The following is a 57,671-nucleotide window of genomic DNA, read 5'->3' on the forward strand; positions in this document are numbered from 1 at the left end:
TTTACCCACTATGACATTTAAAAATAAACTTGAAATAGATCTTGGTGGAGAGAGCTGTGTATTACAACATGTTGGAGGAGATCACGCAGCAGATTCTGTGATAGTGTTTATAAAAGAAGAAAAGGTTTTGTTTCTGGGAGATTGTATTTATCCAGATATCTTTTCAAAGAAAACAAACTATACCATCAAAAGAACATTAGCATTGTTGGAAGTATTGGAAACATTTGAAGCGGAAACCTATGTTTATTCACATGGGACAGCGATCTCGAAAAAAGAGTTCAATCAGGAAGTTCATCTTTTAAGATCATTAGCCAAACATACCGAACTTTACAAAGGTGATAAAGAGAGCATAAAGGATGCATATACAAAACAAATGGAGCGTGAACTGAATGATGAAGAACTTGAAACGATTGAGTTCTTTGTGAATGGTTATCAAATGCAGCAATAATATATAGCTGTGAATTGTAGGGATTCTTAGCAAAATAATAGAATAAATAATATATGAAAATAATGAAGGGGAGGGGTTAAGTTGATTTCTTATGAAGAAGTAATGTCCAAACTTGAAGAGCTTGGAAATGAACAAACCAAAAAAATCTTTAAGAACCATGGAGCGGTCGAACCTTTATTTGGTGTAAAAGTTGGTGACCTAAAAAAACATCTGATGAAAAAAGTGAAAAAGGATAAAGACTTGGCTTTGAAATTATATGAATCTGGTAATAGCGATGCGATGTATTTGGCTGGTTTATCTGTTGACCCGAAACAAATGTCAAAAGAACAACTGCAGCGGTGGGTTGAACATGCTAACTGGTATATGTTAAGCGAATATACAGTTGCACAGGTAGCGGCTGAATCTCCATATGCATTAGAATTAGCTCGAGAGTGGATGTCCTCAGACAGTGAAATGATAGCTACCGCGGGCTGGAGTGTTTATTCTAATTACTTATCCATCACCCCAGACGAACAAATTGATGGGACAGAAGTAAAGAAACTCTTAGAAAAAGTGGAGCATTCTATTCATGAGGAAAGAAATCGTGTTCGTTATGTCATGAATGGGTTTGTTATTTCAGTAGGAGCTTATTATCCACCTCTGACTGAAAAAGCAAAACGTATTGCAGAAGTGATTGGGAAAGTAAAAGTCAATATGGGAAAAACGGCTTGTAAAGTCCCACTTGCTACAGAGTATATTAAAAAAATAGAGAGTAGAGAAGCGATTGGTAAGAAACGAAAATCGTGTATTTGTTAAAACATTTTTTAAACAAAGAAATAGACGATTCGTTAAAAAACCGTTTATATCAAAATAAGAATAGTGTAAAAGCTGGGTGTCTTTAATTTTACAGACTAATCCAGCTTTTTTTCGTATTGGAACAAAACTCCTATTGGATGTTATAAAAACAACACTAAAGTGTCTTTGGGTTTATAGAGAATGAAAGTAAGATAATTATAGTCGTAAAAAAAATGGTGATTTACGATAGGACGTTGATACTTATGAACACTGGAGCTTTGTGTATAAAATTTAAATAGGTATAAGAAAAATATTAACTTTGGAGGTGTATTATGGAAGCGGTTAAACGAAGTGAACATTTAATTGATCCGGAAATACGAGGTATTATAGATGAAATGGGCAGTATGGGTTTAACACCAGAAAATTATTTAGAAGTACGGGAACAAATGAAAGCGTTTTTCTCTTCTGATGTGAAAGAGCATTATGATGTAGAAATAGAAGAAGTTTGGATTGATAATATATTTGATGATTCTAAAGTAAGGTTGGTAATTACAAAACCTCAAAATAAAGTTAAGAAACTAAATCCATTCATTTATTCTATGCATGGCGGTGGTATGATTGTTGGTGGTCCAGAGTTAGATAATGAAACACATGCATTTTTAGCACATCACTATCATTTTATCGGTGTCTCCGTAGACTATCGTTTAGCCCCTGAATTTTCCCAACCAGCTCAATTGCATGATTGTTATTCAGGAATTAAATGGTGTATAGACCACGCTAAAGAATTAAATATTGATACTGAGAAAGTCGCTGTTGCTGGTGTAAGTGCTGGATCTGGATTAGCTGGCGGACTGGCACTATTTATTCGTGATCGTCAGGAATTTAATATTCATCATCTGCGATTATCCGTACCGATGTTAGATGATCGTACGGCTATTAAAGAGGCTCATCCATTTAATGGTGAATACTTTTTCAATCATGCCATCAATTATTTTGGGTGGAAGTCTGTTCTTAAACAAGAACCTGGAACTGAAGGCATTTCAGAATATTATTCCCCCGCTAGAGCAAAGACTTTTAAAGGTTTACCTAACACATATTTATGTGTAGGTTCGATTGAATTATTTGCCGATGAAACGCTTGATTTTGCAAAAAAACTAATGTATGACGGCGTGCCAGTCGAATTGCATTTATACCCTGGCTATCACCATCAAGGCTTATCGGTGCCAGGTGCATATCATGCGAAACGCGAAAACGAGAATAATTTAAATGCATTATTACGTGCATTAAAAATTTAAGAATAATAACATAGAAAATATTAATATAGACTTCTCATAAGTTGTCCAAACTTTTGAGAAGTCTCTTTTTTCAATTTTTGAATTAAGATAATACATTACTCATCTGAATGTAGTTGGTGCTCTGCTAAGTGAATAGCTTACACTTTCATATTGGAAAATCTACACTAAAGTGTCTATGGGTATATAAAGAATAGAAGTAAGATAGTTACAGTCTTAAATGAATCTGCAATAAATTGTAAGAACTCTAATGACTAACAAAAAAGTAGGAGGTATCATTTTGACCAACGTAAGTGAAACTATATATTCGAATGAAAAAGAATTAGATTTAAATAATTTTAAGAGAGGCCCTATCCTAGTAGCCTTGCTTATTGGGGCATTTGTAATGATCTTAAATGAAACGTTACTGAATATTGCTTTTCCTGATCTAATGATTGAATTTAAGATTAGTGCGTCCACCGTTCAATGGTTAGCGACTGCATATATGTTAGTAGTGGGAATTTTAGTACCCGTAACAGCCTTGCTGCAGCAATGGTTTACAACAAGGCAAATGTTTTTTGGAGCTATGACACTATTTGTAATTGGAACGATCGTTTGCTCCATCTCACCTGTTTTTGGAATTTTACTAGTCGGTCGTGTCATACAAGCGTTAGGCACGGGACTCATGATGCCTGTTTTAATGAATACAATATTAATCATATTTCCACCTGATAACCGAGGAGCAGCAATGGGAATGATTGGACTTGTAATCATGTCAGCTCCTGCGATTGGTCCTGCACTTTCTGGTTTAATTATTGATACCTTTAATTGGAGATGGTTATTTTATCTTGTTATTCCTTTAGCCGTATTTTCCATTTTATTTGCAAGTGCTTATTTGAAGAATGTATCTAAGTTAACGAGACCTAAAGTAGATATCATTTCCATCATACTTTCTACAATAGGATTTGGTGGAATTGTTTTTGGATTTAGCAGTGTTGGTGAAGGTTCATGGACTGATCCAATAGTATATTGGAGTATTACTGTAGGAGTCATTGCTTTAATTCTTTTTGTTTGGAAGCAACTACACATGAAAGAGCCTATGTTGAACTTACAAGCATTTAGGTATCCGATGTTTTCACTCGTCATCGTTTTAATGTTAATCATATTGATGAGTTTATTTTCAACGATCATCATGTTACCTTTATTTTTAATTAATATTTTAGGAGTTTCAGCCCTTACAGCAGGCTTAATTTTGATGCCTGGAGGAATTATCAATGGTATCTTAGCACCGATTTCAGGGGTTGTTTTTGATAAATTTGGTCCAAAAGTATTGGTTATACCAGGATTAATCTTGTTTAGTGTATCTATATATTTATTTTCTCAAATTGAATCCACATGGACGAGTGGATATGTTATATTTTTACATGTTTTAATGATGATCTCCATTGCAATGGTCATGATGCCAGCACAGACTACAGGTTTAAATCAGCTACCAAAAAACTTATATGCTCATGGAACAGCAATCATGAATACAATGCAACAAGTATCTGGGGCTATTGGTACTGCTTTGTTTATTAGCATTATGACTTCAGGGGCAACAGATTATATGGAATCATCTTCAGATCCTGCTAATCCAGTTGAATTGATTGAAGCTCAAATTTATGGTTTTCATATTTCATTTTTAGTAGGTGTATTTTTTGGAATCGTTGCACTTGCTTTAGGTATATTTATTAAAAAAACAAAATCACTGTAACCATTCTCGAAGGTAATCTAAATCTGCTTAATTGAAAGAAGGAATCCAGATAACGAGTATGAATTTGAGTATAAAGGAAAATGGGAACAGGCGGAAATCATTGAAGAGTCCATCTATGTAAAAGGAAAGAAATGATTGATTATCAAGTCATTGAAACGCGTCATGGACCAATTATTTCAGAATTGTTCGGCTAAAATAGAAAAAGGGATAGAGAGCAGCCCCTGCTTCAATGTGGTGAGGCAGGGGCTTTCTAAGTACTTATACACCCATTCGCTTACGCTGATTATTTATTTTTTTAGTTTGTTGACTTGTTAGTTTTTGGGTTTGATTTCCTCTGTTTTTTACAGCATTGTTTTGGGAATGGACTTGTTTGGAGTTTTGAAGCTTTTGTTTAATTGCGTCTTGTAAACTTACTTTCTTTTTTGGTTGATCTTTTAATTGATTATCTGATGCTTCATTTACCATGCTGTGTACTCCTTAAGGTTTTCATTCTTTATGATAGTTATATTCAATCTCTTCGTTTTGTTTATTAAAATCTACCTGCAACTGATGTCCTTCAAAATACCATAAGTCGCTTTCTTCTACATAATAGGTCACATTGTCTATTTCCACTGAAGCTCCTATTTTTTCAGGTTTATCGTGGGAAATACCAAGAGAAAAGCTAGTTTGAATCACACTGTGTCCACCATACTTAACAAAAAAATGTACATAATCACCTTGTTGTAATTGGAACTCATCTTTAAAATGATTTGCAGCTATAGGAGTGACTGTCAGATTCATCTTGCATCTCCCTTTCTATTAAATAGTAATTTAATTATGTCAAAGAATAGTTGCAAATGCAATGTAATTAAAGCCTTTTTACTTGGTAATCTATTCAAAAACATATAAATGAAATTGCCATGTGATGGAATAATTTATGGTAATGTAGAAATAGTTTAGTAGAGTTTCATAAATTAAGATTAGGTTTAGAATCTTTCTAATAGGGGGGTAATAACAGTTAAATAACAATTATGAAAGTCTATAAAACTTTTTATCTTTTTTATACTATAGTTGGTATAATTAGGATAAGGAGTTGATAGATTTGAAATATTACTCAATAGGCCAATTTGCAAAGTTAATTGGAAAAACAAAGGATACATTGCGAAATTGGGATAAACAAGGAAAATTTAAGCCTGATCACGTGTCAGTTAGTGGTTATCGATATTATTCTCAAGAACAACTTAATCACTTCTTAGGTATTAAAGGAGAAAAGCAATTAAACAAAAAAGTCATAGGTTATTGTAGAGTGTCCTCCCATAAGCAAAAAGATGATCTTGAAAGACAGATAGAAAACGTAAGAACCTATATGTTAGCAAAAGGTTATCAATTTGAAATCATTTCTGATATTGGCAGTGGGATTAACTACAATAAAAAGGGATTAAATCAACTCATAGATAAGATTACGAATTCAGAAGTAGAGAAAGTAGTCATCCTTTATAAAGATCGTTTAATTCGATTTGGTTTTGAATTAATAGAAAATCTATGTGACAAATATGGAACAACAATTGAAATTATAGATCACACGGAAAAAACCGAAGAACAAGAATTAGTTGAGGATTTAATTCAAATTGTGACTGTGTTTAGTTGCAGACTTCAAGGTAAAAGAGCCAACAAAGCTAAGAAAATGATTAAGGAGTTAGTTGAAGATGATCCTAGCCAAGAAAATTAGAATCAAGCCGAATGAAGAGCAAGAGCAGAAGCTTTGGCAATCCGTTGGTACAGCAAGATTCATCTACAACTGGACATTGGCAAGACAAGAAGAAAACTACAACAACGGTGGGAAGTTTATCTTAGATGGTACGTTGAGGAAAGAACTAACCCAATTAAAGAAAACTGAGTTGCAATGGCTAAATGAAGTGTCAAATAACGTGGCTAAACAAGCTGTTAAAGATGCTTGTAATGCTTATAAACGTTTCTTTAAAGGTCTGGCTGACAAACCAAAGTTTAAGAGCAGACGTAAAAGTAAACCATCGTTTTACAATGACACGGAAAAGTTGAAAGTAAAGCCAATGAAAGTGTTGATCGAAAAGGTAGGATGGGTTAACACAACTGAACAAATTCCGATGGAAGTGAAATACATGAACCCTAGAGTAAGTTTTGACGGAAAGTACTGGTATTTATCCGTTGGAGTGGAAGAAGAACAATCGAAAATTGAATTAACAGATGAAGTTATCGGTGTTGATGTAGGTATTAAAGATTTAGCTGTATGTAGTAATGGAATGACGTTTAAAAATATAAACAAAACAAAAAGAATCAAAAAGATGGAAAAGAAGTTGCGTAGGTTGCAACGCACCCTATCAAAAAAATATGAAATGAATAAGGAGGGAAACCGTTTCGTCAAAACATGCAACATTATAAAACTCGAAAAGAAAATAAAGTTAGTACACCGTAAATTAGCAAATATAAGAAACAATTATTTGCATCAAACAACGAATGAGATCGTGAAAACCAAGCCATCTAAAGTTGTTATGGAAGATTTGAATATTAAAGGCATGATGAAAAACAAACATTTATCCAAAGCGATTGCAAAACAATGTTTACATGAGTTTAAAAAACAAATGGAGTACAAATGTAAGTTTTATGGAATTGAATTAATACTCGCTGATAAATGGTATCCATCTTCTAAGACATGTAGTTGTTGTGGAGAAGTAAAAAAAGACCTTAAACTATCAGATCGTACATACCAATGTAATTCATGTGGTTTGGTGATAGATCGAGACTATAATGCAAGTCTGAATCTATCAAACTATCAACAAATCAGCGTAATATCACTTTAAAAGATATCGTTGATGTGTACCATTCGTTGTATGGGAATTTACGCCCTTGGATGTGTTATATCAAACGAGAGTAGCCATGGCAAAATCGGACACGATGAACAGGGAAATAAACATGACTTTATAGAGTTTTATAAGGTTTTGGCAACGGTTAACTTCATGTGGAATTCAGGATTGAAATGGATGTCTCTAATTATTGGAGTTATGATGGGGGCTGGATTTTCCTCCGGACAAGAGGTGTGGCAATTTTTTGGAGAACAAAGTGAGTTATCTATTTTTTTATTTACTATTATTTTTTCAATCAGTTGTTATGTCGTATTGAATATTAGCTTTGAAGAAAAGACAGGGAATTTTCTACCTGTGTTACATAAGCTTATTGGGAAAAAGTTATCCTCTTTTTATGATGTGTTAATTGTGTTTTACTTGTTTGCTACAACGGTAGTTATGACGGCTGGTGGCGGAGCAGTGTTAGAAGCTTTTCATATTCCATATTGGATTGGTATACTCCTATTTGCCATACTTCTAGCTTTTCAATTTGTGTGGGGTTTCAAAGGATTAATGGTTGTTAATTTTTATATCTTCCCTATTCTTATTCTTGGATTAATCGTTACATTATTTTTATTTATTTTTCGATTAAATGAACCTTTCATTGATCCCATTGGATTGCAACAAAAGTGGTTGTCCGCATTTACCTTTACAGCATTTAATATACTTCCTATCATTGCAGTACTAGCTGTGATCGGAAATAAAATGAAAACTAAAGGTGAGGCAACGATTGCTAGTATTGGAAGTGGAGTAGTGTTAGGATTCATTTGTTTTATTTATAATCAATCCCTTTTAAAGGTACCTGTAGATCTCAACACGTATGAGATTCCTCTGTATGCTATTTTAGATTATCTTCCTAGTATGATGACCATTTTCATGTCACTTTTTCTATTAACAGCTATTTATACAACGGCTGCGTCAGGAATATATGGGTTAACAGCTAGATTAAAAGAGAAGTTTAAAGTATCGATTTGGGTATTCGTTGTGTTGATACTATTATTTATGATTCCCTTAACAGCCTTTGGGTTTTCATCTCTTGTTTCTGTTTTATATCCATTAGCTGGATTTATTAACTTGTGGTTATTGTTATCTATTCTGGTATTTCCTTTACGAATTATGATGAGAAAGAAAAGAGAGTCTCAGTGAACCTTCTATGGAAAATAATGAATTACAAAATGCAAAAACACCATGAAATTGATATGGTGTTTTTTAGTATAGAAGATAATGATTTTAAAAAAATCGAACGAAATATTTATTTGTTACCAATATATAGTGTATATACATGAGGGAGGATGCCGGTGTGGAGGAAGAAAGGGAATACAATGAGCTCATTGATCGTACACTTTCTGGCAATACGCAAGCTTATGCAGAGCTTTACGAAAAAACCATTCAGAATGTGTATAGTAACGTATATTTTTTATTAGATGACAAAGATGATGTGGATGATGTAGTGCAGGATACTTATGTACAGGTGTATTGTTCTCTTCGTAAATATGATAGGGATAGACCGTTTAAGCCATGGATCTTGGGTATTATGATGAGGCAAATCCGTACTTATAGACGTAAAAGATGGATGCATTTTCGTAATGTAAAAAAAGCAGAGGTTTATGCTCAAACAACTGAACATGATTTTTCAAATGAAATCGTTGATAGGCAATTCAACGAGAAACTTCTAAATTCAGTAAATGACTTACCGTATAAACTCAAACAAGTTGTGATCCTTCACTATTTAAATGAATATTCGCAGGAAGAGGTAGCTAGCATTTTAGAAATTCCTCTTGGGACAGTGAAGTCTAGAATTCATGCGGCTTTAAAGAAGCTACGTCAAAAAGGGCAGCACTATGGCGATATTTTAAGAAAAGTGGGGAATGTATGATGAATCTTGAAAACAGATTAAGAGAAGCTCTACAGAATAAAGGGGAGAGCCTGATCCCTAAACCACAATTAAAAACGAAGGTAATGATTGAAATTTCACGGACACATGAGAAAGGAAGTCGTAGAATGAAAAAACGTTTATTAGTTAGCGTTTTAATTGCTCTATTGATTATTCCAACAAGTGCATTTGCTTATCAAACTTTTTTAGCAGATGAATTGTACGGATCATTTGAAAATGTAAAAAAACATATAACAACAGCAACGATGGAAAGTTTTTTACTTTTTAATGCAAAACTATCACAGGCAAAAGGGGATTTAGGAAAAGAAAAATACGATCAGTTTAAGGAAATATTAAGCGTTATAACAGATGCTAAACTTGAGTATTCCAATAAATATGGAAATATTGATTATGACCAGGTACCTCAGGAAGAAATGTTGAAAATTAAAATGGCGTTAATGGAAATTCAGCCCTATTTTGATAAGTTAAATGGACAGCCGTCGACTTACGAAGTATTAACTCCAGAGGAATATGAATTATATATTGAATCACTGATCACTTATGAAAAAATCAAAGCCCAGAGTCAAGCAGATACAAATAAAGGTAGGATAACTATTGAAATGATACCTGAGGATTTACAAGATGAATTCCTAAAAGCAAGAGACTTTATGACTTATGTAAATGAAAAACAACAACAGCAAAGCGTCAATATAAACCAATAATAATAGTGTATTCCTTCCTAATGTTATAGAGGGAAGGGATACATCTAAATTAATTATATTTACAACCACAAAACCTCGCACATTCAGGTAACTGTACAAGATTCTCTCTCACTACTTTATCCGCTAAATCATTCCCAAAGAAAAAACGTGTTAGCTCCTCGGCCTGGTTAATATGATCAAAAGTATAATCAAGTCTAATACATTGATGTGAAAAACCATAATCGTCAACTAAAGCAGTATAATATTTCTTCAAAAAATCTGGAGGTGCAGGAGATGTTACACCCGTACCATGTGTTTCAAATATGATGATTGTTCCATTGCTTCTCAATACTCGTTTCATTTCTTTTATCACTTTATAAATATCTTGCTCCCAATATGGATTGTTTTCACTTCCTAAATAACAAATGCTCCACCCTGCTACGACGAGATCAGCGCTTTGATCTTGAAGAGGGAGTTTTCGAAGATCTGAAACGATTGTTTTCCAATTTGTGAATCCCGCTTTCTTTAGTCTTTTCTTCGTTATATTTAACATTTCTTGAGAAGCGTCAAGTGCAATAATTGATTTTGCTTCCTCTGCTAGTACAGAAGCCAGTCTACCTGTACCTGCTCCAAGATCAACAATATCTAACCCTTTAATAGGTCGTATTTTTTCAATGGTGTACACTAGATTGTTTTGTTTTGATATTAATTTGTAATATGTTTCTGCTTTATGTTTGTAAATTTCAGTATGGTTTGGCATAGTAATAGTCACCTCTTATTTTTGTTTGTTTTTCTAGATTGTAATTGTTTACGTTACGTAAAGGTCAAGAGAGTGTATAATTAAATAAATGTAAAAATTCGGAGGATTGGATATGAACAAGACAGTCATGTTAGCTGGTCATGCAAAACTACCACAGGGGATGGCAGCAAGTGAATTGCATCAAACACTGACGGTTACGATTGAAGCAGATAAAAAATATTGGGTGATTATAGATGCTTCTTGTACATTAGCTACAGGTCATGCACAGCATTTTTTTGGTCAGTTGTTAAAAGGGTATAGTTTGATGGAAGGGACTGAACCGATCATTCATCGAATTGAAAAACACTACTACGGTAAGGCACAGTCTGCACTTATTTCTGCGGTAAAAGATGCTCATAAGCAATATTTATTAATTAATAACAAATCAATGATCTAATCATAACCCTCTAAAAAGAAATTTCACTTATAAGATGCTGAAATAATGAGAATATATATGCATACATATGTGAGAGGACAATGTATATTTAAATGTAAACAAAAAATTAACAAAAAAATGGAGGTCAGAATGGGAGATTGGCATGAGCAAGCAAAACAGACATGGGGTCAGAAGGCGAGCGACTGGAATGAAAGTAGTCAGCATATGTGGGAAGAAGGAAGTCGGAAAACGATCATTCCATTTTTAAAAAAATATATGACAAGAGGAAGTTATATTGCAGATATTGGCTGTGGCGATGGTTATGGCTCTTATAAATTAATGAAAGAAAACTATAAAGTTATTGGCATGGATATTTCTCGGGAAATGATCGAAATTGCCAACAAACGAAGTATAGATGGTCAACTCGCATTTCTTCAAGCAGATGCTGTTAAACTTCCTTTTGCAAATCATACATTTGATGGTTTGATGTCTATAAATTGCATCGAATGGACAGAGCATCCTAGAGAAACGTTATTAGAATTACAAAGAGTTCTAAAGCCCAATGGAATACTATGTATAGGTATTTTAGGGCCTACCGCTCATCCAAGGCAGCATAGCTTCTCAAGATTGAATGGTAAAAATGTGATTTGCAATACAATGATGCCGTGGGAATTTGCTAGGCTGGCTCAAGAAAACGATTGGGAATTACTTGATGGACATGGTGTATATAAAAAAGGGGTTAAAGAAGAATTAGTTAAAGATTTATCAATTGAGTTAAAACAATCCCTTACATTCATGTGGGTGTTTATACTGGTCAATAAAAACCAACGAAAAAAGGATTGACAATTTTTTGAAAAGTAAATAAACTAAACTTAAATTACTTGTAGGAAGGCAGCCCCTTTCAGCATCGGTAATAGGGATTTTAATAAAGGTAGTTTTTAACTGAAAAGTTTATCGGACTTCAAGTCACTGAAGCCGTAAGTAGACTATAGCCAGTTATACCATTTCGTTTTTTTGTTATGGTATAGTTGGCTTTTTTAATTAATTTAGAGGAGGAGATAACGTATGATAAAAGAAAATTTAAAATTATTTATAGGGAAGTATGATACTTTTGAAGTAAAGGAGCACTCTGATCATCGACGTTTGTATCATATTGAAATAAATAATGAACGATTAAATGCCTTTTTTTCAGATAACCAAAATGTAAATGTTCAACAACTTGAATATGTTCCATATATGAGATTGGTTATAGCTCAATCTTTACAAAGTGTGTTAGGAGAATCTTTTTCTAAAACGATTCGCGGAATTTTACATGATCGTAATTCAGGTGGCTTTACGATGGGTATGCAGCAGCAAACACTAGAACATGAACAGTATGTTTTATTTGCAACCGCACTTACGCATTTGTTAGGTGGGGTTAACTTTGATGATATGTCAGGCAAGTACTATGCTCGTTTTACAGTTAAAGATACCGACAATAGTGATTCATATCTACGACAAGCTTATAGACTCTTTACACTTCACACAGATGGGACATTTTTTGAAGAACCTACAGATTGGTTATTGATGATGAAGTTTGCTGAAGAAAATGCAGTAGGCGGGGAATCACGTTTATTGCATTTAGACGATTGGGAAGACTTAGAGAAGTTTTCTACACATCCATTAGCTACATGTCGTATAGAATACAAAGCCCCATCCAGCAAAAATGTGAATAAATCAGTTTACAATCAAACTTTTTATGAGCAAAATGGAAAACCTTGTGTTTGTTTTATCGATCAATTTGCTTATCCAGCAACGTTGGAGCAAGCTGCCTATTTAAAAGATTTTTCTCAATCTATGGAGAATAGTGAATCTACAGTTGCTTTGCCACTTCCAGTAGGTGATTTGGTTATGGTCAATAATACATTCTGGCTTCATGGTAGAGCAGCTTTTGAAAAAAATCCAAAATTACATCGTGAGTTAATGAGAATTAGAGGTTATTTTGCGTTAGTATAAATATTTTTAGGAGGTAATATGGACGATATTACGATCATAGGTGGAGGGATTGTGGGGTTATCTACTGCATATGCTTTAAGCGAGCGATTTCCTCATGCTAGGTTAAGAGTCATAGAAAAAGAAAATCAATGGGCAAAACATCAAACTGGGAATAATAGTGGAGTCATCCATTCAGGAATTTATTATCAACCTGGGAGCTTAAAGGCTAAGTTTGCAAAAGCAGGCAGTCAACAAATGAAAGACTTTTGTGAAAAATATGATATTAACTATGATCCTTGTGGGAAAGTGATTGTGGCAACGAAGGAAGCGGAGCTACCACTCATGAAATACTTATATGATCGTGGAATAGCCAACGGACTGGACATTTCCATGATTGGACCTGATCAATTAAAAGAGGAGGAACCTTATGTTGAGGGTTTACAGGCTATCAAAGTACCACAAGCAGGGATCGTAGATTATAAACAAGTATGTGAAACTTTAGTTTTATTGCTTAAAAACCATGGTGCAGAAATGTTGTTAAATACAGAAGTAATAGATATCCTAGAATATGAGCAAAAAGTAGAAATCATCACTAATGAGAAGGAGTTTAATACAAGTTTTGTTGTAAATTGCGGGGGTCTGCATAGTGATCGACTTACAAAAATGACAGGTTTAAAACCAGACTTGCAAATTGTTCCTTTTCGTGGAGAATATTATGAATTAAAACCTGAGAAACACTACCTGGTAAAAAATTTAATTTATCCTGTTCCTAACCCAGACTTTCCATTTCTAGGCGTTCATTTTACTCGAATGGTGAATGGAGGAGTAGAAGCGGGACCAAATGCGGTGCTTAGCTTAAAAAGAGAAGGTTATCGAAAAACAGATTTCGATTTGAAAGATTTTTCAGAAGTTATGAGATTTAGAGGGTTCTGGAAGCTCGCAGTAAAGTATTGGCAGGAGGGTGCGAAAGAGATGTGGCGCTCCTATAGTAAAAAAGCTTTTGTGAAAAGTTTACAAGAATTAATTCCTTCGATTCAAGAAAATGATTTAGAACCCGCACCTTCTGGAGTTAGAGCGCAAGCATTACAATCCAATGGTAAGTTAGTGGATGATTTTTTTATTGTAAGTGGAAAAAGAAGTATTCATGTGTGTAATGCACCTTCCCCTGCAGCTACTGCTTGTTTTCCAATTGGAAGCAAGATTGCCGTACAAGTACCAGAAGCAGAATCATCTGAAATATTTATGAGCAAGCCATAAATTTAATTAAAAATAAGTAGAAAATTGTAAATATAAATAATAATATGTAAACATCTTCCTTCTAATTTTTATGTTTTAGGATATAATTGATATGATGTTTTAATTTAGGAGGATAATTTTATGGCAATTTTACAGAAGCAAGGACTAACTTCAGAAGATTTACAACTATTAAATTCAGAAATGTTAAAGAAACAAAAGTCATCTGGTGTAACTTGGTTATTATGGTTCTTTACTGGAGGAATAGGGGGGCATCGGTTTTATTTAGGAAAAACAGGTACGGCAGTTGCAATGTTATTGACACTCGGAGGATTGGGAATATGGACATTTATAGACCTATTTCTACTAAATGGTATGATAAAAACTACTAATGAAAATATTGAAAATGATTTAATCTCTGAAATACGATTATATAAAGATGCAGAACAAAATTCTGCTGTAAGTGTTTAAGCAAAGAAGGTGAAAGATTGAATCAGAAATTAAGCAAAAAAGATCTTACACTTGAAGAACTAGCCTTTTTGGAATCAGAAATGCTAAAAAAGGTGAAGAGTAAAGAAGCGGCTTGGGGTTTATGGGCAGGATTATCATTTTTTGGGGCTCATCGGTTTTTTACTGAAGATTACAAATATGCAAGTGTGATGCTTACAACTACAATATTACCATTAATTACCATCATCCTTTTAGTTGGTTCAAATATTTCAGGAATATTTTTTGCTGTTTCTATATTTTTTTTGATAGGTTCTGTTGTTTGGAGTTGGATTGATGCTTTTTTCCTTAATTCAAGAATAACCAAGTTAAATGACGACATTGAGCAAACTATTATATATGAGATTTCAAATGGTAGAGGTTGATGTCAAATATTTTTATCGCATATAACATTTGGATAGCTATGATGTTGTCCAAATGTTCTTTATAAAGAGCTAGATAAACTTTATGTATTTATCCCCAATATCCCCAATATCCCCAATTGTTCCGTGCGTCCAGCAATCATGTTACTAGAATCACATCTTGAAGTTTTTCACTGGATTTTTCATCTACATCAACTCCCAATCTAATATTAAGGGAAAATAAAACCAGTATATAGGAGGGGTTCATATTGAGTAAATATATGGCAATTATGGCTATATTATCAGGAATAATATTTATTAAATTTGCAGAAGGTCCAATACAATCATCCTTTATGAAAATGGGCTTTATGTTTATAGTTGCTGGGGTAGTAATTTTCATTGCTCCATCGATCTTAAAAATGGTAAAAAAAATGAAAATGAATTACTTCCTAACCAATGGAACAAGTATTAAAGCAGATGTGGAAGGAGTGTTTATTAACTATAGCATTAAGCTAAAAGGTTATGGATCGTGGAACACCAGCACAGGTCAATCACCTTATAAAATAAAAGCGGAATGGTGCAATCCAAGGACGAATCAAATACATATTTTTACTAGTGAAAACCTTTGGATTGATTCATCCATTGATTTACCAAGTCAAATTGATGTTTACATTGATGAACTTAATCCTAAAAAATACTATATGGATTGTAGGTTCTTAGGAGATTCTGCATTAACAATGCCTAAAATGGGTAAGAGCGCAATTATTCCTATGATTTTGGGTTTTGGTATACTCATCTATATGTACTTTAAACTTACTTCTGCATTTGGAGTATGAACAAACTCTAAATAAAATAGGAGGATTTCAAGTTGTTAAAACTTAATGTAGTTACGTTGATTTTAGCAGGAATTATTTTAATAGACTTTGGTTTTGGAATGGAAAATCCAGAACTATTTAATGTGTCTGAACTCATGGTGAAGATGGGGTTTCTTTTTATTGTTTCAGCAATGGTTGCTTTCATGATACCAACAATCATAAAGCTTATTAAAAAAACAAAAGCAAGCTATTTTCTATCAAATGGAATCCATATTAAAGCAGATGTGAAAGAAGCGTTTATTAACTATAGTATTACACTAAAAGGTCATGGATCGTGGAATACGAGCACAGGTCAATCACCTTACAAAATTAAAGCAGAATGGTATAATCCAAAAACAGATCAAATACATATATTTATTAGTGAAAACCTTTGGATTGATTCATCCATTGATTTACCAAATCAAATTGATGTTTATATTAAAGAAATAAATCCCAATAAATACTATATGGACTGCAGGTCTATAATAGATTCGATTCAAAAAACACGTAAATTAAATAAAATATTTATTATTCATATTTTTGCAAATATGGGATCTCTTCTTATCGCATATTTTGTACTTCATAAAATTGTTTTAAATGCTTTAAATTGAAGAAAGAAAACTTTGAACCAAAATTAATGATTGAATTAGAAAAAATGAAAAAAACGTTTGGACAACTGTTCTGTTGTCTAAGCGTTTTTAGTTTTTTTAAAAAATAAAGTATGAAAAAACTGGAATGATCCAAAATAAATAAGAAAATACATTTAAATATGACAATAAAAGGAGGTAAGATTGGACAAATGGTTAAAGGAAGTATGATTACCAAAATAATAGTGGTTATCATCTTTTTCACTATTTTATCGACGCCTTTACAAGCAAGTGCAGAAGGAACTGAAAATGCTCAACAGGATTGTTATAGTCAAGAAGTTGTAGATTTAAAATTTGAACTTAGAAGACTTTGGATAGATCACACATGGTGGACAAGAAATGTGATCATCAGCAAACTTGCTGGCTTAGATGATAAAGAAAAAGCATTAGAGAGATTATTACAAAATCAAACGGACATTGGTAATGCAATCAAACCTTACTATGGGGACGAAGCTGGTGAAGAACTGACTAAACTGCTGATTGATCATATTTTGATCGCAGGTAACATTATTGATGCAGCTTTAAGAGAAGATGAAGTTGAATATGAAAAACAAAATACGGCATGGTTTAAAAACGCCGATGATATTGCCAGTTTTTTAAGTAAGGCAAATCCAAATTGGTCAGAGGAAGAATTGCAAGATTTACTTTACTTGCATTTGGAATTAACAAGGGATGAAACGGTTGCTAGGCTGGAAAAGGATTGGGAGGCAGATATTGATGCATTCGACGTAGGTGAAGATCATATTATTAAACTGGCTGATACTCTTTCAGAAGGGATCATTAAACAGTTTCCAGAGCAGTTTAAGTAAATCAAAATTATTGTGCGGCTTCTAGTTTAAAGCTTAGAGGTCGTTTTTTTTGATAATAATGAATTGTTTATATCAGCGAGCATATTCATCAGGTGTTTTACCAATGATGTTTTTGAAATCTTTTATAAAGTGAGATTGATCATAATAGCCAAGATCCATCGATAGTTTCAACCAGTCATGATTTAAATTATGGTCAATCATTTCAGCTGCATTTTGAAGGCGGTAAAGTTTAATCACCCATTTAGGGCTGACTCCTACATATTGTTGGAATATTCTCTGTAACTTTCTTTTATTTATGCGAATCTGTTCACAAACATGATCTACTTTCGTAATTTCTTTGTTTTCAATTATTACATCGATGATTTCATTTATAAATCTTACATTCTCATCTTTTTTAGGTAGTTTTTCACAAATGACACTTTCTAAGTATTCAACCATTTTTTCTTCATTAGGAAGGGACAGAACAGCTTTCTCAAGTGTCCGAGAATCAATAGCGAATACATTCTGAACGTCCATAGGATGGTCGATTAAATCAGAAACTGATTGTTTAATAAAAGGATAAAACCCTCCTGGTTTGAATTTGACTCCAAAAACACACCCCTTTCCTTTTACAGGATAGGAGAACATATTTTTTGCAGGTCCAAATATCCCAGTTTTATTTTTTTCAATGACTAAATTAACGCAAGGATTCGGAATGACATCTTGCCAAAATGGTTCTTTATCTGTTAAATCCCATTTAACTCTCCAAAAGTGTTTTATGAAAAAACTAGTTTCTAATGAAGGAGTATAACGTGAGAGGTGATAACTTTTATCTCTATCGTTTAACTTCAAAACCCCCATACTTTTATTAGTTACATTTGAATTCATATATTGTTCTCCTTTTTATTCCTTTAAAGGTTTGTATGTCTAATCATTAAAAATGAACTTGTCGTGTTTTTACAATACTTTCATTTTATTAACAATTATAATTATTTTAGTAATGTTAAACAAATAAAACTTTTTAAATATGGAGGATGAACTATGAATAATCTTAAACTTAAATATGAATTTTACATTGATGCTCAGCCAGAGGAAGTTTGGAATACTTTAATATCACCAGAAGGCACTCGTAAAACTTTTTTTGGATGTGTGATAAAATCCACCTTTAAAAAAGGGGATTCGTTATCGTATGTAGGACCTGGTAAAGAAGGGGACGAAACAATCCATGTGTATGGAGAGGTATTAGCATTTGAGCCTAATAAAGTGTTTAGTTATATGGAACACCCTGGTTCTTCTTATCATGCCAATCATGAAGAGCTCGAGTCAAGAGTTACTTTTACATTGGAGTCAGTTGGTAAATGTACAAAATTGACATTGGTGAATGATCAGTGGACAGCTAACCACCCTGCTTATGAAAATACGGAGCAACATTGGTGGATGATTCTTAGTAATATAAAAACAGTGACAGAAACGGGGAACGTATTAGACTTTGGTTGGTAGAGCCGGGACAGAGTTTATCTTATGAAGTAAACAAGAATAAATAAAAATGTTTAAGGAAAAATATTGAAATGGTGTAAGGGACGGGATGTAGTTCACTCGTTCCTTCTTAAGATATTAGAACAAAATCATTTTAGTGGGGTGTAGATATGTCAGTAGAAATGCTTTCCACCTTTATTATACTAATCATCGCTACCCTATTTTTTATAAGTGGTAAAGTAAGAGCGGATATCGTAGCGGTAGGATCACTATTGTTATTATTTATTACAGGCATCCTAACCACGAATGAAATTTTAGCAGGTTTCTCCAACTCTATTGTCATTATGATCGCTAGTTTATTTATTGTTGGAGCAGGAATATTTAATACAGGATTAGCCAAGCAAATTGGCAAACAGTTACTTAGATTAGCTGGAGAAAGCCAGTGGAAGCTTTTTATCATTATTATTATCGTTGTGGGTGGTTTTAGTGGATTTTTAAGTAATACAGGTACTGTTGCCGTTTTGTTGCCCGTTGTTTTAAGTATTTGTATGGAAATGAAAGCAAACCCATCTCAGTTTTTAATTCCACTTGCGTTTGCAAGTAGTTTAGGCGGGATGATGACTTTAATTGGGACACCTCCTAATATCGTCATTAGTGAGGTATTATTAGAATACAACTATGAACCGCTATCTTTTTTTGATTTTACACCGTTAGGATTAGTGGCATTAATTGTTGGGGGGCTATTTCTTTTAGTTACAAGGAATAAGTTGTTGCCGAACCGTCAAACTCGTCGAAATGCACAATCCTCTTTATCCTCTAATGAACTAATTAGTTTTTATGAGTTGCAGAATAAACTTCATTATGTTCGTGTTACCAGCACTTCTAATATTGTGAGTCAAAATTTAGCTGATATTAAACTTTCTGAAAAATATAAAATCACTGTGGTTGAAATTCACCGTAGAATAAACGGACGTTTTATTGGATTGGGACAAAAACAACTGTCCCCTTACTCTAACACCATTTTGCAAGAAAATGATTGTTTACTTTTATTTGGTGATGGGCAAGTAGTTAATCAGTTTATTTCTGACTATAATCTTGAACATGCAAGTAAAGATAATAGGATATTACAAGAAGAACTCGTCTCTAAAAAATTCGGACTATTGGAATTTTTTATCCCCCCTCATTCTAAGTTTCAAAATAAAACTATAGCTGATTTGCACTTTAGAGAAAAATACCATTGCAACGTAGTAGCCATAAACAAAAAAGGAAAGTTCATTGTTTCTAATATAAAAGACGTTAAGTTGAATCTTGGTGACGCTTTATTGGTTCATGGCGATTGGGATGATATCGAGTTATTAGCAAGTGAGAAGTTAGACGTAATTAGTGGAGCAGATGTTTCTAATGAAGCAAAAGCTGCTTATGGCAAAGGAAAGGCACCGATTGCGGCAACCATTATGCTCTTTATGCTTTCTATGATGATATTAGAAATAGTACCCACTGTAGTTGCTGTCATGATTTCTGCATTTTTGATGATCATAACAGGATGTATTAAATCCATTTCAGAAGCATATCAGCAAGTAAATTGGGAGGCAGTCGTATTGTTAGCTGCGATGTTACCAATGGCTACAGCATTAGAAAAAACAGGAGGTATTAAATACATATCGGATGGATTGTTATCTACAATCGGTGAATTAGGAACGTATCCTCTGTTCATTGGGTTCTATCTAATTACGATGTTATTAAGCCAATTTATAAGTAATACAGCTACAGCAGTTATATTTGCTCCCATCGCAATCACAACTGGCATTAATATAGGTGTTAGTCCTTATCCTTTTTTAATGGCTGTTGCCATATCTGCCAGCATGGCATTTGCTACTCCAGTTGCTTCACCTACAAATGCTTTAGTGATGACTGCAGGTGGATATTCTTTTTCTGATTATGTGAAAGTGGGTGTTCCATTACAACTAGTTCTCGGTATAGTAATGCTCATCATGATACCACTGCTGTTTCCATTCTAAAATAATAACACATCCATTCTTGTTGAAGGCAATTCCCCATTCTAAGGGTTTAAGGGTAATTTAGTTGTATGAGCATTTTTTTTTATCATTTCTATTGACAAACATAGATTACAGATGTAGTATGTATTTACGGACTACAGTTGTAGGGAGGTGTTGTCAATAATCGAAAAAATCATTGTAAGAGTGGAGTGTAATAAAAGCATTATAAAAATATCACCCAGTATTTTCATTTGAAATGATGATTGTTTTAAAGAATCGAACTGGAGTCCTGACACCATTCTCACCTTGATTATATGACTGTAAAATATAGAATTTTAAATTTCATGCTACTACTTAAACGATAAAAAAATAAGGAGGATTAATATGTTTAAAAAAATATCATTAAAAAAATCTATTACAGCTACTGTATTGGCTGTAGGAATAGGCTTAGTCGGGTTAACGAGTGCTTTTGCGAGTACAAATGCTGGTGCTAATGAAATTGTTTACGATGAAATTATTGATCATGAAATAATTTTAAAAGAAGCAAAAGAAGCAGGAATAGAAACAGAAGGTAAAACGATAGAAGAAATCTTGGAAGAACTGGACAATAAGTATCTAATTGAAGAAGCAAAAGAAGCAGGGATAGAAACAGAAGGTAAAACGTATGAAGAAATCCTAGAAGAACTGGATTATAAGTATCTAATGGAAGAAGCAAAAGAAGCAGGGATAGAAACAGAAGGTAAAACGGTAGAAGAAATCCTAGAAGAACTGGACAATAAGTATCTAATGGAAGAAGCAAAAGAAGCAGGGATAGAAACAGAAGGTAAAACGATAGAAGAAATCTTGGAAGAACTGGACAATAAGTATCTAATGGAAGAAGCAAAAGAAGCAGGAATAGAAACAGAAGGTAAAACGGTAGAAGAAATCTTGGAAGAACTGGACAATAAGTATCTAATGGAAGAAGCAAAAGAAGCAGGAATAGAAACAGAAGGTAAAACGATAGAAGATATCTTGGAAGAACTGGACAATAAGTATCTAATGGAAGAAGCAAAAGAAGCAGGGATAGAAACAGAAGGTAAAACGGTAGAAGAAATCTTGGAAGAACTGAACAATAAGTATCTAATGGAAGAAGCAAAAGAAGCAGGGATAGAAACAGAAGGTAAAGCGTATGAAGAAATCTTAGAAGAATTGATAAATATCTATCTAATGGAGGGAGGAATAGAAACAGAAGATACAATGTATGAAAATTTACAGTTAGAGGAACTATACGATTGATTTTGATTCAAAATTTAGAGTTGTGCCCTGTGCGCAGCTCTATTATTTTGAATTGTTTAAACATACAAGATTCTTTTAAGAGTTTACTTGACAAAACTAATATTATGGCTGTAGTATGTATCTAAAGACTACAAATGTAAGGAAGTGATTCCAATTAAAGATCTCCCAAAAATATCAGAAGCTGAATGGAAAATAATAAAAGTATTATGGAGAAATTCACCATTAACTTCATCTGAAATTATTGATGCATTAAAAAAAGATACGAGTTGGAGCCCTAAAACGATTCATACACTCATTAGTCGTTTAGTCAAAAAAGAAGCGATTGGAGTAAAAAAAGAATCTCGATTAAATTCTTTTTTCCCACTTGTTACTGAGGACGAGTGTAAGAGAGTAGAAACAAAATCATTTTTGGAAAAAGTATATTCAGGTTCCGTTAAAATGTTTATTGCAAATTTCATCAAAGATGAAAAACTATCTCAAAATGAGATTGAAGAATTAAAACTCATTCTTGAAGAAAAAAAGGATTCTTAGTGTAAGGACATCCTCAATAAAAAGGAGGAGAATTAGTGGACCTAACATCATTATTTAAAACCATTTTAAATTTATCATTGATGAGTAGTGTTGTCATAGGAATGATCATATTAGTAAAATTGATTTTTAAAGATAAACTGAATCCCCAATGGCATTACTATATCTGGTTCCTTGTTATATTAAGATTAATCATTCCGTATACACCAGAAAGCTCATTGAGTATTTTCAATTTATTTCCCCAAACACTACAACAGATTGATTCCACACAGCACATAAGTAATGCAGAAGTTTTCAATAATAAAGACAACAATTTTATAATACCGAATACGGATAAAAATGCTAACCGTGGACAGGAGTCCCTTGCTCTTACTCCAAATCAAGTGAATGAAACTTTTAAGTTGAATTACGAGGTATTAGGAATCATTTGGATTACAGGTACACTTATCATATTGTTAACGTTTCTCATTGTAAATACGCGATTTCATTGGAAACTTAGGAAACAATCAAGATGCGAAGATGTAGAGTTTACTAAACTTTTAGCGAATTGCAAAATTGAAATGAAGATGAGAGATAAGATTATCATGATTTATGATGATGCAATAAACACACCTTCAATCACAGGGTTGATTCGTCCCAAACTATTACTGCCAAAAGAAATAATACATCAATTATCAGATGAAGAGAAAAGATATGTATTTTTGCACGAGCTTACTCATTTAAAAAGAAAAGATATCTTCATTACTTGGATTACTTTATTCGTTCAAGCGATCAACTGGTTTAACCCTTTGGTTTGGTATGCCTTTTATAGAATGCGTGAAGATGGTGAAGTGGCATGTGATGCTTATGTTTTATCTCATTTAAAGAAATCAGAGCATTTGGAATATGGGAAAACAATTATCACTGTTTTAACAAAACTATCCAAACCTAATTTGATTCCTGTATCGATGGGAATGGCAAAAAACAAAAAGATGATAAAAAGAAGAATATTGAGAATAAAAACGTATAAAAAAACGTCATTTAAAAAATCTGTTACGGCTGCTGTATTAGCAGTAGGAATTGGCTTAGTAGGGTTAACTAGTGCTATGGGGAGTACAAATACTGAGAGCTCAGTAGAATATATAGGCTATATTAGTGATAAAGATATGAATGGAATATTCGTAGTTGAAGGGGATTCTCAGGAAGATGTACAAACAGATTCCGATAGAGCTTGGTTTTCTATTCCTAATGATTTGCAGTTAGATGATTTGCAAGTAGGTCAAAAAGTAAAAGTATTATATAGTGATATGACATCATTATTTCCAGAACAATTTACAGCAGAAAAAGTGATCGTGTTGGATGATTTTTGGGTCAATATAGATATCCCATCATATGAAATTTTTGATACTGAACTAATTTTAGAAGAAGCAAAAGAATTAGGTATAGAAACAGAAGGAAAAACAATTGAAGAAATCTTAGAAGAACTGGATCATATTTATCTAATGGAAGAAGCAAAAGAAGTAGGTATAGATACAGAAGGGAAAGCGGTTGAAGAAATCATGGAAGAACTGGATCATATTTATCTAATGGAAGAAGCAAAAGAAGTAGGTATAGAAACAGAAGGAAAAACGATTGAAGAAATCTTAGAAGAAGTGGATAATATCTATCTAATGGAAGCCGAAACCCAAGGTGAAACGGTTGAAGATGAATAATCAAAAAAAATTACCGTACTTATGTAAAGAACCTCTAAAATCACAAGTAAAGTGTTTTTTGAGGTTCTTTTTACGTTTGAAGAGTTTACGGAAAGAAATTTCTAAATTACAGCTTAAATGAGCTTTTCAAGGATACGATCATATTAAACACAATATGATCTTTTGTTGTGTGTTTTGGATCTACATTAAAATAACCGTGTCTAAAGAACTGGTATTTATCCTGCGGCTTTACATCTTTCATATTGGGCTCAATGAATCCATTTAAAACTTGTAAAGAACTCGGATTCACATGATCTAAGAATGTTTTTTCTTCAGCATTTTCTTCCACTTGCTGTTCTTCTTCATCTAATATCAATGGTTCGTATAAGCGGAATTCTGCTGGAATTGCATGATTTGCATCCACCCAATGCAGTGTTCCTTTTACTTTACGTCCCGTAAATCCTGAACCACTTTTTGTTTCGGGGTCATAGGTACAATGGATTTCAATGACTTCTCCATTTTCATTTTTTATCACATTTTCACATTTAATAAAGTACGCATGTTTCAATCGAACTTCATTTCCAGGAAATAAGCGGAAATATTTTTTAGGTGGATTCTCCATAAAATCCTCTTGTTCAATATAAATTTCTCTTGAAAAAGGAATTTGTCTTATCCCCATCTCAGGATTTTCAGGGTTGATTTCCGCATCTAACATCTCAACCTGTCCCTCTGGGTAATTGGTAATCACTATTTTTAAAGGACGTAGAACCCCCATCGTACGGGGTGATTTTAGTTTTAAATCTTCTCTAACATAATGGTCAAGCATTCGAGAATCAACGGCTCCGTCTCCTCTTGTTACACCTAACTCACGAATAAAGGTGCGGATGGCTTCTGCAGTAAAACCTCTTCTTCTAAGAGCAGAAATAGTAGGCATACGGGGATCATCCCATCCGTCCACAAACCCTTCGTCTACTAGCTGCTTTAGTTTACGTTTACTCATCACTGTGTTTGTTAAATTTAGACGACCAAATTCAATTTGTTGAGGAGTGCTTTCCATTTCGGTTTGTTCAATAATCCAATTATATAGAGGCCTTTGATCTTCAAACTCAAGTGTACAGATCGAATGTGTCACATCTTCTATGGCATCTTCTATCGGATGAGCAAAGGCATACATTGGATAAATACACCACTTATCTCCAGTATTATGATGTGTTGTATGTGCAATTCGATATAAGACTGGGTCTCTCATATTGATATTAGATGAACTCATATCAATTTTAGCTCTTAATACTTTTTGTCCATTCCCAAATTCACCTTTACGCATACGATCAAACAAATCAAGATTTTCTTCTATAGTTCGATCACGATAAGGACTGTTTTTACCTGGTTCAGTTAAAGTGCCACGATAAGAACGGATTTCATCTGCTGATAGATCATCCACATAAGCTAACCCTTTTTTAATTAATAGTATCGCTCGATTGTACATTTCTTCAAAATAATCTGAAGCAAAAAATAACCCATCCCAATCAAAACCAAGCCATTGTACATCTTCTTTGATGGATTGAACGAATTCCACATCCTCTTTCAAAGGATTGGTATCATCAAAGCGTAAGTTTGTTTTCCCATTAAATTCATCGGCAAGATCAAAGTTAGTTATAATCGACATTGCGTGTCCAATATGTAAGTAGCCATTCGGTTCAGGTGGAAAACGAGTGATCACATGGTCACGTTTACCTGTTTCTAAATCTTTTTGAATAATGGGTCTAATAATATTAGATGTGTTATTTTCCATCATTTTCAACCTTCCTTATTTTAAAGATCATGTTCACATAAAATTTAATCTTATTTATAACATATATAAAAAGTTTTTTCCAACATTCTTATTTGATTAGAAACGAACCATAATTTATTTTAACATGAACTATCATATCTGACCTTATTCTATATTTTTGACTAGTTATACGCATTTTAGTTTACATGATTATGCATCATTTTTACTATAGAATTCATATAATGCATATGTTATGGTTATATATACATTCAAAATTTCAATAATTGAATGAAATGGTTGGAGTGGGAGGAAAAGAGATTAAAAAGAAAGGAGGAAAGCAGAGATATTTTTAGTGGTTGTTCACAATTAAAGTTATAGTTACAACTTTATATAGAAATCGTTTTCAAAATTATTTTAATTTAACAAATTTTATTTTTCTTTTAAAAAAGAGTTGTTTAATTTTATTGCTAGTTTTACTTAAATTCTTGTTGAACAATACATAGTGAGAATAATATTACAATATGACCTGTATGATTTTTATCTTCTGATAAGGTAAGTATTAATAAGGTGGTTATGAAGTTAAAAAAATATGGTTCAAGTTTGATTATTACAGTTCTATTGTGTAACTAGGAATTTATTGTTTTTATAATAAATAACTCACTATTATAAATATACATCAGAAATTATTATATTTATATAATTCCACAAGAATAATAAAAACCCTTTTAAATTATAAAATTTATTTTCAAATGTTAAAAAACGATTAAAAAACGTCATGGAGGAGAAAATATGTTAAAAAAAATGGTATCGATAACATCAATGCTATCGTTAGTATTATCATCATTATTTACTGGCAATCTCGTATCTGCTGCAGATGATTATATAGCTGAATTAAAAACAGTAAGTTCAAGTTCATCACAAATCTCTTTTACATCTAATGTGAATACAAGCTGGGTTGATGTTCATTACAAAGTAAATTCAGGTGTACAACAAAATGTTAGAATGAATCAAAATGGGAGTACTTTTACACATAACTTAAACAATTTACAAGCTGGAGATGTTGTAAGTTATTCTTTTACTTACAATAATGGAATACCTGCTTACGATACATCTTGGTTTACTGGGACACATGGTGAAGTAGTTGAGCCAGAACCGACACCAGAACCGACACCAGAACCGACACCAGACCCTGAACCCAATCCGGATGCCCCACCTCTTATTGTGGATGATTTTAATGAATGGATACAATGGAACGGGAATCAAAATGACTTAGGTCAAGCCATTGTAAGAAACGGTGGTACTTACAATCTAGAAGGGAATGCAAATCTGTATTTCTTCTTTAATGGAGGCAGCTCTCCTGAATCTTTTGATCAATTCGTTAATAGAGATATTTCTGCTTATGATACTTTAGAGTTAGTATTAAAAGGTGGATCAGGAGGAGAAGAGGAATATATTAATTTAGTCTTAAATGATGATTCTAATCATTCCCTATCTTTATCTAACTATGGGAATCTGACAACAAACTATAGTACAATACAAGTCCCATTAGCAGATTTTAATGCAAACCTTGTTAACGCTAAATATATTCGTTTTGAAGGTGTGGGAACTGCAAAGATCGTTCGTATTGATGAAATGATTCTAAAATCAACTGGTATTTCACCAACGGATCCAACAGACCCAACAGACCCAACAGATCCAGTTGATCCAGACCCAACGGATCCGACAGATCCTGGTGATGTCCCTGATTTTCCTACAGGTAACGGTGTAATGACTTTCCAATTGCAAAATGGAACAAATGGACAGTATTCAGATGATGAAATTTATTGGGCAATTTATGGTTATAACAAAGCAACAGGACAGCTTAGTTATGTTGATGCTAATGGGAATTTAATTGCTAGTTCAGTCAGTGACAACGATGCACCTGGTCATTTAACGAAAAATGGTGAGAATTATGCTAATTATTTTAATAAAATGAGTGAAACAGATTGGGTTTCTATGCCGGAAATTGATTCTGGTAGAATGTTCATTAGTATGGGAAGTCCAATGTATATCAAACTAAATATGGCTGCTGATGGCAGAGTAGGGTTTGCTGGACCAGATTTGAACAATCCAACTGATCCGAACCAAGACATTTATTTTGAGTGGATTGAGTTTACAATTGATCAGTGGGGGTATCATGGAAATACCACAAGAGTTGACCAATTCAGTTTCCCAATCACTACTAGATTAGTGGCTTCCGACGGTTATGATAGAATCGTTGGTGAGACTTACACTCGTGACCAAATATTTACTGCATTTAATAATGAAATGCCAACAGAATTTCAAACCCTGGTTGAAGAGCCATATCGAATTGTTGCCCCTGGAAAAGGTGAATTTAAGCCTGAAGGAATTTACGGAAATTACTTTGATAACTACGTTAATGAAGTATGGGACTATTATAGAACTAACGAACTAACATTTACAGCCGAAGCTGGTTCATTCAGTGGTCATGTAATAGGAGATGATTTTGTCTTTTCTAAAAACGGTGGTCCATATGATTTATTCATTAGAAATAAACCAACAACACTTGAAGTGTTTGAGTGCTCAGGACCGATGGATACAGGTAGTCCGGATGAAAAAGTAGTAGAAGCTCAAGTTTGCGCTGCTTTAAATAGAGGTATTATGTACGATCCTGCAAATTGGGGTAATTCTGATTTTTTTTATCAAAATGATACTGCCAACTTTTATGCAAAATTTTGGCATGACTATAGCATAGATGGATTAGCTTATGGATTTGCTTATGACGATGTTAGAAATTATAGTACTTTATTAGAACATCATGATCCTGACGCATTATTCATTAATGTGGGTTGGTAGTATGAAGTTTATTTAAAAAGTTTTGAAAAAAAATATGAAAAAAAGCTTGTAGGAGTTGCTTTTTCCACAAGCTTTTTTCAGTATTTTAACATTATACCAACATTATTGTGAGATTCCTCAAATTATTGATTCAGAAAGTTTATAATTTAATAACTAGAGGTGTTTTAGCCTTGTTTTGTATTTCGATGTACTAGTTAAATTCATTTTCTTTTTCCTTCTATAATTATGCTTTTTTGTATTCCCGACGATATAAGCCCCAAAAGGTAATAACGAAATTAAATAAATCAATATAAAAGTAATGAGTAAAGTAATCACAAATAGCCCCAAAACTTGAGTAATTGTATGATTGAACCACTCCACTGTATATGGAGCAATATACCTTTGTACCTGCCAATGCACTAAATAAATACCAAAAGAATATTTGCTTATTAAATTTACGATTCGGAGGTTTGGTATCAATTGACCCCATGCCATCACTGCTAAACTAATGGAAAAGGTTAGAGGAATTAAATCAAACCTTCTTGAATTGACACCCACGATACCTGATTTGTAACTGAAATAAACAATATATATTGAGCTTAATAACCCCAAGATTGTATACCATCTATATTTAAATAACGTTTTGGAAAAGAATTTATAATGTCTACCAATTAAAAAAGCAATTGTGAAGTAACCAAACCATGCAGTAAAAGGTAATTTTAGTTCCGCTTTATATTCTTGAACGAACGGTATATTCGTATGTAACAAATACAAATGAATTCCCATTACAATAAAACTAATGGGGATGAGAATTCGTATTGGAATGTTAAAACGAATCACAAAGTAATGTAATACATAAAATTGAAGAACTATTAAAATGAAATACCCTTCGTAACTACCTAAAAAGATATTATCTAGCAGTTTTTTCTGTAAGTCGATATTTGAATATAGTTGCTTTACAATGATGGCATCAATGACAGCAAATACTAAAAAAGGCACATAAATCCACTTCAATCGCTTCTGCCAAAATTGATCAGGTAATTGATCAGGATATCGATTAGCTAAGATCATCTCTGATAAGATAATGAATGTTGGGGTAGCATAACATAAAAGAATTCTTAATAGCTCGTATAATTCATTATTGGGATATCCAGTTAGATTGCCAGTTTGAGTTGTGCTGTGTAAAAAAACAATGCTAAGACAAGCTATAACTCTTAATAAATTCCATTCTTTTATCATAATTAACCTCTTAGATGTTAAAAAAATTTATTGAATCATGAAACAAAATGAAAAGCTATAAAACTATCATATTAAATAAAGGAAAAAGAAACTAGATTCAATTATTGCCAAAATATCAATCAAAGAATGCTATACTTAAGTAAACATAAATGTATGGATTCGTTTATATATGATTTAGATCAATTTTTCATGGGAAAAGGGAGTTGGAAATTGTGCAAAGATCAGCACTTATAGCAGGAGCTAGTGGCTTGGTTGGAAGTGAATTGCTTACCTATTTACTTGAAAGTAATGAATATCATAGTGTTACAGCGATTGTACGAAAGTCACTTCATATCAAACATCCGAAATTAAAACAAGTCATTGTTGACTTTGAACAACTAAACAAAGATGAACAAATTTTTAAAGTGGATGATGTTTTTTGTTGTTTGGGAACGACGATAAAAAAAGCAAAAACACAAGAAACGATGACTAGAATTGATGTGGAGTACCCACTTCAAATAGCAAAGTTGTCTAATAAGATGGGGGCAAGACAGTTCCTTGTTATAAGTGCTATGCAAGCAAATCCTAGCTCCTTAACGTTTTACTCACGTATTAAAGGGAGGTTAGAGCAAGAGTTACAAAACATTGGTTTTGAAACACTTCATATTTTTAGACCTTCGTTATTAATAGGGGATCGAAAAGAATTTAGATTTGGTGAAAAAACAGCAGAAATTCTATTTAATGCACTTTTTTTTATTTTTATTGGTCCTTTAAAAAAGTATAGAGCTATACATGCAACAACCGTAGCTCAAGGAATGCTTAATGCTGCAAAAAGTAGGAAAAAGGGTGTATTCATTTATTTATCAGATGAAATATAAAAGGTTCAGAAAATTTCTCTTGTAATTCTTACTTTAAGACACTTAAAATTAAAAAAATTTTACTTCTGTAATTTTACATGACTTACCCTATAAAATATAAGTACATAGATTTAATGTGCATTTGATTATGTATTGGATACTTATAGAGTCTATGTATTAGGAGGGATTAAGGTGTCTAGTGCTTACGGTATAATTGGGTTCGGTCAAGCTTTAGGTGAAGCATACAAAGTTGAGGATGAAATTTCAAAGTATACAACAAACATTGATAAGATTAAGAGTTGGGGTTACAAATATTTTTATGTTGCTCCTCCTGAAGTTAGCCAATCAGATTTAGCATTCAAAGCTTCCAAAGAAGCATTAAAAAACTCAGGGATGAATGCAGAGGATATTGATTATATTGCTTTAGCAATAAGCGAAGTTCCTGAGCATATGTATTGGGATCCTGCGTGTGAGCTGCAGCATAAATTAGGTGCTAATCGAGCTGAAGTTCAAGTATTTAATCAAGCATGTACTTCCGGTTTAATGGCATTTGATGCTATTGCAGGTAAATTTGCTATACACCCTGAGTATAAAAATGTTTTGATCGTGACTGCAAATCGATTTTGTGATAATCATAAAAATCGTGCTACATATAATGCCTATCTGCATTCAGATGGGGCTGTAGCTGCAGTAATAAAAAGGGATCATAATTATTGTAAATGGATCACTACTGAGACTGCTTCTGATGGAATGTACGCACCTCTTTTACGAAATGAATGGAGAGTTGCAGTTACGCCCTTTAGTGTTGAAAATAAAAGTACAGATACAGATAACCATTCTTCTCCTCTTTCAGAAGTTCATGCGCAATTAATGGATTTTTATAAATTAGTTCACATCAGAAATAGGTTGGTTGTTGAGTATGCTTGTCAAAAGGCAGGGATTGAACTTTCAGACCTTAAAAAAGTCATTTATTTACATGATAATGAAAATGAAATGAATGATTTTGCAATTGAATTTAACATTCCTGTAGGTCAAACGAATGCTAATTTGGCTTCTCAATTTAGCCATATGGGCGCATCTGATCAACTAATAGGTTTAAAATATTATTTAGAAACAGGCGAATTACAAAATGGAGATTATGTAGCGCTCATTGGAATAGGATCGGGCATGCATTGGGTGTGTACTTTATTGCAAGTATAGATCGTTTTTATTTCAAATAAATAGAATTTACAGCACTGTTGAGAATTCAACAGATGAATCCAGAAAGTTTTGATTGTGACTTTGTGCTATCCTATAGTAATCCACAGATTTTTTGTAGTATTTACTTTCAAAGTAATAATTTCCTAATTCAGTAGCAAGTGTTTTTGCAAGTATATAATGTTTATTGGTTAATGCGTATTGAATGGTTTCCTTCATTTCTTTCTCATAACATATGTGATTTTCTCTATATTTTAATATATTTGCTTTCATCGCTTTTAGCTCTATGTACAAATGTGATAGATGGTTATTGGATACCAAATCGAAAGCTGTAGATAAATAAAAGTCAGCGTTTTTCCAATTTTTTTGTTTATAAAAAACCTCTACTAAACTTTTACATGCATAGGCATATATGTTTCGATGAGGAATAAAGTGCTTCATGTTTTGATTTTTTGGTTGGATGAATGGTTGTGAAATATCTATTGCACTTTTGAAATATTGAGTAGCATGTTGATCCTTGCCAATTTTTTGATATACTTTGCCAATGTTATATTGGATCTCTGCATTTAATACATGATTCAGCTCCTGTTGTGAAAATAATAAACTTTGTGCTTTTTTTAGATGGGAGCGTGCATCTTCTATGCGGTTAAGGTCACGGTATTGTTGAGATAATAATATCAACGTCTTGATTAAATTTTCGCTATGATTGTGTTTTTTGTATATGGCTAAAGCTTTATTAGTATAGATTAAGTTAATACTAACCTCCTCAAAAATTTGTTGATATACCAGACTCATATTAAAGTACAAGTTACCGCTTTCTAAACTCGATTCATCTACAATATAACTTTCTGCTAATGAATAATAATGTTTTGCATCTTCAAATGACTGCTTGGCGTAAAAATAATTTCCAATGCATTTATTATAGTAAAAGAAATGATTATAGTTTGTTTTATCAATATTATTGTTATTAATGACTTTAACCGATTGCCCAACTAATTTCTCAGCCTCAGTAAATTTGTTGTTCAATGTATAATAATGGATGAGGATTCCATAAATATTAGCTAAGTCATTTTGTGCATGCATTTCCAAAGCATTCATGTGTAAATAAATTAATTGAGATTCGCTTAATGATTGCACATTATTTTTATTATTTTTGATGATTCGTTCTAATTTATTCCTATCATCATCTAATGTGTTGGTTAGGTCTTCAATAGTCAGCCCTAATTTTTTTGAAATTTGCTTTAAAAATGAAGGAGATGGTGTTACCTTTCCGTTTTCTACACGACATATATATGTTACAGATGCGATACCTTCGACTAACTCCCCTTGGGTAAGTTTCTTGTTTTTCCTTATCAGTCTTATTTTTTCTCCTATTTTCATTTTCCCACCTCAATATTTCATTTTGATACTTTAAACAAACAAAGCATGCCAAGTTAAAGTGAAATACTAATTTTCACATATCCTAACATAAATTAAAGTGATATCATATTGGGAAAATTTGAATTGAAGTGGTATAATAAATCAATAAAAAGCGGTATATTTCCCAACCCTGGAATTGGAGGGTTTGCATTGAAATTAGGAGAAAGAATATATTACAATAGAATTAGAAAAGGAATGACTCAAAAAGAGCTTGCGGCAGGCGTATGTTCTATTCCTTATCTAAGTAAAATTGAAAATCAAAATACGGAAGCCAGTGACGAAATTATCTCTTTACTTTTTAAAAAGCTAGACATTCAGTATTCAATGAATGATGAGGAATTTGAAAGTAAAACACTAGATTTAATAAATGAGTGGTATGAAGCGATACGTAGTAGAAATGTAGAGCAAATAGAAAAAACATATGAACAGTGTAAATTGGATATCGTGAGTATCACAAATCCAACTACAATTATTCAGTATAAATTAGTTCATATTAGACATTATTTATACAAACAGGAGTTGAATCAATGTGTAAAATTAATTGATGAACTAGACGATGTTGAGAAATTGTTGTCTGACCATCAATTATATATGTTTTATCACTTGAAAGGTGTTTATTTTTATTTTAAAAATGATCTAAATCGTGCGTTAGAATTATTAATAAAATCGCATCAAATTTCAAAGAAAATACAGTCACTTGAGAAAGATCCAAATGTGTATTACACTCTGTCTTTGGCTCATAGTAGGTTATTTCATATTTATGATGCTATTTATTATGCTGATTTAGCATTGGACTATTATCAAAGTGATTTTGATTATGAACGCATGATCGACACTAGAAGTATTTTAATCATTAATTACATAAGATTAAATCAGTTTGAGGATGCTAAGGCAAATTTGAACAGCTCATTAAGATTTGCTGAAAAGTTAAATGATCAAAAACGATTAGGGAGTATATATCATAACTTTGGATATTTATATTACGAAAAAAATGAAGATCGAAAAGCATTAGAGTATTACTATAAATCGTTAGAATACAAATCAGAAAAAACTGAATTATATTGCAATACAATCGTATATATAATAAAAGCATACATAAATTTAAATGAAGAATATAAAATTAAACAGTGGTTAAATAAAGGGTTGGAATTAGCAATACAAAATAAATGGAAATTAACGGAACATAAATTAAGATCAATTGCTGGAATGAAAGATATTAGACAGAGGCACTCAAGAGATTATCTTGAAAATGAGGCAGTTGAATATTTTACAATAAATTATACTAGAGATATGCTTATTGAGATTTACACAAAGCTAGGAGAATACTACTATGACTGTGGGAAATATAAAAAGTCTAGTGATTTTTATAAAAAAATTATTACGATGAGTTAATGGGAAAAGGAGGTGTATTCATGAAAAAGTTAATTATTATAAGTTTATTGTTAACTATTTTTTTTATCATGACAGCATTCGCAGCCGTTACTGGTGTAGAAGAACATCCTGAAATATTATCTGTTACTAATACTCCCATAAATTAAGAATAAGGCTTATGAATTAGAAGTCTTTCCATCTACCAAAACCTACCTCTATTTTAAGTCTTTTAAAAAAATATTTTTAAAAATCGCATCATTATTTTTAACCTAAGGAAAGTGCTCCATGTTAAAAAGAAATAAAAACAGAAAGCGTTTTCATTAGTGAGTTGAAACATTCATTCCCTTTTAGGCTGTAAATATATTTATTGTTTGGAGTCCATGTTCATGTTTGAAACTGGATAATTAAGAATTGCCACGCTTGTTAATAAGCTTGGCAAAAGAAAACAGACTATATTCAGAACCGTATGTAGATATTGAATCACTTTATCTATTGGGAATATAGTCTGTTTTTTTACTTACAACAATGTTATTTGCTTGTTTTTTACTAGATAAAAATACACCGCTAAGCACAAATACTAGCCCCACTAATAAACTCCATTTAACCTCTTCACCAAGTAACGTGTATCCCCAAATGATGGCAGTACCAGGTATAAGATAAGTTACCATTGTCGCAAATTCAGCGCTTCCCTTTTGAACCAGATAATAAAAGAGAATGTATGCAATACCTGAACCAAATACACCTAAACCGATTAACACAGAGATATTTGTCCAAGAAACTAAATGGGATATCGATATTGATTCAATGGAAAGAGCAACACTACCACTTCCAAGTGAACCAATAAACAAAGTACAAAAAGTAATCTGATACATAGATAATCCTTTGAGTAATCGTTTAGATAGTTGAGATGCAAATGCATAACAAAGGGTAGCGGCGATCATACAAGCAAATCCAAGCAAATCGACTGAAATAATATGAACAGGATCGATATCAAGTAAGATAATCAGACCGATTAAACCAATTCCGATTCCTAACCATTGCATACGATTGGTAGCTGCACGGAAAAATACAATACCAACAATAATGGTCCACAGTGGAGTTGTCGCATTTAATACAGAGGCCATACTGCTTGATAATCTAGTTTCACTAAATGCAATGAAGGTCCAAGGAATCGCCGTATTGATTAAAGCCATAATCGTTAACGGAACCCAAGACATTTTTCTAAATTCAAAAGGTTTTCGTAATATGAGCATAATCAGAACGATGGTAACTAAACCGAAAGAAGACCGTAAAAAAGCAATGGTCCATGGGCCGAAGTCTTCCAGTAATATTTTGATAAAGTAAAAAGATCCACCCCAAATGAGGCTGAGTAATATAAGTACAATAAAGAGTATACGGGGCATTTTTATTCCTACTTTCTATTATTGTTAAATTTATGAGTTAATAATTTTTATAAGGATTATGAATAAAGTTTTATTCTTTTTGAGTATTCATACTAGGAGTCCAATTGACTAGAAAGATACCTATAAAAATAAACAAACCTCCTAAATACACATACCATTGTACTATTTCTCCAAGTATCAACCATCCTGACAATACGCCAAAAAACGGAGCTAAAAAAAGAAATGCGCTAGTTTTCCCTGGATCACCTAAACTAAGTAGGTAATACCATGTGGCAAATTGTACAATCGAACCCATAATGGCAAGGTATAGTACGATCAGAAAAGATTCACTATTAAGAATGAGTCTGGGAGTTTCAATCGTTATGCTTAAAAGTAAGAGCATTAATCCACCAAATAACATTTGATAAGCGGTTAATGCCCATATATCAAAATGAGATCCCCATTTTTTCACCAAAATCGTTGCAATAGCCCAGGAAAGCCCTGCCCCTAAGCCAAATAAAGTCCCTGATTTTAACTGCAAATGGAATCCTAGTGTAACAATCACTCCTAGGCATCCTATCATGACTCCTATCCATTGGTAAAGTCGATATTTAAGATTAAGAAATATTGTTCCCATGATCACGACAAGAAGTGGGTTAATAAAAGTTAATATGGAGGATTCTCCTGCTGTAATTGTTCTAAGGCTAAGAAATATACAGCCCATAACACTAGCAGTTTGGAAAAGTCCAATGGTAAATATCTTACCCCAATTCCAAATGGATGAAGGAAGTTTCTTTTTTTTCACCCATAGAACCATTATAGAACCAGCCAATGTAAAGCGCAATCCAACAAGAAGTAGTGGTGATATGTAGGATAATCCCATTTTCCCTATTGCAAAAGAAGACCCCATAAGAGAAGTAGCCAATATAACTAGTATTCCGTATAAAAAACGATTCATATAATTTCCCCTCGATCAGCCTATTGATTTAAATGTGTAGGTTTATCCTCCCAATTATGTAATTGGAGCAAATAAACATCATTTAATAATAGGTATCTTATCATGATTATAGTTAGACCATGATCGAAGTATGAATGTTGAATTTAGGGGATTGACTTCTAATTTTGTTATTTTTGGTTTAACTTAAACAATGTTCCCTTTCGATAATATTCAGCTAATGTATTCTGATTTGTTAAGAATACTCCTGCCAATACCATGAACGATCCTATGACTGATAATGTTTGGATAGCCTCATCTAAAAATATAATGCCTAATACCATGGCAATAATAGGAGAAACATATAACCATGTAGACGGGAAAACAGGGTTCGTTTTGTTTACTAACCAATAAAATAAACCATGCCCCATGATTGAGCCAAAAATAATTAGATAAAGAATAGAAAGTAAGACAGATACGTGCGTTAATGCTGTTACTGTAGGTTTTTCAAAGATTAAAGAAAAAATTAATAACATGATTCCGCCAAATAACATCTGAAGGCCATTTAATAAAAATGGAGAGATTTCAGATTTCCCAGCCATAATTTTTTTTGACCGGATCGTACCAAAACTATAAAAAAACTGGCTTAAAACAATGGCAATAGAAGCAAACATCCACAATAAATGAATATCACCTTTTACTCCAGGCAATGCAATGAATATGACACCACCCAAACTAGCTATTAAACCCAATATCTGTATAGAAGAGAATTTTGATCTCTCATCGTATTTATTTAATAATAATATCATAATAGGTCCAAATGCGGATAATATTGCAGCTAATCCTGAAGGGATGTACTGTTCAGCCCAATATAAAGTTGAGAAGGTTCCGAAAGTAATACAAAATCCAACGATCACTATCTGTTTTAAAACTGTTATAGAAGGAAATTTAACTTTACGTATTTTAAAAAACAGTGTAACCAAAAACCCTGCAATGATAAATCTTAAAGATGCAGAAAAAATAGGGTCTACACCTGCGTCGATACCTACCTTTATTGCAAAAAATGTCGTACCAAATATAAAGCAAACCACTAAATAATTTAGAATAACCATTTGACCCTCTCCCTATGATGTTTATTTTCACAAGAAAAATTTACTACATTGGGGTAATAATAAGGTATAATGTGTATAACAGTAAAACAGATATTATAACAGTTGTAAGAAGAGAGTTGAAGATAAATGAAAATTACATTATCAAAACAAACGGATCTTTCACTTCCAGAGCAAATTTTTCAGTCTATTTCTGACCGTATTCTTTCGGGGTTATTATCTGAAGGCGAAAAACTCCCTTCGGTTAGAAAATTGGCTGAACAGTTAAAAGTTAGTTTGGTCACCATACAAAAAGCATATGAAAAGTTAGAGAAGAAACAGCTAATAGAAAGAAGACAAGGAAAAGGAAGCTACGTCAAAAGAAGGGTTAAGAAAACGGAAGAGGTCAATCCTTACAACTGGCAAAACATGATTGAAGACTTTTTGCCAAGGGCGCAAACGTGGAAGGAGATGAAATCTTTCTCAAAACAGCATAAATACAATTTATCCCTTGCGAATTTAGCTCATGAATTATTACCAATAGAAGAATTAATTAAAATGAGTACAAAGGTGATTCAAGATGAACCTACCATCTTGTCTTCATATAGTCCTGGACCTGGGGATCAAATTTTGAGAGAGGTTGTAAGTGAATATTTGGTAGATGAAGGTTTAGTTGTTTCTGCTGACAAAATTGTCATTACTAGCGGTGCTCAACAAGGGCTAGACCTTATTGCTAGAACCTTTCTTGGGGAAGGGGATGTCGTATTTGTTGAAGCTCCTACCTATATTGGAATTATAGATATTTTAAAATCCCGTGGTGTTACAATCAAAACGGTTCCCACAAATGAAGAAGGTATGAATTTAAACGTTTTATTACAAATGTGTGAGCAGTTTTCACCGAAGTTTATTTATACAAATCCTACTTTTCAAAATCCAACAGGTACCATTCTTAGTGAAAAGAAACGCAGGCAATTAGTTGAAATTGCACAAGCTTTTCATGTCATTATTATAGAGGATGACCCTTGGGGTGAATTAAGGTTTGAAGGATCTACAAAACCTATGAAAGCGATAGATGAAAATGGACATGTCATTTATTTGAAAAGCTTTAGTAAACCGATTTCTCCTGGTTATAGAGTAGGATGTATTATAGCAGATGGGAAAATTTTAAACAAATTAAAAGCGGCTAAGAGTGTTTCTGATCTTGGTTCACCCTTATTAAATCAAAGAATTATAGCACGATTTATTCAGTCTTTCAATTTTGAAGCGCATTTTAAAAAAATGAATGACTTGCTATTGTTAAGAAGAGACTTATTAATTGCCACATTAAATGAATTAAATATTGAAGGGTTAAGATGGACTGTTCCGAATGGTGGACCTGTTATGTGGATTACTTTCCCAACGCATGTGAATACAGAACATTTATTAATTGATGCTCTAAAACAAGAACTTTTATTCTTGCCTTCAGCCATGTGTTATCCAAACGAACCTGAGGTAAATCATCTTAGAATTAGTTATGGCAATTTATCTTTAAATACTTATAAAGAAGCACTGAAATTGTTTAAAGAAGTAGTTGAGAATCATATGGAAAGTTTAAATCCTTTTACAGAAGATACACCTTTGTTTTAAAAAAATAGTAAATAAGTATTATGCTGACAATTAGTAGAAAAGATCATATACAAACATATGATTAAAGACCTATTTAATAACAACGAACAGGATGATATATTGATACCTATGAAAGACAATAAATAAATGAGTGTGATTTAGGGTTAATATAGATTACAATGAGTAAAATAAGAATAAAACAAGTTAGTGTCCAATGAAAAAAGTAAACTAAGGTGGAGAAATACATGGCTATAAGAGTTGTAACCGATAGCACGTCCTATATCCCAGAAAAAATGCAAAAGCAGTATAATATCACAGTGGTGCCCCTAAGTGTATCGTTTCAAGATGAATCATTTAAAGAATTGGATGTAAGTGTTGACTATTTTTATGAAAAGTTATCTAAAAGCAAAGAGCTTCCTACCTCTTCACAACCATCTGTGAATGATTTTTACATTGTTTTTGAAAATTTAGTGAAACAAAATCATGATATCGTCGCTATATTTATCTCCTCAGAAATGAGTGGGACTTATTCTACTGCAGTTTTAGCAAGTAATATGATCTTGGAAAAGTATCCTAAAGCAAGCATAGAAATTATAGATTCTAGGTCAAACAGCATGCAATTGGGCTTTGCTGCATTAACAGCTGCAAGAGAAGCGGTTGTAGGTAAGTGCATAAGAGAAGTAGTTAAAGCGGTGAAGGACAATATCGAAAGAAGTCGATTTATTTTTATCCCAGAAACGTTGGATTATTTAAAAAAAGGAGGAAGAATAGGTTCCGCTAAAGCTTTGTTAAGCTCCGTTCTTAAAATCAAACCCATTCTAACTGTATTTAACGGAAAAACAAATGTGATCGATAAAATAAGAACTAAAAAACGTGCAATTGCAAAAATGACAGATGTATTTTTTGAAAATATAAAAACGTTTGGTTTAGGTGATGTCATCGTGCACCATATCCAGTGCGAGGAAGAGGCAAGAGAGTTAGCCAATACAATTAAAGACACCATTGGCAGAAAGGTGCATATTTGTTCAATTGGTCCAGTCGTAGGCACGCATGTAGGACCTGGTGCGATTGGAATTGTCTATTACACCGAAAAGGAACTATTGTTATAAAATCATGAACAAAGAATGGATTTGTGAAATGTCATGATTTTTACCATAGACAAACGTTGTAATACAATGGTATAAATGGACTAGCAAAGACTTACATATGAAGGTGGACAAAAAATGTCAGTTAAAATTATTACAGATAGTACTTCCTATATTCCTGATTTTTTATTGAATCAATTTGATATCTCTGTCATTTCACAAAATGTTGTGGATGAAGGTCGATGTGAAAGGGAATTAGATATTGATGAAGATAAATTTTATGAGAAATTAGTCAATAGAAATGATTTGCCTAGTTCTTCTCAGCCCTCTGTAGATGAATTCCATGAAATGTTTGAAAATTACATCAAAAATGGACATGAGATTGTAGGTGTTTTTGTTTCTTCAGAAATGAGTGGCACTTATGAAACTGCGCTAATGGTTAAAAATATTATATTAGAAAAATATTCTGAAGCAAAGATTGAATTAATAGATTCAAGAGTGAATATTATGCAGTTGGGATTTGCTACATTAGCAGCAGCTAGAGCAGCAAAAGCAGGAAAAACAGTTTCTGAAATCATAGAAGCAGTGCAAAGAAATTTAAAGAGAAGTCGTATTCTTTTTGTTCCAGAAACATTGGAATATTTAAAAAGAGGTGGTAGAATCGGCACTGCTAAAGCTTTAATAGGTTCCGTGTTGCAAATTAAACCGATCCTTACAGTGAAAGATGGTAAAACTGGCGTTTTTAGCAATGCTAGAACCAAAAAACGAGCACTTGAAAAAATGGTTAATGAGTTTTATGAAAGTATAAAAGAACATGGTTTAGGTGACGTTATCATTCATCATATTCATTGTGAAAAACAAGCCAAATCCATTGCAGATAAAATTGGAGAAAAAATTGATAAAGCGGTGGGATTAGCTCCCATAGGTCCAGTAGCTGGCTTGCATGTAGGACCAGGTACGATTGGAATTGCTTATTATACGAAGGAAGAATTAAATTAAATAGTTTATACTATTCTCACATAAAAACACCTCTGATGTCGTAAACGAAAACGACAATTTAGAAGGTGTTTTTCTTGTATATCAATACTCTCTATTTCACTCATTTCCTTGCATATGAATTTGACAAAACTACCTCAAATAAATTGCACCCATGCTGTGAGCACATGAAATATTCCTAATTTTATGAATATTTCAAACTTTTTTTGTAAATAATAGGGACTTTTATCTATATTTTATGTTAATATAATATAATTAAATATATGACATAAATATACATTATTAAACAATTAGTATATTTTTCTTGACATTTATATACATTGTAAGCATAATTTAGAAGTATATTAAGTTTACCTTCGAATAGTTCGGTCGTTTAGTGTATATTCTCCTTAATGAGAAAGGTAATTGTCATTATTAGCAAATATATATTTTAACGTAAATAACGAGTTGTATAGTTATAACAAACTTAATAACTAATATAGTATAAAATTTCTAAATTATATATATATTTTTAATATATTGAAATAATATGAAAATAATAGTATTATATTAGTTGTAACTAACTAATTTATATTACTATAATTAGTTAGTTACAACAAAATAATTAATCAAAGGGGGTGGGAAAAATGTAACCGTTTACTTATTTAATTGATGTACTTTAGTTTAATAGTAAAGGAGTGATAGTTGAAAAAGATAAATAATAATCTCTAATTTGTTCTTACTTTGAAAAGCTTTAGTTTAGGTTTACTGACTTTCTGCTTGGTTTTCGATCGGTCAGTTGAATGCTTAAACATAGAAAAGAGTCAAATTGTTATCACTTTTTTTAGCAATAGCCTAAAAGATATAATCGCAATATTTTTTTACTGTAACAACTTAATGCTTTAAACAAATGAAGTAAGATTGAACTTTTAGGACTGATACTAAACGAATATTCCAAGACATATTCACAAAGAAATCAATAGTAAATCATGAATGGTAATGTCATAAGAAATTAAGGAGTTATCAGTCATTAAAGGAAGGAGTGTTAAACGTGAAGAAAGTAAGGAAGATTCTAGTCACTGGATTGATATCAATTATGATCGCTAATATTTTCTTTATACCAAATGAAGCAAAAGCAAATAACGATTTAATTGCATCTGTTCAAAGTTTAGAAAATAATATTCTGGATCTTGGACAACAACAGGTTGTATTAACTCAAAGTGTTCTTCAATTATTAGTACAACAGGAATTATCTATTCCGAATTATGAGAGATTAACTGAGTTGCAAACTTCAGTCCAAAATAATGCAACTTTATGGTTGGACGGTATCAAAAAGCAAAATCAAAAAGTGATCCAAGATATGATTAATTTCAACAATTCAGTAAGTGTTTATCATGACCCTCTTGTAGAATTAGCTCAAAGTGTTAATGATGATCCTGAGAGTAAAAATCAACTTATCTTTGGATTAACACTTTTGCGTGATAAATTAAAAAATATACAAGCACATACAAATGATACTTTTAAGAAAACTGAAGCATTAAACTCAACGATTAGGGTCGAACATGATGAATTTTCTACTATAATTACGACTGCAACGACTGACTCAGAAAGTAGGTTGGAAGGCTTAAGAACAGAGCTTGAAGATTTAAAAAGTACTAAAGAAGAATTAATTCTAGGCTTGACAGGTTCTGTCATAGGAACACTCGCATCAGGAGGCGCTTTAATCTACACAATTGCTACCATGACTGCTCCTCTTGGAGCTGTTGCAGGTTTAGGCATTCTTGTTGGCATCGCTTTTATAGTGGGTTCAGCAATTGCTTTAGCAACAATAAGCAAACAAATTCACGAGGTAAACAAAAAAATAGCGGCTAAGGCAAGAGAAATATTTGTTCTTAATCAAGATGTATCTATGATGGAAGCAAATAAAATATCGATGGATGACTTTGCAAACTTAATAGATGAAACCGTCATTCAAAATGTAGATGGAACTATAAGTTCAGTTATAAGTGATTTAGATGAGACAATGGATAACATTAGGTTAAATAATTCTATTAGTATTAACTATTTGGTAGATGATATATTAACACCACTTAGAGATTCAATGCAACTTGTTTCTGATCAGTCTGAAGCGATTCAAGCTTTTGATCATATCTCTTCGACGGAGATAAATCTAGATGGTGAACTTTACGACCAAATAGGAAATTAAATAGGGGTAAAATTATAAAAGAATCTGAAGGGAGAAGGTTATTTATGAACATGTTTACAAAAAAAATGATTTGTTTTTTATTAGCTATGTTAGTAGTTTTTAGTACCATTGGTCCAAATCTTACGGTGTCTGCTAATGAACAAGTACAAGTTCTTCCTGATTTTGAAAATTTACAAAGAGGTTTACAAGATTCAGCTACGAATTTCCTTGTAGTAGAAGCGTACGCAATGAGTGCTCAACAAAATACGAGAATCGTATTTGATAAAATGCAAGAAATTGCCCTTAATGTAGGAGTAGTTACCGACTTACAAGTTCATCTTAGCGATATTAATACAGCTGCGTTACATTGGTTAGATGTTGTAAAACCAAAAATGCAAACAGTAACTCAAGATGTTATTAGTTGGACTAACACATATGACGCGTTTGCTGATCCTTTGATAGAAACTGCAGAGGCAAATGATATGGAAAATTTTCAATATGGACTTAATCTATTAAAACAAAGAGCAGAAGGCTATCAGAAAAATGCAAATGATATACATGGATTATTAATAGATTATAGAAATACCCTTTCAAGTATTGTATCCAATCTACAGACAGATTTTAATACAATTGAAGCAGCAGTCGATGGAGAAACTGGTTTAGTAGCAGAATTAAATAGAGAAATAGAGAGATTAAATACTAGACTTGCAGAAATAAATATGCAGATTTCTAATATAGCTTTTGCAACTGGAGGAGCAATAACTTTAGGGCTTATAGGTGCAAAGGTTGCTAGTGTATTCCCATTAGTTGGTGGAGGCATGATGATTGTTGGTTTAATTGCTTTCGGAGCTTTGACAGCAACGATAATAGCTTTGAATGCAGAAAGGGATAAAGTTATGGATGACATCGCCCAAAAGACTAAAGATCTAGTACAAACAGAATATGAAATGACCATTTTTACAAATATTAAAGATGACGTAGTAGTTTTACATGCTAATTCCGATAGAGCAAAACATAGTACTGAAGGTCTGAAAACGTATTGGTTTGATGTACATGAAAAAATAGGTGCTGTCATAAAAACTATAGATGATGGTAAATGGGATAATTTATTCTGGGTAGTACCTCAACTTCTAGACACAGAAAAAGCAGCAATGCAACTTAATGATTTTGCGAAACACATACAGTTAGGTTATGATTATGCAGAAAAAAACCTTTAAGTAGATTAAAATCATTATAACAAAGCCTTCTTGGACGATCATGATCAATGATTGTTCCAAGAGGGTTTGGAAAAAATGGTAAGAATATTAATTTATCATTATGAACAAGGGAGGAAAGGTACATGTTTTATTATTTCATCCGAAAGTATGCTGCATCAACTGTGATGTATACATCTATAAAATTTTTACTAATGATGATTATGAGTCTTGCTTTATTAAGTGCATGTTCTTCAAGGTCTCCCGTTCATATTTTTAAAATCATGGATTTATTACAACAAAATGGGGTCCTACTAAAACTTGATGACAAAACAGATCTCTCCATTGGTGAATCGTATAATTACTTAGTTGAAGGTGAAAAAAGTAAAATCAATATTTATGTATTTGATAGTGAAAAGGAGAGACTGAAAGCGATGGAAGAAATTCCTTGGATCTATTCGGATGAGAGTGTAAGCTACAATAACATTTACATTACATATACTCCTTTTGGTGAAGTTGAGAAGGTAACACTACCTGAAAAAATCAATCGTGCTATTAATGAGTTAAAGACTGAGGAGTGAACACACCGGAAAGTAAAATCAAATATTTGATTTTTTCTGTTTATCATAATGATATAAAAGTCTAAAGGGAGGATATAAAAAATGAGGAAACTAATTCTATTATCTATGATGAGTTTGTTGCTTTTAAGTGCTTGTACAAATACAAGTTCAGACCATTCTGAAGTGATAGCAGAGACGAGATTTGGAAATGTAACGAAGGAAGAAATGTACAGTCTAATGAAAGAACGCTTCGGTGAAAAAATTTTATCCGATATATTATATGAGCAAATTCTTTCACAAGAATACTCGGTTACAGAACAAGAACTAAAGGAAGCCTTTGATGATTTAAAAGACCAATTAGGATTATCCTACGAAATAGTGTTGAAACAGATGGGCTTTCAAAATGATGAGCAAATAAAAGAGATGCTAAGAGTACAGTTATTACAGCAAAAGGCAATATTAGAAACGATAGATGTAAGTGATGAAGAAGTCAAGGAGTATTATGACAATCTCATTCCTGAAGTGAAGTTAAGTCAAATTGTAGTGGAAGATGAAGTGAGAGCAAACGAAATAAAACGAAAGCTAGAGGAAGGTGCTAGTTTCGAAGAACTAGCAAAAGAATTTTCTACTGATACTAATTCAGCATCTAACGGTGGAAATATAGGATGGCATATTCTTGAGTTGGGAACTGATTTAGAAAAAAACCTCTCTTCACTTAATATAGAAGAGGTAAGTAATCCTATAAAACAAGACGATGAGTTTTTCATCATAAAAATAACAGATCGAGAAGCGATGAAATCATTTGAAGAAATGAGAGAGGATATAAAAGAACAACTCATGATTTCTAAAATAAAACCAGAAGATTTCGTTACAGTCTTACAAGAAAAAATTGATGATGCGAATGTAAAAATTAAAGATAATGATCTTGAAGATGCTTTTTCAGATTTAAAAAATGTATTTAACTAGTAAAGATGGTGCAGAACACGGCTTAGAGTGGTTTGGGATAGATTCACTTCACATCATGCTATTATAAATTGTGAAAAATGAAAGAGATAGTATAAAGTTAGTTATAAATTACTATTGAATAAAAGTTATAAATTTATAGCGGTTATAGAAATTCATTTGTTACAGTAACTGAAGTAGAATTGATCTAAATATAATAACTTATAGGGAGATTATTATAATGAACAAATTAACAAATAAGGTATTATCAATTGTTATAGCTATCACTTTAGGTTTTGGTACATTATTCAGTCCAAGTTTTACGGTTTCTGCTGCAGATGATGGAATAACTGGAGAACAGAATCCAATAAATTTGCTTGAAGAAACTTCATTTCATAATTACGTAGAAGTAATGACAACAATAGGATTTCCGAGTTGGGCACAGTACATCCCTAATGCTGACATACATATAAGTGCGGCTAAAAATAGTGCGAAATCTTGGGAAACTGATATTAAACCGCATGCTGTTGAGATTATTCACAATGTAATAGCTTATGAAAAAAATTTTATCTCAGCATACAACCAATTAGTGGAACTTTCCAACCAACTTGATGATCCAAATAAGAAAACAGAATTTCTTGGAATTGTTAATGTATTACAAAAAAATCTAGAGGATCATACCGCTTCTGTAAATGAAGAACACAATATCATTGATAATTTCAAGAAACTATTACGTGATGTGGATCGAGCTAATTTTCAAATTGACTATAATTACGCTGTTCAAAGGAAAAAGGATATAGTAAGTGAAATTACTGATTTGGAAAATAAAGTAGAAGATATTAATCGAAAATATAATGAGAAAAAATTAACACCAGTTTGTGATGCTTTTGGTTGTCGCTATATAGAAGTGCCTAAATATGATAAACATCAATTGGATTTAGAAAAAGCTAAAGCAGTAGAGGAGCTACAAAATAAAAAAAATGAGCAATCTGCTATCAATACTGCTATAGACCAATTAGAGAAATATCTCAATGTAATTGATGGTGCTTATAAATTTTTAGACCATGGTTTAAGTGGATTAGAGAATCAATGGAACAGTTTATTTTTAAAATTTGAAAGAATACTAGAAATTGTTACAAACGAAATAGATATTGATAGTTTCTTTTTAATTTCATTTTTAAATGATGCTAAGCTTACTTGGGATGATATACTGCAGTTGGCACAAGTTATTGAAATTAAAATGGATACTTTTAAAAGTAAGGTTCTTGGTTGCTCCATTCCTTGGGGAGTAGATAATCTACCTTTTGAGGGGGAGATTTACTATACATTATATGATGGAAACCCGACAGAAGGCGGACTAAAAGTAGGTAAGTTTGCAGGGACGGAATTGGCTATAACCCTGTCTTCAGAATTGTATGATATGTTAGAAGTAATCCCCCCTGACCAAGCTTTGTATGCTGTACAAGAAATCCTTGTGAATGGTGAATCATTTAAATTAGATGCTAGACCAATATCTAATCCACTGTTTGAAACTTCTTTTTTATTTTCAGAATCAGACTTTAAAGGTGATTGTATTACTGTAAGTAAGGGACAAACAATAAATTTAAATCAAACAGGTTATTATAACTTTGATAACAAGTTGTCCTCTATGGTAGTGAAAGGGAATGTATATGTTAGTTTATTTGCTGAATTAAACTCTGGAGGAAGTTCACAAAGGGTTTTCACGGATGAGGATGGTTATGCTCAAGTTAGTGACTTCGGCGGTATGTTTATAGGATCGGATACCGTGTCTTCTATAAATGTTTCTGAAAAAAAAGATGGAGTCTATACGTTTGATGGAGCAAATTTTAGTGGATCTTTGGATATATATAACGATGAGCAATTTGCTAAAGATACAGGTGGTCTAACTGCAAATGATTGGATGGGTTATCAAAGAGGAGATACCTATTTTAAAAAAGATGATTCTATATCATCTGTAAAAGTGATTGGTCCATATGCGGCAGCTTTATATGAGAATTATAACTGGTCTGGAGCATTTGCATTAGTTAAAGAGGATTTTGGTGGTCCAAATTTAGATAGTAATATAGATAATAAAGCTTCATCAATAAGTATATTCCATGGTGAGGGTATCTGGTTCTTTGATATCCAATCTTATAGAGGAAATTATAACCGGGTAACAGCGGATTGTAGCTTTAGTCCGAATTGTGGATTTCCTAATGATACATTATCCTCTGTGTTAATTATTGGAGATTATGGAGTTAGATTGTATGAACACGCCGATTATCAAGGTAGAGAACAATTAGTGATTAACTTTGATCAGTATACGGGAAGCTCCGGAGATATAGGAGATAATTTAATGTCTTCTTGGAGAATAATAAAGTAAACTAAGCATATTTACTAATCTATCAAAATTACCATTGAAATCACACTTCGTTTTTCGGAGTGTGGTTTATTTCTTGTTCGTATATTTTTTTGAGGAGTAGTAGTCTACTAAATTTAAAATCTTCTAATTTGTTCTTACTTTGAAATAAGATTTTATGCGTTGGACTCTGCTCTCTAACTTTCTGCTTGGTTTTCGATTCAGTCAGAGAAGGCGAATTGACGGCTAAAGATTTTACGTTGCTGACCATTTCCAGCAACAACCTCATATCTTCAGTTTTCAAAGAGCAATCTGCATAGACTTATTATATCATAATTTTTAGTTCATATATATAAAAATGTAAGTATTAACTTTCCTATAGAGCTTGACCTCCCATATAGCAGTGCCTAGCTGGAACAATTTCTTTTAAATCTCATTTCTTCTATCATTTTATTATTACTGGTGACGTAGGTGCTATGTGGAATATATTTTGCTGCGATGTCATTATGTTTTTTTGCTTTATCAATATTACCCAAAGACATGTAACATGAACATAATTGTATATGAGGGAACCAAGTATAGTAGGATGGTTCTATAAAGGTACTCTGTTGAGGGAAATCTATAACAGTAGCTATTTTATACCAACATACTGCTTGGTGAACCTCATTTTTAAGCATATATATGTGTGCTAATTTACAACAAATCTCTGCCCTAGGGGATTCTAGTTTAAATGTAAGTAAGCAATATGCAACCGACTTATCTAATTCATTAAAATGGATATGACAATCAGCGAGCTTTCCGTATACATAAATTTTAATTTCACTTCTATCATTAGTTTCTTTAAGATATTTTTCATACCATTCCTTGGCTAATTTGTATTGACTATGTCCAAAACATGCATTCGCGAAGAAAAACATATCCCTAGTCGATAAAATTTTTCCTTGTGCAATCGCACTTTTATAAGTTTTAAAGGTTCGATCAGAATGTTGCTTATTTTTCATATGTTTGATTACAATATTTGTTATGAATATTTCTCTTCCTGAAATATCAAGTGCAGCGTGTACAAACCCCTTCCATTTAAAATTACATTCTCTTCTTACAATACTATCGCGATGATGAGTAAATATTGGGTTCCCTTCTGCATCAAAAGCGTATTGATATTCCATAACCACAACATCTATATGATGAGTGACAAGATTTTTTTTTAATTCTTTAATTTGTTCTTGACTTTCTTCTGGAACAATATCATCTGCGTCTAACCATATAATGTAGTCTTTCGTTGCTTTAGAAAATGAAAAATTACGTGCTTTAGAAAAATCATCCACCCACTCAAAATCATATATCTTGTCTGTGTATTTTTTAGCTATTTCTTTCGTTCGATCGGTTGATCCTGTATCTACAATAATGATTTCTTCAACCAAATTTGCGATTGATGATAAACATCTATCTAATACTTCTTCTTCATCCCTGACACTCATACAAAGGCTTAACGTTGCGTTTTTCATAACTATCGCCCCTTAAAGTTTGAAAATGTTTTCTTCTTAAATTTAAAAATTTATATATTATTTCCTTAGGCTTATATAAAAAAATTCAAGCCTAAGGATGTATATAAAAATCAGAAGACAAATGTGTAATGATTAACATTTGTCTAATTTGTCTACAAAAAGAGCATTCAATGTTCGATCTGTTACAGTGGCTGTTGACGTTGCTCCATCCGCTGGATCTAATTTTCTTGCCTTTACTTGATAGCAGTTCATTCCAAGTGATGGTGTGTCACAAAACGTAAAATTGGGTTGGTTATTTTGAGTAAAAGATGATTCAAACGGTGAAAACATCACAGGATTACCTGTAATAAGATCAGACGCAGAAGTCACAGTACGATTAGAATGACCAGATGTAACAGTTGATCCAATCTGTTGATCATTATTACAAAGAGTGTAAACAACATTTGCATTAGGATTTACATCAATATCTTGGCCAGTTTCTTGATCAGTTGCAGTGAGAAATTCATCAACTGACCAATCAAGTTTCACATTTTTATCCTGATCTTTCACACATACTTTGACTTCAAGAATAACTTGATCATTGTTATCTAACATCACTGGATCATTCCTAAAATCGCATTTTATCTTTGATTCTTTTTTAAACGATGACATTTCTTTACCTCCTTTTTTTAGAGTGATATATATTATGCGAAATAAACTACTCTTGTATAGTCAAATATAAGGTGAAAAGAAAATTCTATTAAAAAAGGTACATTTTAATTTATAAGGCTTCATTATATGTAACAAAAGCACTATAAAAAATAGAAAATTTGTTTAAAAAGAATAGATTAATAGGCTAATCTTGAATAAACAAATCGATGTGTACTTTGACATCACTTTACCTCCTTCTTTTTTTAGAATGATATATATTATGTAAAATAGACTATTCTTGTATAGTTAAATATCTGAAATGCTTAAATTTTTTAAAAAATGATACATTTTAATTCATAAGGCTTCATTATATATAACAATAGCACTACACTATAAATAATTTGCTTTGGCAAATTGTCATTATGATTTTTGGAAATCAGTAATCCTTAGAAAGTGTGGAAATAATGATGTTGAATTTTTATAAAAATAAAAGCATTTTTGTGACCGGCCATACTGGGTTTAAAGGAGCATGGTTATGTAAAATTCTCATCAATGCAGGATCAAGAGTTACGGGATACGCTCTAGATCCTCCAACAAATCCAAGTTTATTTAAGCTTAGTGGACTAGAAAGTCAGATGACTTCAATTATTAAAGATATTAGAGATGCTGAGAGTCTACAAGAAAGCTTTAATATCGCACAACCAGAAATTGTCATTCACTTAGCATCGCAGCCCCTCGTATTAGCTTCATATGAAAACCCACATTACACATATGAAACTAACGTAATGGGTACAGTAAATATTTTAGAATGCATTCGCAAAAGTAATAATGTTAAATCCGTGCTTATTGTTACATCAGATAAAGTATATAAAAATAATAAATGGATTTGGGGTTATCGAGAGAATGATCCACTTGGTGGTGATGATCCATATTCTAATAGCAAGTCTTGTTCTGAACTAATAACAAAAAGTTATAAAAAGTCATTTTTAAAAGATAAAAATATTGCTATCTCAACTGCAAGAGCAGGGAATGTACTTGGTGGTGGTGATTTTGCAAAACATAGAATTATTCCTGATTGTATTAGAGCAATTGAAAATAATGTTGACATTATTGTTCGCAATCCATATTCAAGAAGACACTATCAACACGTATTTGAACCTCTCTATGCATATTTAATGATTATTCAAAAGCAATATGATGATATGAAATATTCAGATTGCTATAATGTAGGCCCTGATGAAAGGAATTGCATTACAAATGAAGAGCTAGTTGATTTATTTTGTGAAAAATGGGAAATAGCAACAGGTGATAAGCAAAATTGGGTGTATAAGCTTTCAAATGACCCTCCTGAAGCAAGTCTCTTGAAACTAGACAGTTCAAAGTTCCATTCTATTTTTAAGTGGCAATCAGAATGGAATATAGAAAAAGCAATTGAAAAAACAATTGAATGGACAAAAGTTTATATGAATAATGAAGATATAGATTTTATCTTGAATAAACAAATCGAAGAATTTTTAAAAACGTGATCAAAAAAACACTTTATGATTAATTTTTTTTCACTACATTGAATTTTTACAAAAGGAGATGAATATGAAAAAAGCAATTGTGACTGGAGCTAATGGCTTCATTGGCAGTCATGTTATAACGGAATTAGTAAACCATAATGTCGAAGTGATTGCTATTGTTAAAAATGAAGATTCAAATATTGACTCGCTAGCTAAAAATATAAACCACATTAAGATAATTTGTTGTACTCTAACAGATCTTAACACTTTACCCAATAAAATAGCAGATAGAGATATTGATATCTTCTATCATTTTGCTTGGGAGGGGTGTGAAGGAAATATTAGAATAAACGAGAACGTACAAACACTTAATGCCTTGTGGACAGTTAATAGTGTTAAAGTTGCAAAAGAGCTTGGGTGTCATAGATTTGTTGGAGCTGGTAGTATCATGGAGAAAGAAGCTTTGTCCGCTGTGTACACTCAAAAAAACAAACCAGGAATGGATTATATATACGGAACAAGCAAATTAACAGCTCACTGTTTTAGTAAATGTACAGCAGCTCAATTGGGCATAGAACATGTGTGGGGAATCATTACAAATGCATATGGGCCAGGAGATATGTCCTCTCGCTTTTTGAACACAACAATCAGGAAAATTATTAAAAATGAACCATTGGAATTTACTAAGGCAACTCAAATCTATGATTTTATTTATATTGCTGATGTAGCAAAAGCTTTTTACTACATAGGATTATATGGGAAGCCCTTCTGCAACTATATAGTAGGAAGCTCTAATCCAAAACCATTAAAACAATTTATTCACGTGATTCAGCAAACTCTGGCCCCAGAAAGGGAATTTTCCTTTGGAATCATCCCTTTTACCGGAGGAAATTTGTCACTTGATCAATTTAATACCCATGAAATTGAAAAAGATACGGAATTCAAAGCAAATGTATCTTTTCAAGAAGGTATTAAAAAAACGATGAAATGGTTAAAAGGTATCAACACTTCTCGACAATAAGCGCATTCAATGTTCTAGCTGTTACAGTTGCTGTTGATGTTGCTCCATCCGTAGGATCTAATTTTCTCGCCTTTACTTGATAACAATTCAGCCCAAGTAATGGTGTGTCACAAAATGTAAAATTGGGTTGATTATTTTGAGAGAAAGATGATTGATTCACAGGAGTACTTCCTATAGATCTAGTTCGATTCGAATGTCCTGATGTTATAGGTGCAGCAATTGGTTGATCATTATTACAAAGAGTGTAAACAACATTTGCATTAGGGTTTACAATTTCTCCTAATATTTGGTCAGTTGCAGTAAGTAATTCATCAACTGACCAATCAAGTTTTACATTTTTATCTTGATCTTTCACATTTACTTTGACTTCGAGAATGACTTGATCATTGTTATCTAATATCACTTCATCATCCCTAAAATCACATAGTATCTTTGTTTCTTTTTTAAAATTTGTCATATTTCCACCTCCCGTACATCGAATTAAAATATTTTATGCATATGAAAGATTTTTGTATAGACAAATATACAGAAAGAAACTAGCTTTTTTTGAAAAAGGCACATTTTATCCATAACGTTGTATATAACAAGCACTTCAATAGAACTGTTGAGAATAGTCGTCAATTTATCACCATAAACTTACTATATTAATATGTAGTTGGGTAAGGAGGGAATTTCATTGAAAGTCGTCATTTTAGCAGGCGGATTTGGAACAAGAATCAGTGAAGAAAGCTCTTTCATACCGAAACCGATGATAAAAATAGGTGAGAAACCAATTTTATGGCATATAATGAAATACTATTCATATTTTGGCTATAACGATTTTGTTATATGTTGTGGTTATAAACAAGAAGTTATTAAAAGCTTCTTTGCAAATTACTATTTACATATGTCGGATGTGACATTTGATTTCACAACTGGAAATAAGATGATTGTTCATAGAAACACATCAGATCCTTGGAAAATTACATTAATAGATACTGGTCTTTATACGATGACTGGTGGAAGAATTAATAGAGTGAGAGAATATGTAGGTAATCAAACCTTCATGCTTACTTATGGAGATGGTATTTCTAATGTTAATTTAAAGGAAATAGAAAAGTACCATAAATCACATGGAAAAATAGCCACAATAACTGCCGTTCAACCTGCTCCACGATTTGGAGTATTAGATATAGATGATGATGAAAAGGTTAATAACTTTAAAGAAAAACCAAAGGAAGGTGGTGGTTGGATAAATGCTGGATTTATGGTTTTAAATCCAGAGATCATGAACTATATTGAAGGAGATGTAACGACTTTTGAAAAAGATCCTTTAGAAACACTTGCTTTAGAAGGTCAACTTAAAGCATTTAAACATCACGGCTTTTGGCAATGTATAGATACTATTAATGATAAAGGTTTATTAGAAAAGTTATGGTTAAATAATCAGGCTCCTTGGAAACTGTGGGAATAATGATGTTCTAAAACTTTGATTTTCTAAAGAAAATAAATTGAAGTATACTTTGAAGAATAGTAAGTCGTTAAGGGATTTACTATTTTTGATTCCAATATGGATCGAAAATAGAAGAGGTGAAATCAATTTGAAATATCAATTTTTAAACATTGACCATGTACAATTAGCTGCTCCAAAAGACAGCGAGGAACAAGCAAGACATTTTTATAGTGACATCCTAGGGATGGAGGAAATACCAAAACCAGATATGTTAATAGGTAGAGGAGGCGTATGGTTCCAATGTGGTATTCACCAAGTTCATATTGGAATTCAAGAAGACTTTCAACCTGCTAAAAAAGCACACCCTGCTTTTGAAGTGAAACACGTTTTAGAATTAGGAGAGCATCTGAACAAACATGGATTAGAAGTGAAAGAAGATGATGCGTTAGAAGGGGTTAGACGTTTTTTTGTAAATGATCCTTTTGGTAATCGACTAGAGTTTCTGGAGAGGAACTAACATGATTCAGTCCCTCATATCAATCCATGCTTTCCTAAAATCATCATACCCTAATGCCTCAAATTCAGTATCTTGTATCGTATGGTTAAAGGTTCGGTGAATATGAGGGTGGTATAAATAGAGAATCAGATGCTGCTCTCTTAAATATTGTTCTATTTGATCCATCCAATACTCTCTCTTGTGATGTTCAGGTTCATATTTCATTTTAGATAAACAATCTTCAATATAAATTAAATGCTTTCTACTTATAAACCTTTGAAATAAATTAGTTTTGTTATAAAGTGCTTCTATGAAAGATAAATGATAATCATAAGAAGAAACTTCACTTGCAAAAAGTAGATCTGCTTCTTGATCCAATAATGGTGAATAAAAATCATCCATCTCAAACACTTTATATTGTAATTGAATACCTTCAGTGGCAGCTTCCTTTACAAACCATTCTGCTTTTTTTGCATCTATATGTTTCGTGTATACGGTGAGTGTCTCTCCTTGATATCCTGATTGTTCCACTAATGATTTTACAAGCTCTCTGACTTTTGGTTCAGTCTGTATTGAATTCCATGGGAAGTAACTTGATGCTTCTACTAAATGGTTGTATCCGTTATCTTTCCACATTTTTTTCATATCTAATAAGTGATAAAGTGCAGTTCTAAACGAATGATTGTGGACAATAGAAGGTTTGTTGAAATTAATAGCAAGAAATCGAACTCCATTGAGCTTATCTACTTTGTTAAAGGAAGTTTCATCTGTTAGTTCCCCTCTAATTTGTATAGTCATCACATCTTTTGTCTCATTAGAAATAAGATAAAATTCAATTTCATCAATAAATGGACGTTCTAAAAAGTACAAATCAAATGCTTCTAGTACAATCACATTTTCTGTACGTTTTTTTAACTGAAATGGTCCCGTTCCAATCCATTTGTTTTCATCAAATGGTTCATCCTTAGGTAGAATTGAAAGAGATGTTGCACTTACATAACGTAAAAATAATGGATTCGCTTGTGATAAGTGGAAACGGATGGTATAAGGGGATAAACATTCAATTTTTTCGATGTTCGCAAGCAGCCATTGTTTCGAGAAAGGTGAATCTTTAGAACGTTCAAAGGTATACTTTACATCTTCACTATTTAATGTTCGTTGATGATGGAAATGGACACCTTTTCTTAAATGAAATGTCCAAGTTTTATTGTCATCCTTTACATTCCAATGATGTGCTAAATGAGGTTGGATGGTTTCTGTTTTTTGATCAAACGTAACGAGAGTGCTTCCTAAATGTCGTATTAAATACTCTTCAAAGTTAATAGAGCATTGGAGTGGGTCTAATGTTACAATTCTTTTTAACATCATCAGTCGAAGTACATCTTTTGAATGATTAGATTGATAACCAAACTTTTTTTGTATTTCTTTTGTCAAATCCAGCACCCATGATTTTGGAATGGGTAGTTGTAATAATTGAAAGGCATCCTCTAAATGATCACGTTTGATGTTTTCGTTGATGATCATCTTTATTTCCTCTTGAAGAGGTTTTGTAAAAATAAGTTGAGATGGGTTCCCTCTTCCTTTTCCAGGTTTATATTCGTATTTTCCTTCGGTTTCAAATTTTCTTACTTTTATTTTTGCATTTTTTTTGTTGCAAAACCATATCTCCTCTAGTTCTTTCAATTTAAATGAAGCCGTATTGTTGATTTCTCTAGTATAAAAAAGAGCTCTCATTTGAAAATAGTCTAGATCTTTCATTCCGTATATATTCCTCCTATAAATAAAGGGGTTGCAATTGATTTAATTATACCCTTTTTAACCTCTTTTGTGTAATGCATAATGATGCATAACAATTCCATGCAATTTTTATTTTAAACATCAAGAAGTAACACATAGAGAAGAGGAGGAGTACAAATGAGATTTAAAGACTTTCATATTAATATTAAGATTAGGATTATAGAGA

55 protein-coding genes and 1 pseudogene (2 of these 56 running past the window's edge) are annotated in these 57,671 nt (G+C 32.4%); 42 read left to right on the forward strand and 14 right to left on the reverse strand.

Annotated features, from left to right (window positions below; all coding sequences use genetic code 11):
* The 5 genes and pseudogenes from VQL36_RS00870 to VQL36_RS00890 form a co-directional block, all read left to right on the forward strand.
* Positions 1-448: the 3' portion of an MBL fold metallo-hydrolase gene (locus VQL36_RS00870; RefSeq protein ID WP_349247496.1), read on the forward strand. 422 nt of this gene lie to the left of the window's left edge; only the last 448 of its 870 coding nucleotides appear in the window; the start codon falls outside the window, past its left edge; the stop codon is at positions 446-448.
* An 84-nt stretch (positions 449-532) separates the two neighbouring features.
* Entirely contained in the window at positions 533-1,243 is a 711-nt protein-coding gene (locus VQL36_RS00875) for a DNA alkylation repair protein (protein WP_349251090.1), read from the forward strand.
* Between the two features lie 311 nt (positions 1,244-1,554).
* On the forward strand, positions 1,555-2,517 hold the full coding sequence (locus tag VQL36_RS00880) for an alpha/beta hydrolase (RefSeq protein ID WP_349247497.1): 963 nt from the start codon (positions 1,555-1,557) through the stop codon (positions 2,515-2,517).
* Positions 2,518-2,815: 298 nt separating this feature from the next.
* Positions 2,816-4,246 carry a DHA2 family efflux MFS transporter permease subunit gene (locus tag VQL36_RS00885; protein ID WP_413789548.1) on the forward strand — a complete coding sequence of 477 codons (1,431 nt, stop codon included), beginning with the start codon at positions 2,816-2,818 and terminating at the stop codon, positions 4,244-4,246.
* Between the two features lie 30 nt (positions 4,247-4,276).
* Positions 4,277-4,428, forward strand: a pseudogene (locus tag VQL36_RS00890) (penicillin acylase family protein); the annotation flags it as partial.
* A 76-nt stretch (positions 4,429-4,504) separates the two neighbouring features.
* Here the strand turns inward: VQL36_RS00890 and VQL36_RS00895 are convergent.
* Both VQL36_RS00895 and VQL36_RS00900 read right to left on the reverse strand, forming a co-directional pair.
* A complete protein-coding gene (locus VQL36_RS00895) occupies positions 4,505-4,711 on the reverse strand; it encodes a hypothetical protein (protein WP_349247499.1) in 207 nt (68 codons plus the stop codon).
* A gap of 21 nt (positions 4,712-4,732) precedes the next feature.
* Positions 4,733-5,026: a HesB/YadR/YfhF family protein gene (locus VQL36_RS00900; protein WP_349247500.1), complete on the reverse strand. Its 294-nt coding sequence runs from the start codon at positions 5,024-5,026 to the stop codon at positions 4,733-4,735.
* Between the two features lie 301 nt (positions 5,027-5,327).
* On the opposite strand from VQL36_RS00900, the gene VQL36_RS00905 reads away from it, so the two are divergent.
* From VQL36_RS00905 to VQL36_RS00925, 5 genes are all read left to right on the forward strand, one after another.
* Positions 5,328-5,954 (forward strand): IS607 family transposase, encoded by a 627-nt coding sequence (locus VQL36_RS00905; RefSeq protein ID WP_349247501.1) that lies wholly within the window; start codon positions 5,328-5,330, stop codon positions 5,952-5,954.
* On the forward strand, positions 5,932-7,062 hold the full coding sequence (locus VQL36_RS00910) for an RNA-guided endonuclease TnpB family protein (protein WP_349247502.1): 1,131 nt from the start codon (positions 5,932-5,934) through the stop codon (positions 7,060-7,062). The genes VQL36_RS00905 and VQL36_RS00910 overlap by 23 nt, the downstream gene beginning before the upstream one ends.
* Before the next feature lie 30 nt (positions 7,063-7,092).
* Complete coding sequence (locus tag VQL36_RS00915) at positions 7,093-8,250, forward strand: GerAB/ArcD/ProY family transporter (RefSeq protein WP_349247503.1); 1,158 nt, start codon at positions 7,093-7,095, stop codon at positions 8,248-8,250.
* A gap of 154 nt (positions 8,251-8,404) precedes the next feature.
* On the forward strand, positions 8,405-8,980 hold the full coding sequence (locus VQL36_RS00920) for a sigma-70 family RNA polymerase sigma factor (protein WP_349247504.1): 576 nt from the start codon (positions 8,405-8,407) through the stop codon (positions 8,978-8,980).
* A complete protein-coding gene (locus VQL36_RS00925) occupies positions 8,980-9,699 on the forward strand; it encodes a DUF3600 domain-containing protein (protein ID WP_349247505.1) in 720 nt (239 codons plus the stop codon). Before VQL36_RS00920 ends, VQL36_RS00925 begins: the two co-directional genes overlap by 1 nt.
* A 49-nt stretch (positions 9,700-9,748) precedes the next feature.
* Here the strand turns inward: VQL36_RS00925 and VQL36_RS00930 are convergent, their stop codons facing one another.
* On the reverse strand, positions 9,749-10,438 hold the full coding sequence (locus tag VQL36_RS00930) for a class I SAM-dependent methyltransferase (RefSeq protein ID WP_349247506.1): 690 nt from the start codon (positions 10,436-10,438) through the stop codon (positions 9,749-9,751).
* A gap of 112 nt (positions 10,439-10,550) precedes the next feature.
* On the opposite strand from VQL36_RS00930, the gene VQL36_RS00935 reads away from it, so the two are divergent.
* The 9 genes from VQL36_RS00935 to VQL36_RS00975 all read left to right on the forward strand — a co-directional run bounded on the left by VQL36_RS00935 (position 10,551) and on the right by VQL36_RS00975 (position 17,218).
* Complete coding sequence (locus tag VQL36_RS00935) at positions 10,551-10,874, forward strand: DUF3870 domain-containing protein (RefSeq protein WP_349247507.1); 324 nt, start codon at positions 10,551-10,553, stop codon at positions 10,872-10,874.
* 129 nt (positions 10,875-11,003) lie between these two features.
* Positions 11,004-11,696: a class I SAM-dependent methyltransferase gene (locus VQL36_RS00940; protein WP_349247508.1), complete on the forward strand. Its 693-nt coding sequence runs from the start codon at positions 11,004-11,006 to the stop codon at positions 11,694-11,696.
* A gap of 222 nt (positions 11,697-11,918) precedes the next feature.
* Positions 11,919-12,848, forward strand: a complete 930-nt coding sequence (gene glaH / locus VQL36_RS00945) for a glutarate dioxygenase GlaH (protein ID WP_349247509.1) — start codon at positions 11,919-11,921, stop codon at positions 12,846-12,848.
* 18 nt (positions 12,849-12,866) lie between these two features.
* Positions 12,867-14,084 (forward strand): L-2-hydroxyglutarate oxidase, encoded by a 1,218-nt coding sequence (gene lhgO, locus VQL36_RS00950; protein ID WP_349247510.1) that lies wholly within the window; start codon positions 12,867-12,869, stop codon positions 14,082-14,084.
* 120 nt (positions 14,085-14,204) lie between these two features.
* Entirely contained in the window at positions 14,205-14,531 is a 327-nt protein-coding gene (locus VQL36_RS00955) for a TM2 domain-containing protein (RefSeq protein WP_349247511.1), read from the forward strand.
* 17 nt (positions 14,532-14,548) lie between these two features.
* A complete protein-coding gene (locus tag VQL36_RS00960) occupies positions 14,549-14,932 on the forward strand; it encodes an NINE protein (RefSeq protein WP_349247512.1) in 384 nt (127 codons plus the stop codon).
* A 245-nt stretch (positions 14,933-15,177) separates the two neighbouring features.
* On the forward strand, positions 15,178-15,744 hold the full coding sequence (locus VQL36_RS00965; RefSeq protein WP_349247513.1) for a hypothetical protein: 567 nt from the start codon (positions 15,178-15,180) through the stop codon (positions 15,742-15,744).
* Between the two features lie 32 nt (positions 15,745-15,776).
* Entirely contained in the window at positions 15,777-16,373 is a 597-nt protein-coding gene (locus tag VQL36_RS00970) for a hypothetical protein (protein ID WP_349247514.1), read from the forward strand.
* Between the two features lie 188 nt (positions 16,374-16,561).
* Positions 16,562-17,218, forward strand: a complete 657-nt coding sequence (locus tag VQL36_RS00975) for a glycosyltransferase (protein WP_349247515.1) — start codon at positions 16,562-16,564, stop codon at positions 17,216-17,218.
* Positions 17,219-17,290: 72 nt separating this feature from the next.
* Here VQL36_RS00975 and VQL36_RS00980 read toward each other — a convergent pair whose 3' ends face one another.
* The gene (locus VQL36_RS00980; RefSeq protein WP_349247516.1) at positions 17,291-18,085 is read right to left on the reverse strand and encodes a helix-turn-helix domain-containing protein; all 795 of its coding nucleotides are present in this window, start codon (positions 18,083-18,085) and stop codon (positions 17,291-17,293) included.
* Positions 18,086-18,238: 153 nt separating this feature from the next.
* Between VQL36_RS00980 and VQL36_RS00985 the strand changes: the two genes are divergently transcribed.
* From VQL36_RS00985 to VQL36_RS01005, 5 genes are all read left to right on the forward strand, one after another.
* A complete protein-coding gene (locus VQL36_RS00985) occupies positions 18,239-18,697 on the forward strand; it encodes an SRPBCC family protein (protein ID WP_349247517.1) in 459 nt (152 codons plus the stop codon).
* Between the two features lie 146 nt (positions 18,698-18,843).
* Positions 18,844-20,691, forward strand: a complete 1,848-nt coding sequence (locus VQL36_RS00990; protein ID WP_349247518.1) for an SLC13 family permease — start codon at positions 18,844-18,846, stop codon at positions 20,689-20,691.
* Positions 20,692-21,054: 363 nt separating this feature from the next.
* A complete protein-coding gene (locus tag VQL36_RS00995) occupies positions 21,055-21,945 on the forward strand; it encodes a hypothetical protein (protein ID WP_349247519.1) in 891 nt (296 codons plus the stop codon).
* Positions 21,946-22,089: 144 nt separating this feature from the next.
* Positions 22,090-22,476 (forward strand): BlaI/MecI/CopY family transcriptional regulator, encoded by a 387-nt coding sequence (locus tag VQL36_RS01000; protein ID WP_349247520.1) that lies wholly within the window; start codon positions 22,090-22,092, stop codon positions 22,474-22,476.
* A gap of 35 nt (positions 22,477-22,511) precedes the next feature.
* Positions 22,512-24,164, forward strand: a complete 1,653-nt coding sequence (locus VQL36_RS01005) for a M56 family metallopeptidase (protein WP_349247521.1) — start codon at positions 22,512-22,514, stop codon at positions 24,162-24,164.
* Positions 24,165-24,270: 106 nt separating this feature from the next.
* Here the strand turns inward: VQL36_RS01005 and VQL36_RS01010 are convergent, their stop codons facing one another.
* The gene (locus VQL36_RS01010) at positions 24,271-25,935 is read right to left on the reverse strand and encodes a glutamine--tRNA ligase/YqeY domain fusion protein (protein ID WP_349251091.1); all 1,665 of its coding nucleotides are present in this window, start codon (positions 25,933-25,935) and stop codon (positions 24,271-24,273) included.
* A 768-nt stretch (positions 25,936-26,703) separates the two neighbouring features.
* Between VQL36_RS01010 and VQL36_RS01015 the strand changes: the two genes are divergently transcribed.
* Complete coding sequence (locus VQL36_RS01015; protein WP_349247522.1) at positions 26,704-28,770, forward strand: glycoside hydrolase family 64 protein; 2,067 nt, start codon at positions 26,704-26,706, stop codon at positions 28,768-28,770.
* 153 nt (positions 28,771-28,923) lie between these two features.
* On the opposite strand, the gene VQL36_RS01020 is transcribed toward VQL36_RS01015, so the two are convergent.
* Entirely contained in the window at positions 28,924-29,988 is a 1,065-nt protein-coding gene (locus VQL36_RS01020) for an acyltransferase family protein (RefSeq protein ID WP_349247523.1), read from the reverse strand.
* A gap of 209 nt (positions 29,989-30,197) precedes the next feature.
* On the opposite strand from VQL36_RS01020, the gene VQL36_RS01025 reads away from it, so the two are divergent.
* Both VQL36_RS01025 and VQL36_RS01030 read left to right on the forward strand, forming a co-directional pair.
* Entirely contained in the window at positions 30,198-30,845 is a 648-nt protein-coding gene (locus VQL36_RS01025; RefSeq protein WP_349251092.1) for an oxidoreductase, read from the forward strand.
* Positions 30,846-31,016: 171 nt separating this feature from the next.
* Positions 31,017-32,024 carry a 3-oxoacyl-ACP synthase III family protein gene (locus VQL36_RS01030; RefSeq protein ID WP_349247524.1) on the forward strand — a complete coding sequence of 336 codons (1,008 nt, stop codon included), beginning with the start codon at positions 31,017-31,019 and terminating at the stop codon, positions 32,022-32,024.
* Between the two features lie 27 nt (positions 32,025-32,051).
* Here VQL36_RS01030 and VQL36_RS01035 read toward each other — a convergent pair whose 3' ends face one another.
* Complete coding sequence (locus VQL36_RS01035; RefSeq protein WP_349247525.1) at positions 32,052-33,401, reverse strand: helix-turn-helix transcriptional regulator; 1,350 nt, start codon at positions 33,399-33,401, stop codon at positions 32,052-32,054.
* Between the two features lie 189 nt (positions 33,402-33,590).
* Between VQL36_RS01035 and VQL36_RS01040 the strand changes: the two genes are divergently transcribed.
* Both VQL36_RS01040 and VQL36_RS01045 read left to right on the forward strand, forming a co-directional pair.
* The gene (locus tag VQL36_RS01040) at positions 33,591-34,832 is read left to right on the forward strand and encodes a helix-turn-helix domain-containing protein (RefSeq protein ID WP_349247526.1); all 1,242 of its coding nucleotides are present in this window, start codon (positions 33,591-33,593) and stop codon (positions 34,830-34,832) included.
* A gap of 20 nt (positions 34,833-34,852) precedes the next feature.
* Positions 34,853-34,978 (forward strand): hypothetical protein, encoded by a 126-nt coding sequence (locus VQL36_RS01045; RefSeq protein WP_349247527.1) that lies wholly within the window; start codon positions 34,853-34,855, stop codon positions 34,976-34,978.
* A gap of 318 nt (positions 34,979-35,296) precedes the next feature.
* On the opposite strand, the gene VQL36_RS01050 is transcribed toward VQL36_RS01045, so the two are convergent.
* The 3 genes from VQL36_RS01050 to VQL36_RS01060 form a co-directional block, all read right to left on the reverse strand.
* Positions 35,297-36,214: a DMT family transporter gene (locus tag VQL36_RS01050; protein ID WP_349247528.1), complete on the reverse strand. Its 918-nt coding sequence runs from the start codon at positions 36,212-36,214 to the stop codon at positions 35,297-35,299.
* 70 nt (positions 36,215-36,284) lie between these two features.
* A complete protein-coding gene (locus VQL36_RS01055) occupies positions 36,285-37,151 on the reverse strand; it encodes a DMT family transporter (RefSeq protein WP_349247529.1) in 867 nt (288 codons plus the stop codon).
* A 167-nt stretch (positions 37,152-37,318) separates the two neighbouring features.
* Complete coding sequence (locus VQL36_RS01060; RefSeq protein ID WP_349247530.1) at positions 37,319-38,239, reverse strand: DMT family transporter; 921 nt, start codon at positions 38,237-38,239, stop codon at positions 37,319-37,321.
* Positions 38,240-38,365: 126 nt separating this feature from the next.
* Here VQL36_RS01060 and VQL36_RS01065 point away from each other — a divergent pair, with 126 nt between their 5' ends.
* The 8 genes from VQL36_RS01065 to VQL36_RS01100 all read left to right on the forward strand — a co-directional run bounded on the left by VQL36_RS01065 (position 38,366) and on the right by VQL36_RS01100 (position 49,143).
* Complete coding sequence (locus VQL36_RS01065) at positions 38,366-39,841, forward strand: PLP-dependent aminotransferase family protein (protein ID WP_349247531.1); 1,476 nt, start codon at positions 38,366-38,368, stop codon at positions 39,839-39,841.
* Positions 39,842-40,065: 224 nt separating this feature from the next.
* Positions 40,066-40,929 carry a DegV family protein gene (locus tag VQL36_RS01070; protein ID WP_349247532.1) on the forward strand — a complete coding sequence of 288 codons (864 nt, stop codon included), beginning with the start codon at positions 40,066-40,068 and terminating at the stop codon, positions 40,927-40,929.
* A gap of 114 nt (positions 40,930-41,043) precedes the next feature.
* Positions 41,044-41,904, forward strand: a complete 861-nt coding sequence (locus tag VQL36_RS01075) for a DegV family protein (protein ID WP_349247533.1) — start codon at positions 41,044-41,046, stop codon at positions 41,902-41,904.
* A gap of 1,027 nt (positions 41,905-42,931) precedes the next feature.
* Positions 42,932-44,086 (forward strand): HBL/NHE enterotoxin family protein, encoded by a 1,155-nt coding sequence (locus VQL36_RS01080; protein WP_349247534.1) that lies wholly within the window; start codon positions 42,932-42,934, stop codon positions 44,084-44,086.
* A gap of 44 nt (positions 44,087-44,130) precedes the next feature.
* The gene (locus VQL36_RS01085) at positions 44,131-45,282 is read left to right on the forward strand and encodes an HBL/NHE enterotoxin family protein (protein WP_349247535.1); all 1,152 of its coding nucleotides are present in this window, start codon (positions 44,131-44,133) and stop codon (positions 45,280-45,282) included.
* A gap of 122 nt (positions 45,283-45,404) precedes the next feature.
* Complete coding sequence (locus tag VQL36_RS01090) at positions 45,405-45,839, forward strand: hypothetical protein (RefSeq protein ID WP_349247536.1); 435 nt, start codon at positions 45,405-45,407, stop codon at positions 45,837-45,839.
* 81 nt (positions 45,840-45,920) lie between these two features.
* A complete protein-coding gene (locus VQL36_RS01095; RefSeq protein WP_349247537.1) occupies positions 45,921-46,784 on the forward strand; it encodes a peptidylprolyl isomerase in 864 nt (287 codons plus the stop codon).
* 217 nt (positions 46,785-47,001) lie between these two features.
* The gene (locus tag VQL36_RS01100; RefSeq protein ID WP_349247538.1) at positions 47,002-49,143 is read left to right on the forward strand and encodes an HBL/NHE enterotoxin family protein; all 2,142 of its coding nucleotides are present in this window, start codon (positions 47,002-47,004) and stop codon (positions 49,141-49,143) included.
* Between the two features lie 383 nt (positions 49,144-49,526).
* Here VQL36_RS01100 and VQL36_RS01105 read toward each other — a convergent pair whose 3' ends face one another.
* Together VQL36_RS01105 and VQL36_RS01110 are read right to left on the reverse strand one after the other, a co-directional pair.
* Positions 49,527-50,624 (reverse strand): glycosyltransferase family 2 protein, encoded by a 1,098-nt coding sequence (locus VQL36_RS01105; protein ID WP_349247539.1) that lies wholly within the window; start codon positions 50,622-50,624, stop codon positions 49,527-49,529.
* A 132-nt stretch (positions 50,625-50,756) separates the two neighbouring features.
* Positions 50,757-51,275 carry a hypothetical protein gene (locus tag VQL36_RS01110; protein WP_349247540.1) on the reverse strand — a complete coding sequence of 173 codons (519 nt, stop codon included), beginning with the start codon at positions 51,273-51,275 and terminating at the stop codon, positions 50,757-50,759.
* A 446-nt stretch (positions 51,276-51,721) separates the two neighbouring features.
* Here VQL36_RS01110 and rfbG point away from each other — a divergent pair, with 446 nt between their 5' ends.
* Complete coding sequence (gene rfbG / locus VQL36_RS01115) at positions 51,722-52,780, forward strand: CDP-glucose 4,6-dehydratase (RefSeq protein WP_349247541.1); 1,059 nt, start codon at positions 51,722-51,724, stop codon at positions 52,778-52,780.
* A 64-nt stretch (positions 52,781-52,844) separates the two neighbouring features.
* A complete protein-coding gene (locus VQL36_RS01120; RefSeq protein WP_349247542.1) occupies positions 52,845-53,780 on the forward strand; it encodes an NAD(P)-dependent oxidoreductase in 936 nt (311 codons plus the stop codon).
* On the opposite strand, the gene VQL36_RS01125 is transcribed toward VQL36_RS01120, so the two are convergent.
* Positions 53,761-54,237, reverse strand: coding sequence for a hypothetical protein (locus tag VQL36_RS01125; protein WP_349247543.1), 477 nt, complete (start codon positions 54,235-54,237; stop codon positions 53,761-53,763). The two genes, VQL36_RS01120 and VQL36_RS01125, sit on opposite strands and share 20 nt — an antisense overlap.
* 219 nt (positions 54,238-54,456) lie before the next feature.
* Between VQL36_RS01125 and rfbF the strand changes: the two genes are divergently transcribed.
* Positions 54,457-55,233, forward strand: a complete 777-nt coding sequence (gene rfbF, locus VQL36_RS01130) for a glucose-1-phosphate cytidylyltransferase (RefSeq protein WP_349247544.1) — start codon at positions 54,457-54,459, stop codon at positions 55,231-55,233.
* Between the two features lie 127 nt (positions 55,234-55,360).
* Positions 55,361-55,729 (forward strand): VOC family protein, encoded by a 369-nt coding sequence (locus VQL36_RS01135; protein ID WP_349247545.1) that lies wholly within the window; start codon positions 55,361-55,363, stop codon positions 55,727-55,729.
* Between the two features lie 6 nt (positions 55,730-55,735).
* Here VQL36_RS01135 and VQL36_RS01140 read toward each other — a convergent pair whose 3' ends face one another.
* Positions 55,736-57,466 (reverse strand): ABC transporter substrate-binding protein, encoded by a 1,731-nt coding sequence (locus VQL36_RS01140; protein ID WP_349247546.1) that lies wholly within the window; start codon positions 57,464-57,466, stop codon positions 55,736-55,738.
* A 156-nt stretch (positions 57,467-57,622) separates the two neighbouring features.
* Here VQL36_RS01140 and VQL36_RS01145 point away from each other — a divergent pair, with 156 nt between their 5' ends.
* Positions 57,623-57,671, forward strand: the 5' end (the start) of a protein-coding gene (locus VQL36_RS01145; RefSeq protein ID WP_349247547.1) for an MFS transporter. Its footprint extends 1,223 nt past the window's final position; the window shows 49 of its 1,272 coding nt (coding positions 1-49); its start codon is at positions 57,623-57,625; its stop codon lies off the right edge, out of view.

It is taken from the genome of Chengkuizengella sp. SCS-71B, assembly GCF_040100845.1.
In the GTDB taxonomy this organism is placed as follows: domain Bacteria; phylum Bacillota; class Bacilli; order Paenibacillales; family KCTC-33759; genus Chengkuizengella.

Coding starts and splice junctions, on each gene's coding strand:
- VQL36_RS00975 (WP_349247515.1), top strand. CDS start 16,562: ATGGTTAAAGGAAGTATGATTACCAAAATAATAGTGGTTATCATCTTT.
- VQL36_RS01060 (WP_349247530.1), bottom strand. CDS start 38,239: ATGGTTATTCTAAATTATTTAGTGGTTTGCTTTATATTTGGTACGACA.
- lhgO (WP_349247510.1), top strand. CDS start 12,867: ATGGACGATATTACGATCATAGGTGGAGGGATTGTGGGGTTATCTACT.
- VQL36_RS01085 (WP_349247535.1), top strand. CDS start 44,131: ATGAACATGTTTACAAAAAAAATGATTTGTTTTTTATTAGCTATGTTA.
- VQL36_RS01100 (WP_349247538.1), top strand. CDS start 47,002: ATGAACAAATTAACAAATAAGGTATTATCAATTGTTATAGCTATCACT.
- VQL36_RS01010 (WP_349251091.1), bottom strand. CDS start 25,935: ATGGAAAATAACACATCTAATATTATTAGACCCATTATTCAAAAAGAT.
- VQL36_RS01120 (WP_349247542.1), top strand. CDS start 52,845: ATGAAAAAAGCAATTGTGACTGGAGCTAATGGCTTCATTGGCAGTCAT.
- VQL36_RS01105 (WP_349247539.1), bottom strand. CDS start 50,624: ATGAAAAACGCAACGTTAAGCCTTTGTATGAGTGTCAGGGATGAAGAA.
- VQL36_RS00930 (WP_349247506.1), bottom strand. CDS start 10,438: ATGCCAAACCATACTGAAATTTACAAACATAAAGCAGAAACATATTAC.
- VQL36_RS00980 (WP_349247516.1), bottom strand. CDS start 18,085: ATGAATTCAAATGTAACTAATAAAAGTATGGGGGTTTTGAAGTTAAAC.
- glaH (WP_349247509.1), top strand. CDS start 11,919: ATGATAAAAGAAAATTTAAAATTATTTATAGGGAAGTATGATACTTTT.
- VQL36_RS01045 (WP_349247527.1), top strand. CDS start 34,853: ATGAAAAAGTTAATTATTATAAGTTTATTGTTAACTATTTTTTTTATC.
- VQL36_RS00990 (WP_349247518.1), top strand. CDS start 18,844: ATGTCAGTAGAAATGCTTTCCACCTTTATTATACTAATCATCGCTACC.
- VQL36_RS00955 (WP_349247511.1), top strand. CDS start 14,205: ATGGCAATTTTACAGAAGCAAGGACTAACTTCAGAAGATTTACAACTA.
- VQL36_RS00895 (WP_349247499.1), bottom strand. CDS start 4,711: ATGGTAAATGAAGCATCAGATAATCAATTAAAAGATCAACCAAAAAAG.
- VQL36_RS01070 (WP_349247532.1), top strand. CDS start 40,066: ATGGCTATAAGAGTTGTAACCGATAGCACGTCCTATATCCCAGAAAAA.
- VQL36_RS00940 (WP_349247508.1), top strand. CDS start 11,004: ATGGGAGATTGGCATGAGCAAGCAAAACAGACATGGGGTCAGAAGGCG.
- VQL36_RS01020 (WP_349247523.1), bottom strand. CDS start 29,988: ATGATAAAAGAATGGAATTTATTAAGAGTTATAGCTTGTCTTAGCATT.
- VQL36_RS01140 (WP_349247546.1), bottom strand. CDS start 57,466: ATGAAAGATCTAGACTATTTTCAAATGAGAGCTCTTTTTTATACTAGA.
- VQL36_RS01015 (WP_349247522.1), top strand. CDS start 26,704: ATGTTAAAAAAAATGGTATCGATAACATCAATGCTATCGTTAGTATTA.
- VQL36_RS01065 (WP_349247531.1), top strand. CDS start 38,366: ATGAAAATTACATTATCAAAACAAACGGATCTTTCACTTCCAGAGCAA.
- VQL36_RS00935 (WP_349247507.1), top strand. CDS start 10,551: ATGAACAAGACAGTCATGTTAGCTGGTCATGCAAAACTACCACAGGGG.
- VQL36_RS01095 (WP_349247537.1), top strand. CDS start 45,921: ATGAGGAAACTAATTCTATTATCTATGATGAGTTTGTTGCTTTTAAGT.
- VQL36_RS01090 (WP_349247536.1), top strand. CDS start 45,405: ATGTTTTATTATTTCATCCGAAAGTATGCTGCATCAACTGTGATGTAT.
- VQL36_RS01050 (WP_349247528.1), bottom strand. CDS start 36,214: ATGCCCCGTATACTCTTTATTGTACTTATATTACTCAGCCTCATTTGG.
- rfbG (WP_349247541.1), top strand. CDS start 51,722: ATGTTGAATTTTTATAAAAATAAAAGCATTTTTGTGACCGGCCATACT.
- VQL36_RS00900 (WP_349247500.1), bottom strand. CDS start 5,026: ATGAATCTGACAGTCACTCCTATAGCTGCAAATCATTTTAAAGATGAG.
- VQL36_RS01055 (WP_349247529.1), bottom strand. CDS start 37,151: ATGAATCGTTTTTTATACGGAATACTAGTTATATTGGCTACTTCTCTT.
- VQL36_RS00925 (WP_349247505.1), top strand. CDS start 8,980: ATGAATCTTGAAAACAGATTAAGAGAAGCTCTACAGAATAAAGGGGAG.
- VQL36_RS01035 (WP_349247525.1), bottom strand. CDS start 33,401: ATGAAAATAGGAGAAAAAATAAGACTGATAAGGAAAAACAAGAAACTT.
- VQL36_RS00880 (WP_349247497.1), top strand. CDS start 1,555: ATGGAAGCGGTTAAACGAAGTGAACATTTAATTGATCCGGAAATACGA.
- VQL36_RS00915 (WP_349247503.1), top strand. CDS start 7,093: ATGGGAATTTACGCCCTTGGATGTGTTATATCAAACGAGAGTAGCCAT.
- VQL36_RS01110 (WP_349247540.1), bottom strand. CDS start 51,275: ATGTCATCGTTTAAAAAAGAATCAAAGATAAAATGCGATTTTAGGAAT.
- VQL36_RS01075 (WP_349247533.1), top strand. CDS start 41,044: ATGTCAGTTAAAATTATTACAGATAGTACTTCCTATATTCCTGATTTT.
- VQL36_RS00985 (WP_349247517.1), top strand. CDS start 18,239: ATGAATAATCTTAAACTTAAATATGAATTTTACATTGATGCTCAGCCA.
- VQL36_RS00910 (WP_349247502.1), top strand. CDS start 5,932: ATGATCCTAGCCAAGAAAATTAGAATCAAGCCGAATGAAGAGCAAGAG.
- VQL36_RS01125 (WP_349247543.1), bottom strand. CDS start 54,237: ATGACAAATTTTAAAAAAGAAACAAAGATACTATGTGATTTTAGGGAT.
- VQL36_RS00995 (WP_349247519.1), top strand. CDS start 21,055: ATGTTTAAAAAAATATCATTAAAAAAATCTATTACAGCTACTGTATTG.